Annotated in this window: 56 protein-coding genes, 4 tRNA genes and 1 pseudogene (2 of these 61 only partly in view); 36 read left to right on the top strand and 25 right to left on the bottom strand. The window is 61.3% G+C overall.

Annotated features, from left to right (window positions below; translation table 11 throughout):
- From JET17_RS20525 to recX, 5 genes are all read left to right on the top strand, one after another.
- On the top strand, positions 1–63 hold the 3' portion of the coding sequence (locus tag JET17_RS20525) for a glycoside hydrolase family 19 protein (RefSeq protein ID WP_012315853.1). 486 nt of this gene lie to the left of the window's left edge; the window shows 63 of its 549 coding nt (coding positions 487–549); its start codon lies beyond the left edge, outside the window; its stop codon occupies positions 61–63.
- The gene (locus tag JET17_RS20520; RefSeq protein WP_012315852.1) at positions 60–536 is read left to right on the top strand and encodes a lysis system i-spanin subunit Rz; all 477 of its coding nucleotides are present in this window, start codon (positions 60–62) and stop codon (positions 534–536) included. Before JET17_RS20525 ends, JET17_RS20520 begins: the two co-directional genes overlap by 4 nt.
- 83 nt (positions 537–619) lie before the next feature.
- The gene (locus JET17_RS20515; protein WP_012315851.1) at positions 620–1,102 is read left to right on the top strand and encodes a CinA family protein; all 483 of its coding nucleotides are present in this window, start codon (positions 620–622) and stop codon (positions 1,100–1,102) included.
- A 103-nt stretch (positions 1,103–1,205) separates the two neighbouring features.
- A complete protein-coding gene (recA, locus tag JET17_RS20510; protein WP_012315850.1) occupies positions 1,206–2,273 on the top strand; it encodes a recombinase RecA in 1,068 nt (355 codons plus the stop codon).
- A 17-nt stretch (positions 2,274–2,290) separates the two neighbouring features.
- The gene (gene recX, locus JET17_RS20505) at positions 2,291–2,761 is read left to right on the top strand and encodes a recombination regulator RecX (protein WP_012315849.1); all 471 of its coding nucleotides are present in this window, start codon (positions 2,291–2,293) and stop codon (positions 2,759–2,761) included.
- A 25-nt stretch (positions 2,762–2,786) separates the two neighbouring features.
- On the opposite strand, the gene JET17_RS20500 is transcribed toward recX, so the two are convergent.
- Complete coding sequence (locus JET17_RS20500; protein ID WP_012315848.1) at positions 2,787–3,905, bottom strand: LOG family protein; 1,119 nt, start codon at positions 3,903–3,905, stop codon at positions 2,787–2,789.
- A gap of 302 nt (positions 3,906–4,207) precedes the next feature.
- Here JET17_RS20500 and JET17_RS20495 point away from each other — a divergent pair, with 302 nt between their 5' ends.
- Positions 4,208–4,411, top strand: a complete 204-nt coding sequence (locus JET17_RS20495; protein WP_012315847.1) for a hypothetical protein — start codon at positions 4,208–4,210, stop codon at positions 4,409–4,411.
- Here the strand turns inward: JET17_RS20495 and JET17_RS20490 are convergent, their stop codons facing one another.
- Positions 4,412–4,831 (bottom strand): quorum-sensing-regulated virulence factor family protein, encoded by a 420-nt coding sequence (locus tag JET17_RS20490; protein WP_012315846.1) that lies wholly within the window; start codon positions 4,829–4,831, stop codon positions 4,412–4,414. It abuts the gene before it with no gap.
- On the opposite strand from JET17_RS20490, the gene JET17_RS20485 reads away from it, so the two are divergent.
- The 4 genes from JET17_RS20485 (at position 4,830) to JET17_RS20470 (ending at position 7,030) form a co-directional block, all read left to right on the top strand.
- Positions 4,830–4,973 (top strand): hypothetical protein, encoded by a 144-nt coding sequence (locus JET17_RS20485; protein ID WP_190273315.1) that lies wholly within the window; start codon positions 4,830–4,832, stop codon positions 4,971–4,973. The two genes, JET17_RS20490 and JET17_RS20485, sit on opposite strands and share 2 nt — an antisense overlap.
- Before the next feature lie 81 nt (positions 4,974–5,054).
- A complete protein-coding gene (locus JET17_RS20480) occupies positions 5,055–5,765 on the top strand; it encodes a tRNA-uridine aminocarboxypropyltransferase (RefSeq protein ID WP_012315845.1) in 711 nt (236 codons plus the stop codon).
- A gap of 178 nt (positions 5,766–5,943) precedes the next feature.
- Positions 5,944–6,594: a response regulator transcription factor ErdR gene (erdR, locus tag JET17_RS20475; RefSeq protein ID WP_012315844.1), complete on the top strand. Its 651-nt coding sequence runs from the start codon at positions 5,944–5,946 to the stop codon at positions 6,592–6,594.
- A gap of 73 nt (positions 6,595–6,667) precedes the next feature.
- Complete coding sequence (locus JET17_RS20470; protein ID WP_012315843.1) at positions 6,668–7,030, top strand: diacylglycerol kinase; 363 nt, start codon at positions 6,668–6,670, stop codon at positions 7,028–7,030.
- On the opposite strand, the gene finR is transcribed toward JET17_RS20470, so the two are convergent.
- Complete coding sequence (gene finR, locus JET17_RS20465) at positions 7,027–7,953, bottom strand: LysR family transcriptional regulator FinR (RefSeq protein WP_012315842.1); 927 nt, start codon at positions 7,951–7,953, stop codon at positions 7,027–7,029. The genes JET17_RS20470 and finR overlap by 4 nt on opposite strands.
- Positions 7,954–8,070: 117 nt before the next feature.
- On the opposite strand from finR, the gene fpr reads away from it, so the two are divergent.
- Positions 8,071–8,850 carry a ferredoxin-NADP reductase gene (gene fpr / locus JET17_RS20460; protein WP_012315841.1) on the top strand — a complete coding sequence of 260 codons (780 nt, stop codon included), beginning with the start codon at positions 8,071–8,073 and terminating at the stop codon, positions 8,848–8,850.
- A gap of 247 nt (positions 8,851–9,097) precedes the next feature.
- Here the strand turns inward: fpr and tsaA are convergent, their stop codons facing one another.
- The 5 genes from tsaA to rimO all read right to left on the bottom strand — a co-directional run bounded on the left by tsaA (position 9,098) and on the right by rimO (position 13,013).
- Complete coding sequence (gene tsaA, locus JET17_RS20455; RefSeq protein ID WP_012315840.1) at positions 9,098–9,793, bottom strand: tRNA (N6-threonylcarbamoyladenosine(37)-N6)-methyltransferase TrmO; 696 nt, start codon at positions 9,791–9,793, stop codon at positions 9,098–9,100.
- A 6-nt stretch (positions 9,794–9,799) separates the two neighbouring features.
- Positions 9,800–10,261: a DUF1456 family protein gene (locus JET17_RS20450; protein WP_012315839.1), complete on the bottom strand. Its 462-nt coding sequence runs from the start codon at positions 10,259–10,261 to the stop codon at positions 9,800–9,802.
- 47 nt (positions 10,262–10,308) lie between these two features.
- Positions 10,309–11,019, bottom strand: a complete 711-nt coding sequence (locus JET17_RS20445) for an rRNA pseudouridine synthase (RefSeq protein ID WP_042111682.1) — start codon at positions 11,017–11,019, stop codon at positions 10,309–10,311.
- A gap of 121 nt (positions 11,020–11,140) precedes the next feature.
- Positions 11,141–11,596, bottom strand: coding sequence for a GNAT family N-acetyltransferase (locus JET17_RS20440; protein WP_012315837.1), 456 nt, complete (start codon positions 11,594–11,596; stop codon positions 11,141–11,143).
- 85 nt (positions 11,597–11,681) lie between these two features.
- Positions 11,682–13,013 carry a 30S ribosomal protein S12 methylthiotransferase RimO gene (gene rimO / locus JET17_RS20435; RefSeq protein ID WP_012315836.1) on the bottom strand — a complete coding sequence of 444 codons (1,332 nt, stop codon included), beginning with the start codon at positions 13,011–13,013 and terminating at the stop codon, positions 11,682–11,684.
- Positions 13,014–13,249: 236 nt separating this feature from the next.
- Between rimO and JET17_RS20430 the strand changes: the two genes are divergently transcribed.
- Complete coding sequence (locus JET17_RS20430) at positions 13,250–15,148, top strand: potassium transporter Kup (RefSeq protein ID WP_012315835.1); 1,899 nt, start codon at positions 13,250–13,252, stop codon at positions 15,146–15,148.
- A gap of 37 nt (positions 15,149–15,185) precedes the next feature.
- Here the strand turns inward: JET17_RS20430 and JET17_RS20425 are convergent, their stop codons facing one another.
- From JET17_RS20425 to JET17_RS20405, 5 genes are all read right to left on the bottom strand, one after another.
- Entirely contained in the window at positions 15,186–16,478 is a 1,293-nt protein-coding gene (locus JET17_RS20425; protein WP_012315834.1) for a virulence factor family protein, read from the bottom strand.
- Positions 16,478–19,120 (bottom strand): bifunctional lysylphosphatidylglycerol flippase/synthetase MprF, encoded by a 2,643-nt coding sequence (mprF, locus tag JET17_RS20420; RefSeq protein ID WP_012315833.1) that lies wholly within the window; start codon positions 19,118–19,120, stop codon positions 16,478–16,480. The genes JET17_RS20425 and mprF overlap by 1 nt, the downstream gene beginning before the upstream one ends.
- 246 nt (positions 19,121–19,366) lie before the next feature.
- A tRNA-Met gene (locus JET17_RS20415) sits at positions 19,367–19,443 on the bottom strand.
- Positions 19,444–19,578: 135 nt separating this feature from the next.
- Positions 19,579–19,655: transfer RNA gene (locus tag JET17_RS20410), tRNA-Met, on the bottom strand.
- A gap of 136 nt (positions 19,656–19,791) precedes the next feature.
- A tRNA-Met gene (locus tag JET17_RS20405) sits at positions 19,792–19,868 on the bottom strand.
- 220 nt (positions 19,869–20,088) lie between these two features.
- Between JET17_RS20405 and dinB the strand changes: the two genes are divergently transcribed.
- The gene (gene dinB, locus JET17_RS20400; protein WP_190273345.1) at positions 20,089–21,147 is read left to right on the top strand and encodes a DNA polymerase IV; all 1,059 of its coding nucleotides are present in this window, start codon (positions 20,089–20,091) and stop codon (positions 21,145–21,147) included.
- Positions 21,148–21,177: 30 nt separating this feature from the next.
- Here the strand turns inward: dinB and JET17_RS20395 are convergent, their stop codons facing one another.
- The 3 genes from JET17_RS20395 to JET17_RS20385 all read right to left on the bottom strand — a co-directional run bounded on the left by JET17_RS20395 (position 21,178) and on the right by JET17_RS20385 (position 25,296).
- Entirely contained in the window at positions 21,178–22,131 is a 954-nt protein-coding gene (locus tag JET17_RS20395) for a hypothetical protein (protein ID WP_012315831.1), read from the bottom strand.
- Positions 22,132–22,151: 20 nt separating this feature from the next.
- The gene (locus tag JET17_RS20390) at positions 22,152–23,867 is read right to left on the bottom strand and encodes a proline--tRNA ligase (protein WP_012315830.1); all 1,716 of its coding nucleotides are present in this window, start codon (positions 23,865–23,867) and stop codon (positions 22,152–22,154) included.
- 160 nt (positions 23,868–24,027) lie between these two features.
- Entirely contained in the window at positions 24,028–25,296 is a 1,269-nt protein-coding gene (locus JET17_RS20385; RefSeq protein ID WP_012315829.1) for an OprD family porin, read from the bottom strand.
- Between the two features lie 758 nt (positions 25,297–26,054).
- Between JET17_RS20385 and JET17_RS20380 the strand changes: the two genes are divergently transcribed.
- Both JET17_RS20380 and JET17_RS20375 read left to right on the top strand, forming a co-directional pair.
- Entirely contained in the window at positions 26,055–26,474 is a 420-nt protein-coding gene (locus tag JET17_RS20380) for an HIT family protein (RefSeq protein WP_042111678.1), read from the top strand.
- Between the two features lies 1 nt (position 26,475).
- The gene (locus JET17_RS20375) at positions 26,476–26,682 is read left to right on the top strand and encodes a SlyX family protein (RefSeq protein ID WP_012315827.1); all 207 of its coding nucleotides are present in this window, start codon (positions 26,476–26,478) and stop codon (positions 26,680–26,682) included.
- A gap of 39 nt (positions 26,683–26,721) precedes the next feature.
- Here the strand turns inward: JET17_RS20375 and JET17_RS27540 are convergent, their stop codons facing one another.
- On the bottom strand, positions 26,722–27,315 hold the full coding sequence (locus JET17_RS27540; RefSeq protein WP_012315826.1) for a cold-shock protein: 594 nt from the start codon (positions 27,313–27,315) through the stop codon (positions 26,722–26,724).
- 281 nt (positions 27,316–27,596) lie between these two features.
- Between JET17_RS27540 and JET17_RS20365 the strand changes: the two genes are divergently transcribed.
- The 18 genes from JET17_RS20365 to JET17_RS20280 all read left to right on the top strand — a co-directional run bounded on the left by JET17_RS20365 (position 27,597) and on the right by JET17_RS20280 (position 41,249).
- Complete coding sequence (locus JET17_RS20365) at positions 27,597–28,070, top strand: Dps family protein (RefSeq protein WP_012315825.1); 474 nt, start codon at positions 27,597–27,599, stop codon at positions 28,068–28,070.
- Between the two features lie 189 nt (positions 28,071–28,259).
- Positions 28,260–28,589, top strand: coding sequence for a ribbon-helix-helix domain-containing protein (locus JET17_RS20360; RefSeq protein ID WP_012315824.1), 330 nt, complete (start codon positions 28,260–28,262; stop codon positions 28,587–28,589).
- Positions 28,590–28,682: 93 nt separating this feature from the next.
- Positions 28,683–28,904: an FmdB family zinc ribbon protein gene (locus tag JET17_RS20355; protein ID WP_012315823.1), complete on the top strand. Its 222-nt coding sequence runs from the start codon at positions 28,683–28,685 to the stop codon at positions 28,902–28,904.
- A gap of 95 nt (positions 28,905–28,999) precedes the next feature.
- Positions 29,000–30,775 (top strand): aspartate--tRNA ligase, encoded by a 1,776-nt coding sequence (gene aspS, locus JET17_RS20350; protein ID WP_012315822.1) that lies wholly within the window; start codon positions 29,000–29,002, stop codon positions 30,773–30,775.
- 111 nt (positions 30,776–30,886) lie between these two features.
- Positions 30,887–31,633: a YebC/PmpR family DNA-binding transcriptional regulator gene (locus tag JET17_RS20345; protein ID WP_012315821.1), complete on the top strand. Its 747-nt coding sequence runs from the start codon at positions 30,887–30,889 to the stop codon at positions 31,631–31,633.
- 195 nt (positions 31,634–31,828) lie between these two features.
- Complete coding sequence (gene ruvC / locus JET17_RS20340; protein ID WP_012315820.1) at positions 31,829–32,353, top strand: crossover junction endodeoxyribonuclease RuvC; 525 nt, start codon at positions 31,829–31,831, stop codon at positions 32,351–32,353.
- Positions 32,354–32,462: 109 nt separating this feature from the next.
- Entirely contained in the window at positions 32,463–33,080 is a 618-nt protein-coding gene (ruvA, locus tag JET17_RS20335; RefSeq protein WP_012315819.1) for a Holliday junction branch migration protein RuvA, read from the top strand.
- Positions 33,077–34,123: a Holliday junction branch migration DNA helicase RuvB gene (gene ruvB, locus JET17_RS20330; RefSeq protein WP_012315818.1), complete on the top strand. Its 1,047-nt coding sequence runs from the start codon at positions 33,077–33,079 to the stop codon at positions 34,121–34,123. The genes ruvA and ruvB overlap by 4 nt, the downstream gene beginning before the upstream one ends.
- Before the next feature lie 125 nt (positions 34,124–34,248).
- Positions 34,249–34,701, top strand: coding sequence for a tol-pal system-associated acyl-CoA thioesterase (gene ybgC / locus JET17_RS20325; RefSeq protein WP_012315817.1), 453 nt, complete (start codon positions 34,249–34,251; stop codon positions 34,699–34,701).
- 2 nt (positions 34,702–34,703) lie between these two features.
- Positions 34,704–35,399, top strand: coding sequence for a protein TolQ (gene tolQ, locus JET17_RS20320; RefSeq protein ID WP_010952367.1), 696 nt, complete (start codon positions 34,704–34,706; stop codon positions 35,397–35,399).
- Positions 35,400–35,413: 14 nt separating this feature from the next.
- Positions 35,414–35,866 (top strand): protein TolR, encoded by a 453-nt coding sequence (gene tolR, locus JET17_RS20315; protein ID WP_012315816.1) that lies wholly within the window; start codon positions 35,414–35,416, stop codon positions 35,864–35,866.
- Positions 35,866–36,942, top strand: a complete 1,077-nt coding sequence (gene tolA / locus JET17_RS20310; protein WP_012315815.1) for a cell envelope integrity protein TolA — start codon at positions 35,866–35,868, stop codon at positions 36,940–36,942. Before tolR ends, tolA begins: the two co-directional genes overlap by 1 nt.
- Before the next feature lie 26 nt (positions 36,943–36,968).
- Positions 36,969–38,240 (top strand): Tol-Pal system beta propeller repeat protein TolB, encoded by a 1,272-nt coding sequence (gene tolB, locus JET17_RS20305; RefSeq protein ID WP_012315814.1) that lies wholly within the window; start codon positions 36,969–36,971, stop codon positions 38,238–38,240.
- A gap of 54 nt (positions 38,241–38,294) precedes the next feature.
- Positions 38,295–38,792, top strand: a complete 498-nt coding sequence (pal, locus tag JET17_RS20300) for a peptidoglycan-associated lipoprotein Pal (RefSeq protein ID WP_008090230.1) — start codon at positions 38,295–38,297, stop codon at positions 38,790–38,792.
- Positions 38,793–38,798: 6 nt separating this feature from the next.
- Positions 38,799–39,614: a tol-pal system protein YbgF gene (gene ybgF / locus JET17_RS20295; protein ID WP_012315813.1), complete on the top strand. Its 816-nt coding sequence runs from the start codon at positions 38,799–38,801 to the stop codon at positions 39,612–39,614.
- 159 nt (positions 39,615–39,773) lie between these two features.
- Positions 39,774–40,421, top strand: a complete 648-nt coding sequence (gene queE / locus JET17_RS20290) for a 7-carboxy-7-deazaguanine synthase QueE (protein WP_012315812.1) — start codon at positions 39,774–39,776, stop codon at positions 40,419–40,421.
- 16 nt (positions 40,422–40,437) lie between these two features.
- Positions 40,438–41,112, top strand: a complete 675-nt coding sequence (gene queC, locus JET17_RS20285) for a 7-cyano-7-deazaguanine synthase QueC (RefSeq protein ID WP_012315811.1) — start codon at positions 40,438–40,440, stop codon at positions 41,110–41,112.
- Between the two features lie 61 nt (positions 41,113–41,173).
- Positions 41,174–41,249: transfer RNA gene (locus tag JET17_RS20280), tRNA-Lys, on the top strand.
- 326 nt (positions 41,250–41,575) lie between these two features.
- Here JET17_RS20280 and JET17_RS20275 read toward each other — a convergent pair.
- The 7 genes and pseudogenes from JET17_RS20275 to JET17_RS20250 all read right to left on the bottom strand — a co-directional run bounded on the left by JET17_RS20275 (position 41,576) and on the right by JET17_RS20250 (position 50,453).
- Entirely contained in the window at positions 41,576–43,834 is a 2,259-nt protein-coding gene (locus JET17_RS20275) for a GMC oxidoreductase (protein ID WP_012315810.1), read from the bottom strand.
- Complete coding sequence (locus JET17_RS20270) at positions 43,831–44,322, bottom strand: sorbitol dehydrogenase (protein WP_012315809.1); 492 nt, start codon at positions 44,320–44,322, stop codon at positions 43,831–43,833. Before JET17_RS20270 ends, JET17_RS20275 begins: the two co-directional genes overlap by 4 nt.
- A gap of 4 nt (positions 44,323–44,326) precedes the next feature.
- Positions 44,327–45,667, bottom strand: coding sequence for a hypothetical protein (locus JET17_RS20265; protein ID WP_012315808.1), 1,341 nt, complete (start codon positions 45,665–45,667; stop codon positions 44,327–44,329).
- A 264-nt stretch (positions 45,668–45,931) separates the two neighbouring features.
- Entirely contained in the window at positions 45,932–46,891 is a 960-nt protein-coding gene (locus JET17_RS20260) for a cation diffusion facilitator family transporter (RefSeq protein WP_012315807.1), read from the bottom strand.
- Between the two features lie 76 nt (positions 46,892–46,967).
- Positions 46,968–47,723 carry a methyl-accepting chemotaxis protein gene (locus JET17_RS27875; protein WP_420094555.1) on the bottom strand — a complete coding sequence of 252 codons (756 nt, stop codon included), beginning with the start codon at positions 47,721–47,723 and terminating at the stop codon, positions 46,968–46,970.
- Positions 47,724–47,825: 102 nt separating this feature from the next.
- Positions 47,826–48,815: pseudogene (locus JET17_RS27870) on the bottom strand (HAMP domain-containing protein); the annotation flags it as partial.
- A 285-nt stretch (positions 48,816–49,100) separates the two neighbouring features.
- Positions 49,101–50,453: an APC family permease gene (locus tag JET17_RS20250; RefSeq protein ID WP_012315805.1), complete on the bottom strand. Its 1,353-nt coding sequence runs from the start codon at positions 50,451–50,453 to the stop codon at positions 49,101–49,103.
- A gap of 548 nt (positions 50,454–51,001) precedes the next feature.
- On the opposite strand from JET17_RS20250, the gene JET17_RS20245 reads away from it, so the two are divergent.
- Entirely contained in the window at positions 51,002–52,510 is a 1,509-nt protein-coding gene (locus tag JET17_RS20245; RefSeq protein ID WP_012315804.1) for a YdgA family protein, read from the top strand.
- A gap of 298 nt (positions 52,511–52,808) precedes the next feature.
- Entirely contained in the window at positions 52,809–53,867 is a 1,059-nt protein-coding gene (gene nadA, locus JET17_RS20240; RefSeq protein WP_012315803.1) for a quinolinate synthase NadA, read from the top strand.
- Positions 53,868–53,961: 94 nt separating this feature from the next.
- Here nadA and JET17_RS20235 read toward each other — a convergent pair whose 3' ends face one another.
- Positions 53,962–55,398: a M48 family metalloprotease gene (locus tag JET17_RS20235; protein ID WP_012315802.1), complete on the bottom strand. Its 1,437-nt coding sequence runs from the start codon at positions 55,396–55,398 to the stop codon at positions 53,962–53,964.
- A 119-nt stretch (positions 55,399–55,517) separates the two neighbouring features.
- Here JET17_RS20235 and JET17_RS20230 point away from each other — a divergent pair, with 119 nt between their 5' ends.
- Positions 55,518–55,520: the 5' end (the start) of a sulfurtransferase TusA family protein gene (locus JET17_RS20230; RefSeq protein ID WP_012315801.1), read on the top strand. The gene runs 237 nt beyond the window's last position; 3 of the gene's 240 nt are visible here — the first part of the coding sequence; its start codon is at positions 55,518–55,520; its stop codon lies off the right edge, out of view.

Below are 55,520 nucleotides of genomic sequence, written 5' to 3'. Positions count from 1 at the left end.
GGGTTGAACGGGCTGGAGGATCGCTTGAAGCTCTGGGCGCGGGCGCGTGAGGTGCTGTGTTGAGTCGACTGCGCTTGGGGCTAAGTGTACTTTTGATTCTGTTGTACACAGCGTTGGTATGGCAGACCCAGAACTGGCGCTATGGCCGGCTGTTGGCGCAGCAGGCGCAAGCCCAAGCCGTGGCGATGGCGACCAGGGTGCTTGAGGTGCGCGAGCAAAACCAGCGCCTGGAGCGGCAGTTGCATGAGAGTGAAACCCGTCATTACCAGGAGTTGAGCAATGCGCAACAGTCCCAGGCTCGCCTGCGTGATCGCCTGGCTACTGCCGATGTGCGGTTGTCAGCCTTGGTCGAGCGCGACGCCGCTTGTGCCGCAGTGCCTACCGCCGCCGGCGCCGGCGGCGTGGATCATGCATCCGTACGCGCCCGCCTTGAGCCGGCGCATGCTGCACGAATTATCGCCATCACCGATGAAGGCGACCGAGGATTGATGGCGTTGCGGGCTTGCCAGGATTATGTGCGGGGATTGCTGCGCTGAGCGGAGGCATGAAGTAGCAACGACTATCCCGATCAACCACCTCAAATGCTAGGGTGTCGCTCAGCCTCTTCCAGGAGTTGCCCATGGACCCGATTACCGTTCTCTCCGCCCGGCTGGGCGAACACCTGCGCCGCTTCAGCGCCCAGGTCACCACCGCCGAATCCTGCACCGGCGGCGGCATCGCCGAAGCCATTACCCGCGTACCTGGCAGCTCCGCCTGGTTCGAGGCCGGCTATGTCACCTACTCCAACGCTCAGAAGACTCGCCAGCTTGGGGTCCCCGAACCTTTGTTCGCCCAAGTCGGTGCAGTCAGCCAGGAAGTGGTCGAAGCCATGGTTCGCGGCGCCCAGGCGGCCAGCGGTGCGCGTTTCGCCGTGGCAGTCAGTGGCGTGGCCGGGCCCGATGGTGGCTCGCCGGCCAAACCGGTTGGCACCGTGTGGCTGGCATGGGCCGATGGTAGTCACGTGAGCAGTGAGCGTCGCCACTTCGACGGCGACCGCGAAGCAGTGCGCCGACAGACGGTAATCGCTGCGTTAGACGGCTTGTTACAGCTTGGTGCCGAGTAAATCGACGACAGGGGTTTGCTCAAACGCTTCCCTGTGGAATAATACTGGCTACTTATACAGGTATTCCGGCCATCAGGGCCAAGTCGAACACGTGAGGATTTCAATGGACGACAACAAGAAGCGCGCCTTGGCTGCGGCCCTGGGTCAGATCGAACGCCAATTCGGCAAAGGCGCGGTCATGCGCATGGGCGATCACGAGCGTACCGGCATTCCGGCCATTTCTACCGGCTCCCTGGGCCTGGACATCGCTCTGGGCATCGGCGGCCTGCCAAAAGGCCGTATCGTCGAGATCTATGGCCCGGAGTCTTCGGGTAAAACCACGCTGACCCTGTCGGTCATCGCCGAAGCCCAGAAAAGCGGCGCCACCTGCGCCTTCGTCGACGCCGAGCACGCTCTCGACCCTGAGTACGCCGGCAAACTGGGCGTCAACGTCGACGACCTGCTGGTTTCGCAGCCGGATACCGGCGAGCAGGCACTGGAAATCACCGACATGCTGGTGCGTTCCAATGCCGTTGACGTAATCATCGTCGACTCCGTGGCCGCCCTGGTGCCCAAGGCAGAAATCGAAGGCGAGATGGGTGACATGCACGTTGGCCTCCAGGCCCGTCTGATGTCCCAGGCGCTGCGCAAGATCACCGGTAACATCAAGAACGCCAACTGCCTGGTCATCTTCATCAACCAGATCCGTATGAAGATCGGTGTGATGTTCGGTAGCCCGGAAACCACCACCGGTGGTAACGCCCTGAAGTTCTACGCCTCGGTGCGCCTGGATATCCGTCGTACTGGTGCAGTCAAGGAAGGCGACGAAGTCGTCGGCAGCGAAACCCGCGTCAAGATCGTCAAGAACAAGGTCTCGCCGCCGTTCCGTCAGGCTGAGTTCCAGATTCTTTACGGTAAGGGTATCTACCGTAACGGCGAAATCATTGACTTGGGTGTCTCCCAAGGGTTGGTCGAGAAGTCTGGTGCCTGGTATGCCTATCAGGGCAACAAGATCGGCCAAGGCAAGGCTAACGCGGCCAAGTACCTGCAAGAGAACCCGGCCATTGGTGCCGAGATCGAGAAGCAGATTCGTGAGAAGCTGCTCAAGGCGGGTGTTGTTGCCGAAGCAGGCAAGGCTGCTGCAGCTGATGCCAAAGCCGACGACGTGGCTGACGCCGACGCCGGTTATTGATAGCTGCTTGGCCGATCATGTCCGTCGTACTCGACACCCCCGTCGCCGTTCGGCGGACAGCCATGGACCTGCTTGCGCGCCGCGAGCATGGTCGCGTTGAGCTGACGCGCAAACTACGTCAGCGCGGCGCTACGGATGAGTTGATCGAGCTCGCGCTCGATCGGCTCGCCGAAGAAGGGCTGCTCAGCGAGGCTCGCTATCTCGAAAGCTTCATCAGGTATCGTTCCAATGCGGGCTATGGCCCAGCGCGTATTCGCGAGGAGCTTGGCCAGCGTGGCCTGAACCGTGGCGATGTCGACCAGGCACTGCGTGACTGCGGTGTGAACTGGGCTGAGCGGTTACAGGATGCCTGGCAGCGCAAATATGCCGGGCAACGTCCGCATGACCCCCGCAGCCGTGCCCAGCAGACCCGGTTTCTCGCTTACCGTGGGTTTCCCATGGACATGATTGGCCGCCTGCTCAGCGGCCGAGACTTGGACGACTACTGATTTAGCAGCCACATTGCAGGCGCACTCAGCTTACCTTCAACGCCTCCCGCGCCCGCTGCGTGGTATGCATCGGCTGCGGCTTTGCCCAGTTCTCCGACAGGTTGATGAAATCCACCAGCTCACGCAGACGCCCTTGATTACGCCCATTGAAGGCAAAGGTCAGGCGGGTCAGATGGTTGTAGTTGCCTTCTTCATGCTCCGCGCCACTGTCGGCATGTTGATGGTACCTACCGCTCAGTCGTAAATCGGCAAAGGCTTCCTGAATCTCATGCAGTGCCGCGTCGCTGAGCCGATGGTGCATGCGGATCACAAACTGATTCTTCAGCCAGCGGCTGGAGTGGTAGTTGCTGTAGAACTGGTTGATTTCCTCCACTGCCTCGTCGGCACTGTGTACCAGGCGTACCAGCTTGAGGTCACTGGGCAGGATGTAGCGGTTTTCTTCCAGTTGCCTGCTGATGAAGTCCAGGCAGTCGCGCCAGAAGCTGCCACCTGGTGAGTCCAGCAGGACCACCGGCACCAGTGGGCTCTTGCCAGTCTGAATCAGCGTCAGTACTTCCAGTGCCTCATCGAGTGTGCCGAAACCTCCCGGGCAAAGGACCAAGGCGTCGGCTTCCTTGACGAAGAACAGCTTGCGAATGAAGAAAAAGTGGAAGGGCAGCAGCTTGTCAGTGCCGTCAACTGTTGGGTTGGCGTGCTGTTCGAAAGGGAGGGTGATGTTGAAGCCCAGGCTATGATCGCTACCCGCGCCTTCGTGCGCTGCGGCCATGATGCCGCCGCCTGCGCCGGTAATGACCATGAGGTCGGAGCGGGCCAGTGTGGCACCCAGTTCGCGTGCCAAGGCATACATCGGGTGTTCCAGCGGGGTGCGCGCCGAGCCGAAAACGGTGACCTTGCGCCGGCCCTTGTAGCGTTGCAGGCTGCGGAAGGAGTGGTCCAGCTCGCGGAGGGCCTGCAAGGTGATCTTGGCACTCCAGCGATCGGTGTCGTCGTGGGCCATGCGCAAGATGGTCAGCATCATGTCACGGTACAGTGGCAGGTTGGGGCTGTCCGGTGCGACCAGTTGCAGTTGTTCATCGAGTTTACTCAGGTCGATACCACTGTCCCTGAAGTGATTGAACAGATACTCATTGGGTTGGTAAGGCATTCAACGTCTCCTTCTGCAGCAAAACCTCTGACCGAGCTGATGGCTGGGCTCGGCCGCGACACTACGTGCGTCGCTGGCTGCTCTGGCTCGAGTGTGCGTCCCGAGCATTGCAGTAGGCCTTCAAGGCCCTGATGCAGATGCGTAATTCATCTTGTCGTTTTTGTGCGCTTCGCTATCAATCTAGACCCTCGCGCCACTTCATGCAGGCACTATCACCTAGGCCACTCGTCGGCACGCGGCCATTGATGGCAAGGGTTTGGTTAACTGGAGAAGCGAAACGTGTCGATGCGGGAGGTGGCGGTATGCATCGCTTGGTCATCGAGGTAGACCGGCAGCTATATCAGCAGCTGGAACATGCGGCACAGGTTCATCATGTGAGCCTGGAGGCGGAGTGCCGGCGGCGGTTGGCTGCGTTGGAATGCCAGTCACCTTACCTGCAGGCGCTTCTGGCAGAGATGCGCGCCGAGGAAGAGCCGCGGCGCGCGGAGGATGAGCGGGTCAGTTGATTACTTCTTCTTGTTTCCGGCAGTGCAGCTGGCAGCGTCAAAGGCCTGGTCCATGACCGGTTGGTTGGTCTTGTAGACGGTGAAGCGATAGACCATCACGGCGCCTTTTGACATCAGGTTGCGGTAACCACTGTTCCGGCAGACGCTGTCACCCAGCTGGCTGCGCACTTGCTCTGCGTTTTGCTGCATGCGTGCGGCGTGCTCGGCGCGCACGCTCAGGTGGTTCACCAGTGCCTTGCCCTCGACGGTATAGCCCTGGTCGAGGATATCTTCGTTGATGGCTCGAGGGGTGCCGACGCTGCTTTCCTTGGCGACCTTTTCCAGCATCTTGTTCAGCTCGAACTCCTGCTTGGAGGCCGCCTGGGCTGCCAGTGGCAGGGTGAGCAACAGGCTCAGGGTCGGGACGATAAGACGCAGCATGAATCTCTCCTGGTTCGGTGACTGGCGCTTCGACATGCGCAGACGGCTGGTGTTCCATGAAGCCCGCAGAATCGCGGGCAGGCTCGCGGCCACCAAAACGCTGATTATAAAGGACCAGCCCGTCCAGCTGCACTGCAAATGACGCCCGCTCTGATAGACTGGCGCTTTGTTTTCATCGAGTTATCGCAGTGTCCAGTCACAACCTGTCCCGAGGCTTGCCAGCATGAGCCATGCGGTAGCGCGCCTGCGCGCCGAACGGCTGGCCCGCAGCATCAAGCCGTTCATTGCTCGTGGTTCACGTGCCGAACGCTGCCCTGACTGTCGGGTTATCGCCACCCATTGCCTGTGTGCCTGGAAGCCAAAGGTGCACGCCGACTCTGGTGTATGCCTGGTGATGCATGATACAGAGCCATTGAAACCGACCAACACCGGCTGGCTGATCGCCGACCTTATCGAAGATACCTCTGCCTTCGGCTGGTTGCGAACGTCGGTGGACGAACGCTTGTTGACCTTGCTGGCAGATCCACAGTGGCAGCCGTACATCGTCTTCCCTGGCGAATTCGTCGCCCAGGAGCGGGTGGTCAGCGAGGTCGTGCGTGAGCCGGGCAAACGCCCGCTGTTCATCCTGCTGGATGCCACCTGGACCGAAGCCCGCAAGATGTTCCGCAAGAGCCCTTATCTTGACCGCTTCCCGGTGCTGAGCCTGCAAGCTGAGCAGATGTCGCGCTATCGCCTGCGCCGCTCCAAGCGCGATGATCATTTCTGCACTGCGGAAGTTGCTGCCATGTGCTTGGACCTTGCGGGTGACAACCAAGCCTCCCAAGCACTGGATGCGTATCTGGATGTGTTCAGCCTGCACTATCTCAGTGGCAAGCGTCGTCTGCCTTTGGACGAGCAGGACGCTACCCACCAGCGTTTGCATACCTTCCTATAGTCCAAGGGGCACAACCCCCACTTTGGTTCATAATGACGGGGCTGGCGGCCAGGATGAAGCGAGGCGGCAGGGCGAGTGGTTTGACCTGCCCGGCCGTGCTCGGCACCTTGGCGCCGATTCCCCGCCGGGCGCTATTCCTCCGCCGCTGCGCCTGGCACAGAACAGGATCCTTAGATCGATGGCCATGTACGAAATCCTGATTGCCGATGACCACCCGCTGTTTCGTAGCGCTCTGCGCCAGGCCGTCACCCTTGGCCTGGGCGCGGATGTGCGCCTGGTCGAGGTGGCGAGCATCGCCGAGCTGGAAAGCCGACTGAGCGAAAAAGCCGACTGGGACCTGGTCCTGCTGGACCTGAACATGCCGGGCGCCTACGGTTTCTCCGGGCTGGTCCTGCTCCGTGGTCAGTACCCCCAGATCCCGGTGGTTATGGTCTCTGCCCAGGAAGAGGCTGCCGTTGTAGTCAAGTCCCGTGAGTTCGGGGCCAGTGGTTTCATTCCAAAGTCCAGTGGGCTGGAAGTGATTCAGGATGCAGTGAGGAAGGTGCTCGATGGCGACGTCTGGTGGCCGCCTCAGGCATTTGAAAGGGTCGATGTCTCGGCCGAGGCCAAAGCCGCCAGCGAAGGCCTGGCCAGTCTCACGCCACAGCAGTTTCGCGTGCTGACCATGGTCTGCGAGGGCTTGCTGAACAAACAGATCGCCTATGAGCTGAATGTGTCGGAAGCGACCATCAAGGCCCATGTGACGGCCATTTTCCGCAAGCTGGGTGTACGCACTCGTACCCAGGCGGCCTTGTTGCTGCAACAACTTGAATCCGTTGCGAGCAGCTAAATGCTTGCCGCTTCACGCTTTTTTGACTCGTTTTGAACTAGTCTGCTGGCCTTTCATCGGTGAAGTGACGCACATGTCGCCATTCAAAGGCCAGACCGGCCTCAAACGTATCTTCAACGCCGCCGGCTATTCGCTGGACGGCCTGCGCGCCGCCTTCAAGGGCGAGGCTGCTTTCCGTCAACTGGTACTGCTCAATGTGCTGCTGATCCCGATTGCCTTTTGGCTGCCGGTAAGCCGCGCAGAGCGGGCCATCATGATTGCCGTGTGCCTGCTCGGGCTGATCGTCGAACTGTTCAACTCGGCGGTGGAGGCGGCCATCGACCGCATTTCGCTGGAGCGCCATCCGCTATCGAAAAACGCCAAGGACATGGGCAGTGCTGCGCAATTCGTAGCACTGACCATGGTGGCGGCGGTCTGGGGCGTTATCCTGCTCTAAGCGATCGGTGGCAAGACGATCTCGTCACTGCGCGTAAACCCTGCGGTGAAGCTGCGGCACAACTCGAGAAACTCGCGCATGGCCGAGGTCTGGTATTTCTGTTTGTGCCAGATGAAGTAGAACTGGCGCATCAGGTCCAGCTCCGGGGTTTCGACCGGCACCAAGCTGCCGCGCCGGAAGGCATCGCGCAGGGCCAGGCGCGATATGCAGCCAATGCCCAGGCCTGATTCCACGGCACGCTTGATCGCTTCGGTATGCTCGAGCTCCAGGCGTATGTTCAGGTTGGCGCGATGATGCCGCATGGCCTGATCGAATGTCAGGCGGGTGCCGGAGCCTTGTTCGCGAAGAATCCAGGCTTCCTGGGACAGGCTTTCGATATCTGCGCGGCCCACCTTGGCCAGCGGGTGTTGCGGCGCGCAGAACACCACCAGCTCATCCTCAACCCAAGGCTGTACCTCCAGGTCCGGATGGTTGCAGTCGCCTTCGATCAGACCCAGATCAATTTCGTATTGTGCAACCTGGTGCACGATATGGGCTGTGTTCTGCACGTGCAGCTTGACCTGGCTTTCCGGGTGTACCTGCATGAAGCTGCCGATCAGCAAGGTGGCCAGGTAGTTGCCAATGGTCAGTGTGGCGCCGACTGCCAGTGAGCCAAAACCGGACTTGCCGTTGAGCAGGTCTTCTATCTCCTTGGCCTGGTCGAGCAGCGCAACCGCTTGCGGCAGCAGCTGATGCCCCAAGGCGTTGAGGGCCAGGCGTTTGCCTGCACGGTCGAACAACTGGCAGCTCGATTGCCGCTCCAGTTCAGTGATGGACGTGCTGGCAGCCGACTGCGACAGGGCCAGCACACTGGCGGCTCGAGAGACGCTCTGATGCTGGGCCACGGCGACGAATACCTGTAGCTGACGAAGTGTGAATCGCATATCTATATAACCGATAACACATATCTTGATAATTCAGTTAACAGATATTGTCGCTGCCCCTAAACTATCGCGCAACTGTGCGCTGTGCGCGCTGCGTTTTCTTCAGGAGCCCCATCGATGAGCAACATGAACCACGAACGTGTCCTCAGTGTGCATCACTGGAACGACACCCTGTTCAGCTTCAAGTGCACCCGCGACCCGGGCCTGCGCTTCGAGAACGGTCAGTTCGTGATGATCGGCCTGCAGCAGGACAGCGGCCGTCCGCTCATGCGCGCCTACTCCATCGCTTCACCCAACTGGGAAGAGCATCTGGAATTCTTCAGTATCAAGGTGCCGGACGGCCCGCTGACCTCCCAGCTGCAGCACCTGAAGGAAGGCGACGAGATCATTATCAGCAAGAAGCCTACCGGTACGCTGGTCCTCGACGACCTGAACCCGGGTAAGCACCTGTACCTGCTGAGCACCGGCACTGGCCTGGCGCCGTTCATGAGCGTCATTCAGGACCCGGAAACCTACGAGCGCTTCGAGAAAGTGATCCTGGTGCACGGTGTGCGCTACGTGAACGAAGTGGCGTATCGCGAGTTCATCACCGAACACCTGCCACAGAACGAGTTCTTCGGTGAGGCGGTGCGTGACAAGCTGATCTACTACCCGACCGTTACCCGCGAGCCGTTTGAGAACCAGGGCCGTCTGACCGACCTGATGCGCAGCGGCAAGCTGTTCAGCGACATCGGCCTGCCACCGATCAACCCGCAGGACGACCGCGCCATGATCTGTGGTAGCCCGAGCATGCTCGACGAGACCAGCGAAGTCCTCGACAGCTTCGGCCTGAAGATCTCCCCGCGCATGCGTGAGCCGGGTGACTACCTGATCGAGCGTGCCTTCGTCGAGAAGTAATCGACCGGGCAAAGACAGCGCAGGCTTGGCCTGATGCCAGTCAGTTAAGCGTTTTGGGGCCGCTTTGCGGCCCATCGCCGGCAAGCCAGCTCCTACCGGGACCGCGCGGTTCTTGATGCCTTTGCTGTACCTGTGGGAGCCGGCTTGCCGGCGATGGGCTGCGTAGCAGCCCTGATAACGCTAACTGACTGGCATTAAGGTAAGGCCTGCGTTTTTCATGCCTGTGCGACTGAGGTTGCCAGTGCTTTCAGGTTTCCGGCACGACCTCGAGCACCCGAATTACATCCGGCTGTGGGTAGTGCCATCTGACCTGCACATCCCAGAACTTCACCCCATACACCCGTTCCGGCGGCGGCACCTGGTAGGCCGGTCGCGGGTCCTGTGCCAGGCACTGCTCAATAAGCTCCACCAGTGGTTCGCCCAGGCGCAGGGCATGTTCGCGGGCCTGGGGCAGGGCGCTATCGCCCCAGTGCACGGCAATCGCGGCAGGCGCATCGCTGGCCATCAGGTTGCTCGCCCCGGCGATGCTGTCGGCATAGGGAACATACGGCTTGATATCCAGCACCGGCGTGCCATCGAGCAGATCGATGCCGGACAGCAGTAGCCGCCCCGGCTCCACACCCTCCAGGCGTACTACTGACTGGCCGATGCCATTGGGCCGATGGGTTGCTCGCGTGGCGAATACGCCCATGCTTTTGTTGCCGCCCAAGCGTGGTGGGCGCACTTTAAGGCGTGGCTTGTCTTCCAGGGCCTGATGGAACAGGAACAAAAGCCATACATGGCTGACCTGCTCCAGGCCCGCCACGGCCTCGCCCTGGTCGAACGGCGGCAGCAACTCCAGTACCCCGCGTGCAGCCGGCGCCAGCTGTGGCTGCCGCGGTATGGCGAACTTCTCCTTGAAGCAGGAGCGTACGATGCCGACAGGCGAAACCGTATGTTGCATCGCGAGTCAGCCGCGCTCGCGCAGGGCCAGGCCCTTGAGGAAGTTGCGCAGCAACTGGTCGCCGCAAGGGCGATAGTTGTCATGGCCCACTTTGCGGAACAACGCGCTGAGTTCGGGCTTGGAAACCGGGAAATCGACCGACTTGAGGATCACATGCAGGTCGTCTTCCTTGAGCTCAAAGGCTACGCGCAGCTTCTTGAGGATGGTGTTGTTGGTCACCGGCAGCTCTACAGGCTGTGGCGGACGGCTATCGTCCTTGCCGCGGCGATGGAAGACCAGGCCGTCGAGAAAGTGCGCCATGACCCGTTCGGGGCAGCGCACAAAACCGGGCTCGTCCTCTTTCTTCAGGTAGGTGGCGAGCACCACCGGATTAACCTCCAGGCCCGAGAGCGCGATGATCTCGGCCATCTTGGCGTCGTTCACCTTGAGCATGTAGCGCAGGCTGCGCAGTACATCGTTGTGGTTCATTGCTGCAAAATCCTGTTCAGATGCCACGCCTGGGCGTGGCGCATCGCTTAGAAACGTTCAGTGCCGGCCAGGTAACGCCAGTTGCCCACAGGCAGCTTGCCCATGGATACACCGCCCAGGCGAATACGGCGCATGCTGAGTATTTCCAGGCGCAGGTAGGCGCAGATCTCGGAGATCTGACCGGGTTGTGGGTTCTTCAGGGCCAGGCGCAGATGGGTCTCGTTCTGCCAGCTGGCCTTGGCCTTGGGTAGTTCCCGATCATTGCGCGTCGCACCGCGCGCCAGGCGCTCCAGCGCCTGTGGCGTGGTCTCGCCGCGCACTTCAATGATGTATTCTTGTTCCAGGCGACGCAGGTCGGCCTCGATCTTGCGGGTAACACGCCAATCCTGAGTGAACACCTGCAGGCCACTGGCACCGCGCTCCAGGGGCGCCGAGCAGGTCAGCCGGGTGAAGTGCCCGTGCAAAGCCCGCACGCCTTCGCGATGTGCTTCGCTGAGGCTGGCCATGTTCATGCTGGCGCGGGCCGTATCGATATCGACACCCGCAGGCTGGTTGAGCAGCAGGGTAACCGGGTCAAGCGCCTCGGCATTGGCGCCCGGCAACAGCTCGACAGCCTGGTGCTCGACCTTGAACTGAGGCTGCTCGACTACAACGCCATCGACCGTGACCCAGCCTCCTTCGATATACAGCTCTGCCTCTCGGCGTGAGCAGCCGAGCTGCTCGATTAGGCGTTTGGACAGGCGGACGGGTTCGGACATGGCGGGCAATTCGCAAGGCAGGGAAAGTCTTACATTGTACCTGCCCATTCGCTGTTGATGACGGGAATCTGTGCCAAACCCGCCATTTCGGAAGTATTGCACGGCATCCTGCGACAAAGTCCTAGGACGCTGTACGAATCAGCTTCATATGAAGCAATGGATAGGGCTGTCCCAAGCCGTCTGTTTCCGAGCGACCGGTCACTTCGAAGCCCTCGTGCAGGTAGAAGCCCAATGCTTGGGGGTTCTGTTCGTTGACGTCCAGGCATTGGGCGTTCAGTTCGCTGATGGCATAGCGTAGCAGGCGCTTGCCCACGCCTCGGCCACGGTATTGGGGCGCTACGAACAGCATGTCCATACGCCCATTGGCGACACCGGCAAAGCCGCAGATGCGCTGGCGGTCCTTGCAGCAGACCAGCATGACGGCGTCCAGGTACTTGCGTAGCACATGATCGCGCAGCAGCAGGATATAAGCGTCTGGCAGAAAGTCGTGGGTCGCGCGCACCGAGTCTTCCCAGACCTGAACCAGTTCCGGGTAATCACAAAGGTGGGGTGTTTGCAGCGTCAATGCCGAATGCATGCCGGTGTTCCTCGGTGGTCATTGAGGAAACCATAGATGCAAAAAGCCCCGCCAGTGGGGCGGGGCTCCTTCTAAGTGCGCAACCTCAAACAGGCTCGGCCCACATGTCATACTCGTCGGCATCGACCACCCGGCAACGGACCTTGTCGCCCGGCTTGAGGCCATGGTCGCCATCGATGAACACGCTGCCATCGATCTCAGGTGCATCGAAGAAGCTGCGGCCAACCGAGCCTTGCTCTTCGACTTCGTCGATCAGCACTTCGATTTCCTTGCCAATACGCAATTGCAGGCGTGCGCTGCTGATGGCCTGCTGGTGGGCCATGAAGCGGTCCCAGCGCTCCTGCTTGACGTCATCAGGCACTTCTTCCAGGCCCAGGTCGTTGGCAGGCGCGCCTTCGACTGGCGAGTACTGGAAGCAGCCGACGCGGTCGAGCTGGGCTTCTGTCAGCCAATCCAGCAGGTACTGGAAGTCTTCTTCGGTCTCGCCCGGGAAGCCGACGATGAAGGTCGAGCGGATCACCAGTTCCGGGCACTGCTCGCGCCAGTTCTTGATGCGCGCCAGGGTGCGGTCTTCGAAGGCAGGGCGCTTCATCGACTTTAGCACTTTGGGGCTGGCGTGCTGGAATGGAATATCCAGGTACGGCAGGATCTTGCCGGCGGCCATCAGCGGGATCACGTCGTCCACGTTCGGGTACGGATAGACGTAGTGCAGCCGCACCCAGGCGCCCAGGCTACTCAGCGCTTCGCACAGCTCGAGCATGCGGGTCTTGACCGGGCGGCCGTTCCAGAAATCGGTCTTGTACTTGACGTCGACGCCGTAGGCGCTGGTGTCCTGGGAGATCACCAGGATTTCCTTGACGCCGGCCTTGACCAGGCGTTCGGCTTCGCTCAGCACTTCGCCGACCGGGCGGCTGACCAGCTTGCCGCGCATCGACGGGATGATGCAGAAGCTGCAGCTATGGTTGCAGCCTTCGGAGATCTTCAGGTAGGCGTAGTGGCGCGGGGTCAGTTTGACGCCCTGCGGTGGCACCAGGTCGATCAGCGGGTTGTGGTCCTGGCGTGGCGGTACCACTTCGTGCACGGCGTTGACTACCTGCTCGTACTGCTGCGGGCCAGTGACCGACAGCACGCTCGGGTGCACGTCACGGATACTGCCTTCCTCGACACCCATGCAGCCGGTGACGATGACCTTGCCATTTTCCTTGATCGCTTCGCCGATCACTTCAAGCGACTCGGCCTTGGCACTGTCGATGAAGCCGCAGGTGTTGACCACCACCACGTCGGCGTCCTCGTAGGTGGGCACGACTTCATAACCTTCCATACGCAACTGGGTCAGAATGCGCTCGGAATCTACCAGGGCTTTTGGGCAACCCAGGCTGACGAACCCTACCTTGGGGGTGGCGGGAGTGGTGGACATGACTAACCTCGGTATTGAATACAGGTCGCCCGGCCGGAAACGGCGGCGATCCTGACGGACGCTTTTGGGCGCCTCTGATCAAAAAGTGCGCAATTCTAGCGAGCGCAAGGTCGCTTGACCAGCACAAATGCGACGAACGCTGCGCTATGCTTCGCGCCGTTGCGTCGGGGTATGTGCGATCCCCTGGCGCGGGGCAGAATTCTACCGGTCTAGATGGCCGTTTGCGGGAGTGGTCGATGGTTCAGGCAAGCAGTCACGCCGAGGGTGGTCAGGGGGCGACGCGGTCGCTGAGCCTGTTGGTGGCAGCTGTTGGGGTGGTCTACGGCGATATCGGTACCAGCCCGTTGTATACCCTCAAGGAAGTCTTCACCGGCGGTTATGGGGTGCCGGTCAATCATGATGGTGTGCTGGGGATCCTGTCGCTGATCCTCTGGTCGCTGCTGTGGGTGGTGTCGTTCAAGTACGTGATGTTCATCCTGCGCGCCGACAACCAGGGTGAGGGCGGCACCATGGCCCTGACCGCGCTGGCGCGGCGAGCCACGGCGGCCTACCCGCGCCTGCGCACGCTGATGGTCATCTGTGGCCTGATCGGCGCCTCGCTGTTCTACGGCGACAGCATGATCACCCCGGCGGTGTCGGTGCTGTCGGCAGTAGAGGGCATGGGCCTGGCATTCGACGGTATTGACCATTGGGTGGTGCCGATTTCGCTGGTGGTGCTGGTGGCGCTGTTCCTGGTGCAGAAACATGGCACCGAGAAAATCGGCAAGCTGTTCGGCCCGATCATGGTCACCTGGTTCGTGGTGCTGGCGGCGCTTGGGGTGCATGGTATCTCGCAGAGCCCAGAGGTGCTCAAGGCGTTCAACCCGGGCTGGGCGGTGAACTTCTTCATCGTGCACCCGGGTATGGGCGTGGCCATTCTTGGTGCTGTGGTGCTGGCCCTGACCGGTGCCGAGGCGCTGTACGCCGACATGGGCCATTTCGGTCGCAAGCCGATTGCCCGTGCCTGGTTCGCCCTGGTGCTGCCGGCATTGGTGCTCAACTATTTCGGCCAGGGCGCGATACTGCTGCAAAACCCTGACGCTGCGCGCAACCCGTTCTACCTGCTGGCGCCAGGCTGGGCGTTGCTGCCGCTGGTGGGGCTGGCGACCATGGCTACGGTAATTGCTTCGCAGGCGGTGATCTCGGGTGCTTTCTCCCTGACCCGCCAGGCTATCCAGCTGGGTTATATCCCGCGTATGCATATCCAGCACACCTCCAGCGACGAGCAGGGGCAGATCTACATCGCAGCGGTGAACTGGACGCTGATGGTGGGCGTGGTGCTGCTGGTAATCGGTTTCGAATCATCCGGTGCGCTGGCGGCCGCTTACGGCGTGGCGGTGACCGGCACGATGCTGATGACCACCATCCTGGTGTCGGCGGTGATGCTGTTGTTGTGGAAGTGGCCGCCGGTGCTGGCGGTACCGATTCTGATTGGTTTCCTGCTGGTCGACGGTCTGTTCTTCGCCGCCAACGTGCCGAAGATTGTCCAGGGCGGCGCCTTCCCGGTACTGGCCGGGGGGGTGCTGTTCCTGCTGATGAGCACCTGGAAGCGCGGCAAGCAGATTCTGGTCGAGCGAATTGATGAGGGCGGGCTGCCGCTGCCGGTTTTCATCAGCAGCATTCGCATACAGCCACCGCACCGCGTCGAAGGGACCGCCGTGTTCCTCACTGCACGGCCGGATGCGGTGCCGCATGCGCTGTTGCACAACATGTTGCATAACCAGGTGCTGCACAGCCAGGTGGTACTGCTGACGGTTGTGAGTGAAGACCGGCCGCGGGTGCCCGAGCAGGAGCGCTTTGAAGTGGAGGCCTATGGTGATGGCTTCTTCCGTGTGCTGTTGCACTTCGGTTTCATGGATGAGCCGGATGTGCCGGCGGCACTGAAGCTATGCCATCTGGACGGTTTGGACTTCACCCCGATGCGTACGACTTATTTCCTTAGCCGCGAAACGGTGATCGCGTCGCGTCTTGAGGGGATGTCGCGCTGGCGAGGCAACCTGTTTGCGTTTCTGCTCAAGAATGCCAACGGTAACCTGCGTTTCTTCAACCTGCCGCTCAATCGGGTGATCGAGCTGGGTACACAGGTCGAGATCTGATTAAAGCGAGGGCCGCAATGCGGCCCCTCGCTACGCCTCAGTTCTGTTCTGCCACGCTGGACTTGCCCTGGCGTACTTCGATTTCATCGATCAAGCGCTTGGCCAGCGCCGGATAGTTCTCGTCGAAGTGATGCCCACCGGGCAGCTTAATGCGCTCGCCCACTGCAGTCTTGTCGGTGCAACCGCTTTCATCGGCCTCTTCCACACCATATATGCATACCACTTTAGGCGCCGGCAGTTTGGCCATCTCCGGTCCGGTAGGTGCCTCCTGGCCATCCTTGCCCAACCAGCCCTCGACCTCGATCTCAAAGCTGCCACTGCGGGCGAAGGCCAGCAGCATCACCGCATCGATACGTTGCTGGTCCTCGGCAGGCAGGCGGTTGTAGATCGCCGGCAGCACGTCGGCGCCGAACGAATAGCCGGTCAGCACAAAACGCTTGGTACCCCATTTCTGACGATAGTGCTGCATCAGTTCCGACAGGTCGGTAGCGCTTTGCTCGGGTGTCTTGTGCTGCCAGTAGTAACGCAGGGTGTCTATGCCGACCACCGGGTAACCAAGCTTGGCCATTTCACCGGCCACATCGCGGTCCAGGTCGCGCCAGCCACCATCGCCTGAGAGGAACAGGGTAACGGTGTCGGTGGTTTGCCCGGCAGGCACTTCCACTACCGGGATTGCCAGCGCGTTGCCATCGTGGCCCACCAAGGCCTGGGTCAGCTGCGCCTTGAGTACTTGTGGCAGGTGGATGTCGTAGTCGCTGATGCTGGTGTCGGCATTGCGCTGGTCGCGCACGAAAGCGGCGCTGGCGTCATCCGGGTTGTCGTTCCAGGCGACGCTCCAGTGACCATGAGGGGCGGACTTGGGCAAGGCTGCAACGCAGCCGGGCTGCTCCATGTTGAAATTCACGGAGATGGCGCGGGCATTGTCGTCATTCTGTGTGGCCAGCCAACGCCAGGCCTGGGTTGCACCAGGGCCGATACCGGCCACCAGGGTCGGTTTTTCGGCCAGCAGGGTCATGGCCTTATCCATCGATTGCTGCTGGTTACTGCAGTCCCCCGGCGGCAGGATGACTTGCACCAGCTGGGCCTCACCGGCCTGGCTCAAGTCAAGCAACTGTTTGTCGGTCAGCGCCTGATCCTGGGGCACGCCGATGGCCACCCAGGCTTTGGCATGCACGCCCGGGATGACGCGGGTGATGCGGGTGTCATTGACGGTCAGTTGCTCAAGGCGCGCCTCTGGGGCCGGACGGGCCCACAACCAGAAGGCAGTAGCCCCGGCCAATGCGGCCAAGAGCAGGGGGATCAGCAGGTACAGCCAGTAGCGTCGGATCATCAACGTTTCACCAATCCAGTCAGGCCGCCCGCAATCAGGGCGGCAGTGTCGGCCAGTGCCACCAGCGGGTCGAGCCCGGCCGGCACAGCCATGTAGCGGGGTTCCCAGTCCGGTTGGAACTTGTCCTTGAAGCGGCGTAGCCCTTGGAAGTTGTAAAGCTGTTCACCGCGACGGAACACCATCGAGCCCAGGCGCTGGGCCAAGGGGGCGCCGCGCCGTGGCTGCAAGCCGGAAAGCGGTACCATGCCCAGGCTGAAACGGCCGTACCCATGGCTTTTGTAGTGCAGGATCAGGCCGATCATCATGAATTCCATGGTCAGCTTCGGCGCCTGGGGGTGGGCACGCATCAGATCGAGGCTGGCCAGTTCGTTGCTGTGAGTTTCAAGCAGGTTGGCAAACGCCACCGGCCGGCCCTGGTAGCGAACCAGGGCGATGCGAAAATGCTGCAGGTACTCAAGGCTGAAGCGCCCCAGCGAGAAGCCTTTTTCGCGCACGTTCTTGCCGCCGAGCCAGGCATCCGAGATTTCCTTGAGCTCAACCATGGGGGCCTGGCCGGGTTCATGTATCTCCAGGCTCAGGCCATCGCGGCCGCCGCGGTTCCAGGTGTAGCGCAGGTCTTTCATTTCCTTGCCTTTGGCTTCGATGTCGAAGCGGCGCAAGTCGACTCGGGCTTCTTCGCCGAGCTTGAGTGCGGTCAGGCCGATGTCCATGTAGAACGGCAGATTCTCCGCACGCACCTGGTAGAACACCGGGCGGGCGTGGTGCAGGTCGCACAGATCGCGGAATTGCCAGATCATCTCGGCACGTTCCTGGGCCGGGCCGATCGGGTCGTACAGGGCCACCAGGCTGCGGCCCCGGCGCGCGTACATCAAAAAGGCGTTGCCATTGGGGTGAAACAGCAGGGCCTTGTCACCGGTCAGCGCCAGGCCGCCGTCAGGTTGGTCGCCAGCCTGCAGGATGCGGTTGGCGCGCTGTATCTCCTCGTCGTCTGGCAGGTGGATGACTGGCCGGGCAGTGCGCAGCAGCCAGGTCAGGGCCACGACCAGCAACAGTACCGCGCTGCCCATGGCGGCGCGCAGGCCGCGTGGGGCATCGGCGTCAAGCGTGAACTGCCACCACAGCTGATGGCTGTAGGGCACATCCTGGTAGGCAAACAGCAGTAGCCACACCGAAGCACCGACCACGCAAGCACTCGCTGCCAGGTACACCGGGGAAAACGGCAGTTCCAGCAGCCTGCTTGGGCGGTAGAACGAACGGCGGAACAACGCGAGCAGGGCAGCGGTGAAGGTCAGCAGGCTGGCCTCTTCCCAGTCGAAGCCCTTGAGCAGCGACAGCAGTGCGCCAACCAGGAGCAGTACGGTAGTCAGTAGCCAGGCGGCAGACAGGCGTCGGCGCAAGCCCTGGGCCAGCAAAAGGCACAGCACGCCAATCAGGCTGGCACCGAAGTGCGAGGCATCGATGAGGCGGTGCGGCACCAGAAAGCCCATGTGTTCCAGGCGGATGTCGATTTCCGGTGTGGCGCCGGAGAACAACAGCACCACACCGGAGAGAAACACGAGGATCGCCAGCACCGGTGCAGCCAGCCCGGAGGCGGCCTTGAGCGCCTGCTGCGCAAACAGCAGGCGCCTAGCTTCGTTGGCCAGCAGCAGCGCACAGGCCACCAGCAAAGGCAGTACTACATAGATCAAGCGGTACAGCAGCAGTGCGGCGGCCAGTGGCGCGGCGCCGAGCTGATTGGCGAAGGCTGCGAGCAGAATTGCCTCGAACACCCCGATGCCGCCAGGCACATGGCTAAGTACACCGCCAGCCAGGGCCAGCAGATAGACGAGGACGAACGCGCCGAACGGAGGGGCTTCTGGGAGCAGCAGGTAAAGGACGGTCGCGGCGGCGGCTACATCCAGCGCGGTGATTACCAGTTGCAGTGCTGCCAGGCGTGCGCCAGGCAGGCGCAGCGTCCGGCGCCCCAGTTGCACCAGCAGGCTGTCTGGTAGCGGCTGCTCTGCCAGGCGTCGGCGATACAGGCCAGTCACCAGGACGGCGGTCAGTGCAAGCACGCCCATAGCGACTGTGGCCAGTACAGGGGTGGGCAGGTGCAGGGCGGTAGCCGCAGCTGGCAAGTTGCTCAACGTGGCCAGTGCCGCCAGAGGGGGCAGGGCGCAGCCCAAAGAAAGGCTGGCGAACACTGTCATGCGCGCGACTTCGACAGCGCCCAGGCCTTCTCGAGCATACAGGCGATAGCGCACCGAACCGCCCGAGAGCATCGACAAGCCAATAGCGTTACCAATGGCAAATGCGCTGAAACCGCCTAACAGAAGCGTACGCCTAGGCAACTTCACGGCGGCATAACGGCAGGCAGACCATTCATATCCAAGCAGGATCACGAACCCGATAACCGCAGCGAGTAGCGCGCCGGCCAGCGAGTGGGTGGGCACGCTTAGCATCGCATCGTGCAGAGCATGGATATCCAGTTCACTGAGCAAGTGGCGGCAGGCTATCAGTGCCATTGCGAACAGCGCCAAGGTAACTGCCAGGGTGATGGGCTGGCGACAGCGGCTCACCCGCTCCAGCCACGGCAAGCGCTGGGCAGCCGTGGGCAGGGTTGAGGCTATGGGTGCCTGGTGTTCTGGGTTACGGTCGGTCATGAGTTACCCCGGGCAAGCAGCGCGAGGTAGGGGGAGGGTGCGGCCAAGTGAAAGTCCCTATGGAAACGTATCCAGATATTACTCCGGGCAACGTGACTTTCAGTCCTTTGGCGGGGTTAAAGATAGTTCATCCAGAATGCCGCCTCACAAGGCCGGGGCTTGGCTGAATTAATTCAGATTTTCAGGCGGGGAAAAACAACAAACCCCGCGCTGCTGTTAAACAGGCGGGGTTTGTTCTGACGAATATGGTTGCGGGAGCCGGATTTGAACCGACGACCTTCGGGTTATGAGCCCGACGAGCTACCAGACTGCTCCATCCCGCGTCAGAGGTGCGCATTCTACAGCTTTGAAGAGGGTGGTCAAGCATTACTTTTGATTGACCAGTAATTAACGCGTTGCCTGCTTTTCGAGGGCAAAAGAAAAAGGCCACTGCGTTAACAGTGGCCTTTTCTCGAATCTGGTTGCGGGAGCCGGATTTGAACCGACGACCTTCGGGTTATGAGCCCGACGAGCTACCAGGCTGCTCCATCCCGCGCCTGTGGAAACGAATTCTACAGTGAAAGCGCGGAGTGTCAAGCGTTACTTATTGATTTTATTGAGTTTTAAATCGCTGATTATTTTTTAGGCAAAAGAAAAAGGCCACTGCGTTAACAGTGGCCTTTTCTCGAATCTGGTTGCGGGAGCCGGATTTGAACCGACGACCTTCGGGTTATGAGCCCGACGAGCTACCAGGCTGCTCCATCCCGCGCCTGTGAGATCGAATTCTACGGATTTAACGTCTCCTGTCAAGCATTTAGTTCAAAAAAACCGTTTTCGTTCAAACCCTTAGCCCTTCAATTAGGCATGCAGCTCAGGAGCGCTGCGGCTTTCAGGCCAATTGTCGAGAGGTCTCCTGCGCTGGCTGTCTCGCTGACAGAGCATGCGGTACTATCTGTATGAATTTACAGTGCTGACGGTCATCCATGTCTTTGCGCAAGATCATTCACATCGACTGCGATTGTTTCTACGCCGCGATCGAGATGCGTGATGACCCGCGCCTGGCCGGTCGCCCTATGGCCGTGGGTGGTTCGCCGGATCATCGAGGGGTGATTGCCACCTGCAATTATGAAGCGCGTGCCTATGGGGTGCGCTCGGCCATGTCCTCCCGGCATGCACTTAAGCTTTGCCCTGACCTGCTGATCGTCAAGCCGCGTTTCGAGGCCTACCGCGAAGCGTCGCGCGAGATTCACGGCATATTCCGCGACTACACCGAACTGATCGAGCCATTGTCGCTGGATGAGGCCTATCTGGATGTGAGCGACAGTCAATGGTTTGCCGGCAGCGCCACGCGCATCGCCGAAGATATTCGCAGGCGTGTTGCGCGCGCCCTGCACATTACTGTCTCGGCCGGGGTGGCGCCCAACAAGTTCCTGGCCAAGATCGCCAGTGACTGGCGCAAGCCCAACGGTCTTTTCGTGATTACGCCTGATCAGGTGGAGGCCTTTGTCGCCGCATTGCCTGTTGCCAGGCTGCATGGTGTCGGGAAGGTCACTGCAGACAAGCTTGCTCGGCTGGGTATCGACACCTGCCTGGACATGCGTGACTGGTCGCGGCTGGCGCTGGTGCGTGAATTCGGCAGTTTCGGTGAGCGCCTCTGGGGGTTGGCGCGGGGTATCGATGATCGCGCGGTGCACAACGATAGCCGTAGGCAGTCTGTAAGCGTGGAGAATACGTACGATACGGATTTGCCGGATCTGGCCAGTTGTCTGGAGCGCTTGCCTGAACTGCTGAACAGCCTGAATGAGCGGATCGCTCGTATGGACAGTAGCTATCGGCCGGACAAACCTTTCGTCAAGGTCAAATTCCATGACTTCAGCCAGACCACCCTGGAGCAGGCGGGGGCGGGGAGAGATCTGGACAGCTACCGACAGTTGCTACGGCAAGCATTCGCCCGGGGTGGCAAGCCGGTGAGGTTGTTGGGGGTAGGGGTGAGGTTGCGCGACTTGCGTGGGGCCCACGAGCAATTGGAGTTGTTCGCGGACAAATGAAAGAGGGGCTGCATTGCAGCCCCTCTTTCATTAATGTGCGCCTGGGTCAGCCACCAACCGGCCGGTAGCCTTGGTCAGTGCCTGCAGAAACTCCTGTTGCAGCTCCGGATCGTTGCGGGTCAGCTCGATCAGACTCTGCTCCATCTCGCTGGCTTCCTCTTCCAGGCCTAGCTCCGACAGGCGCTTGACCCGGTGTACCCACTGGCCGACATCGTCGTCTTCCAGGTCGTCGAAAATCAACTCATGGGCTTCACGCAGCTTGTTGCGCAGGGTGGCGCTGACCAGCAGGCTGGCGTCGCCCCGCACAGCGTTGTCTTCATCGACCACTTGCAGGTGCAGGGTGCCGACGTGGTTCAGGTGCTGTTCCGAGAACGGGCTGTCCAGCAGGTTCAGGCGTAGCACGCCGTTTCTGTCGGTGGTCAGCGCGTGGGTCATCTTGCCGGCCTTGACCTCGACCAAGCGCTCGCTCCAGGGCAGGCTGGTGAACTCCTCGCGCTTGTCCTTTTGCACCTCACTGATCCCTGCCAGGTTCTGCTGGGCGCGACCGTTGGACTGCACGTTCATGAACGGGTTGAGCCCGGCCACGCCGTAACTGATCCAGTCGTGCGTGATGCTCTCCGGCAGGTTGCCCAAGGCAAACACGTTGACCACGTTGGCGCCTGCGCCGGCCACCACTGCCACCGCGCCCAGCGGGATCTCGTAGATCTCCCGCCAGGGTTGGTAAGGGGTATACCGGTCATAACGGCGGGTAACTTCGAACTCGGTGACTTCGAAGCGCCTCTGTTCATTGACGCGTATACGTCGCTGCGGAAGCTCCATCACCTTGGGCTCGCCGACATCAATCTGCAGTGTGTGTTCGAGCAGCTTGCGCTCGACGCGCTCTTCGTGCTCGCTGCGCTGGGACATCTGGTTGGCGCAGCCGCTGAGGAGCAGGGCGCCGCACAGTGCGGCGCCCCCCAGGGTAAAGGTACTTCGCTTGGACATGATCACTCGTGCATTGATTATCAGCGGCGAACGCGGGCCTGCAGGAAGGTCAGCACTTCATTGAGTGGCAGCGCTTGAGCATCCTGTTCGGTGCGGTGCTTGTATTCCAGGTTGCCGTCGGCCAGGCCGCGGTCGCTGACGACGATGCGGTGCGGAATACCGATCAGCTCCATATCGGCGAACTTGATGCCTGGGCTGGTCTTCTTGTCGCGGTCGTCCAGCAGTACTTCAAAGCCTGCGGCCGTCAGTTCGGCATACAGCTTGTCGGTGGCCTCGCGAACCACGTCGGTTTCGTAGCGCAGCGGTACCAGGGCGATCTGGAAAGGTGCCAGGGCGTCATTCCAGATGATGCCTTTGTCGTCGTAGCTCTGCTCGATGGCGGCGGCGACCACGCGGGATACGCCGATGCCGTAGCAACCCATGGACAGCACCACTGGCTTGCCGTTCTCACCCAGTACCTGGCACTTGAGTGCCTCGCTGTACTTGGTGCCGAGCTGGAAGATGTGGCCGACTTCGATGCCGCGCTTGATCACCAGAGTGCCTTGGCCATCCGGGCTCGGGTCGCCCTCGACGACGTTACGCAGGTCGGCAACCTGTGGGACCGGCAGGTCGCGCTCCCAGTTGACGCCGAAGTAGTGCTTGTCATCGATGTTCGCACCGATGCCGAAGTCGCTCATCAGGGCAACCGAGCGGTCGATGATGCATTCCAGTGGCAGGTTCAGCGGGCCGAGGGAGCCGGCGCCGGCACCAATGGCTTCGCGCAGCTCGGCATCGGTGGCCATGACCAGCGGGTCGGCGACCTGTTCCAGCTTGGCGGCCTTGATCTCGTTGAGTTCGTGGTCGCCACGGACGATCAGGGCGACCAGCTTGCCTTCCTCGGCGCCGCGTACAATCAGGGTCTTGACGGTCTTTTCGATCGGCAGCCCGTAGTTCTCGACCAGCTGGGCGATGGTCTTGGCGTCTGGCGTATCCACCAGGCGCAACTCCTCGGTAGGGGCCAGACGCGCAGTTTCGCGCGGGATGGCCTCGGCCTTCTCGATGTTGGCGGCATAATCGGAGCTGTCGCTGAAGATCACGTCGTCTTCGCCAGACTCGGCCAGCACGTGGAATTCATGCGAGTAGCTGCCGCCGATGGAGCCGGTATCGGCCTGCACTGGGCGGAAGTCCAGGCCCAGGCGGGTGAAGATGTTGCTGTACGCCTGGTGCATGCGGTCGTAGGTTTCCTGCAGGGAAGCCTGGTCGGCATGGAAGGAATAGGCGTCCTTCATGATGAATTCGCGGCCGCGCATCAGGCCGAAACGTGGGCGGATCTCATCACGGAACTTGGTCTGGATCTGGTACATGTTGAGCGGCAGCTGTTTATAGCTGGACAGCTCATTGCGGGCCAGGTCGGTGATGACCTCTTCGTGGGTCGGACCGACGCAGAAGTCGCGCTGATGGCGGTCTTTCAGGCGCAGCAGCTCAGGGCCGTACTGTTCCCAGCGGCCGGACTCCTGCCACAGCTCGGCGGGCTGGATGCTGGGCATCAGCACTTCCAGGGCGCCGGCGGCGTTCATTTCCTCGCGCACCACGGCTTCGACCTTGCGCATTACCCGCAAGCCCATCGGCAGCCAGGTGTACAGGCCGGAAGCCAGCTTGCGGATCATGCCGGCACGCAGCATGAGCTGATGGCTGATGACCACTGCGTCGGCAGGGGTTTCTTTCTGGGTGGCGAGCAAATATTGACTGGTGCGCATGGTTAGCCGTGTCGATTGCCTAAGACATTGAAATGACCCCGCATTGTACGGGGGCGAAACGAAGGCGTACAGGATGCCCCAGGGCGTGGCAAATGTCAGCCAAGAAAAAGCCCGGCAAGCGTGCCGGGCTTTTTCAGGTGCGGGGCACTATAAGCGTGGCTTACAGAATGCTCAGCGGGTACTCGACGATCAGGCGCAGTTCGTCCAGCGACGGGGAGCCGTAGTAGACGCCGTCGGAGGAGCGGTAGGTGGCCTGACGGACGCGGAAGCTGAGGTCCTTGGCGGGGCCTTCCTGCATCACGTACTTGATGTCGATGTCGCGTTCCCATTCTTTGCCGTTGGTGGTGCCGGCGACATTGGCGTCGGTACCGCGCACATAACGGGTCATGAAGGTCAGGCCGGGTACGCCGAACTCAGCGAAGTTCAGGTCGTAGCGGGCTTGCCAGGACTTCTCGTCTTCAGCGTTGAAGTCGGAACGGGCCACGGAGTTGCCGAGGAAGACGGTGCCGCCGCCGTCGACGCCGTAAGCGTAGTCACCGTCACCGTGTACGCGCTGGTGCACGATGGTGAAGGTGTGGGCGCCGATGTTCCAGGCTGCCGACAGGCTGAATGCGGTGTTGTCCAGGGATTCGCCATCGTAAGCTGTAACCAGCTCGGCGCCGTCGCCCTTGGTGTCATAGATGTTGAAGTCGAACACCAGGCCTTGCTTGTCCGAAATCGGCACTGCCCAGTTGATGTTGCCGTAGTACTTGCGCCAGTAGTCTTCGACCTTGGAGTAGTACAGGCTGGTGCTGAGGCTGTCGGTCAGGGCATAGGTGCCGCCAACGATGTTGGCTTCGGTCAGGTGCAGGCTGTCGCGGAACGTCTGGGCCTGGGCATTCATGCCGGTGAAGTGGCCGGCGTGCAGGGTCAGGCCTTCGATCTCGTCGCTGGTGATCAAGGTACCTTCGGCAACTTCCGGCAGCAGTCGGCTGTCGTCAGTGGCGAAGACCGGCAGCGCGGTGAACTGGTTACCGTACTTCAGCACAGTGTTGGAGAAGCGCATTTTTACAGCGCCGCCGCCTTCGGAGTAGTCATCCTGCGAGCGGCCGTCGGAGCCTTCCGGGAACAGGCCGGTGCCGGCACGGCCGCGGCCGCTGTCCAGTTTCAGGCCGAGCATGCCGATGGCATCGACGCCGAAGCCTACGGCGCCTTGGGTGAAGCCCGATTCAAAGGTGCCGAGGAAGCCAAGGCCGGTTTCTTCCACGCGGCTCTGGCTGCCAGGCGCGTTGTTGCGGAAGTCACGGCTGAAGTACAGCATGCGAGTCTTGACGTTCAGCTGGCTGTCTTCGATGAAACCCTTGGATTCGTCCTGTGCAGAGGCAAAGGCCAGCTGCGAGGTCCCTGCCGAAACGGCCAGGGCGATCATGCTCCACTTCATCACGCGCATCGTGATTTGCTCCTTTGGTTTTAGGAAGAGTACCGCTGCGCCCAAGTCTTTTAGTTATATGGGGCAGCTCTTTCTTGTTATGTCGGCGGAAATGTATAGCACGCAGACTGTTGTTGGCGATATGGGCATATACAACGTTTCGAGAAGTTTACGGCCATGTCGCTTTCAGGTAGTTCCATGTCGTAAATCACGCTCCGATTAATCGGTTCGTACAACGCCAGCGCTGTTCCTGTCACCGTAACGATTCTGTAACTATCGATTCCGGTTAGGGAAACTCCCTGGTGTATCCAAAGCGGCTGTTGTTATTTGTTGCGTCCATCGCTTTATGCAGATGTCGTGCCGACTTGGTGTGGGGAGAATGCAACAAGCGTGCTCAAAATTAACAACGGTTCATGAAATTTTCACAAATTCCGCTGGCGCAGCTCGAAAGTGCCCGTAAATACAGGCCGGCCCCCGTCTGGCGGTGTGCCGGGCCGCAGTCCGGTTGCAATCTAAAAAGCTGCCTTGCAAGTCAAGGTGTTACCGCCCACTGTTCAAGTTGAGTCATTTGTGTGTGTCGAAGCGTAGTGGTGTACTCGTTTGCGGCCTCATTTTGGTGCGAAAAGTAGCGATGTGTTACCGCGCCTGTGCAGCCTGGATCAATTACTGAGCTATAAGAGTGCAGCCAGAGGGCGTGCAGCATGCTTGCGCAGACGAAGCAGGGTATCCTTGCGGCATTGACCCGCACGCCGGGGCCCTTTCGTTGGTGGAGGTTTTCAGTGTTTGAGATTGATTCGCGTTTGCAGCAGGACTCTTTGATCCTTGGGGATTTTCCGCTGTGCCGTCTGCTGCTTAGCAAGGATGCCAATTACCCTTGGTTCATCCTGGTGCCCAAGCGTGCCGGCGTGAGCGAACTGTTCGACCTGAGCCAGGACGATCAGGCGCAGCTGTGGAAAGAAACAACCTGCCTGGCCGAAGCGCTCAAGGGCGAGTTCGCGGCGGATAAAATGAACGTTGCCACGCTGGGTAATGTGGTCGGCCAGCTGCACATGCACGTGATTGTCCGTCGCCATGGGGATGCCGCCTGGCCGGCGCCGGTCTGGGGCAGGGTACCCCCTGTCGAATACGGGCCGGGGCAGGTCGATGCCATTCGCCAGCGCCTGCGCGCCCTGCTCAATGATGCATATGAGGAGGCCTGATATGTCGCCGGAATCGCGCATTGTCGAACTGGAAACCCGTCAGGCGTTTCAGGACGATACCATTCAAGAGTTGAACGACGTGGTGGTCGAGCAGGGGCGGGTGATTCAGCGCCTGCAGTTGCAGGTGGCCGAGTTGATCAAGCGTTACGAGGAAATGGTCGGCCAGTATGGCAGTGAGGGTGAGGAAGCGCCGCCACCTCATTACTGATTGGTGCCAGCCCTGGGCTTGCCCCAGGGCTGCAAAGGGTCAGCGGCGGGTTACCGCGACCACATCTTCGGCCTGCAGGCCCTTGTCGCGGTGCATTACCGAAAACTCCACGCGCTGGCCTTCGACCAGGATGCGATGGCCTTCGCCGCGAATGGCGCGAAAGTGGACGAAGATATCGTCACCCGAATCGCGGGAAATGAATCCAAAGCCTTTAGAGGTGTTGAACCACTTCACGGTGCCGGTATCGCGCATGCCGGTCTCCAGCGGCGCGCCCTGGCTTGGCCGGTTTTTTCTGGGGCTGCGGGCCAAGCCTGCGGCCAGGTGCAGAATGACGGCGAGGCCTGCGCAGACCAATGCCGCCAGGTTGCCCATTTCGGGGCGGGCCAGCAAGGTCAGGGTTTGCAGGACCACGGCCACCACCAGCAAGGCGCAGGCCAGGTGCTGCAATTGCTGGCGGGCGCCGCGGTAATACAGCGGCACGACAGGTGCCAGCAGCAGGTTGAGCAGGCCGAGCAGGGCCAGGTAGACCGCCTCCGGTTGCTGCAGGAAGGGTGTTGCGTCGTATTTCAGGCTGGGTATGAGCGATAGCAGCAAAGCTGCAGCGCCCGTCAACAGATGGACGATCTTGAACATGGGTTGGCTCGCAATTGATAAGGCCGATCACAGGAAGAGCTGGCGACACGGTGCGCATGAGGTGTAGAGCGCGAACACATGTTGGGCCAGCCTATGCACCCGGCAATGACAGCACGCACGGGTGGCACGGTGCCTATTTAACAGCAAACGCGGGGCCTTCTCAAACCGCAGGTGGCTGTCGGCGATGAGTTGCCCTGCGTCATGGGCGCGTGGCGCCAAGTATTGATACAGTGTGTGGGGCCCGCTTGATCATCATCAAGCCATATGAAAAGGGGAACTTCATGGCAATCGATATCGGTATCAGTGAAGAAGATCGCAAGTCCATCGTCGAAGGGCTGTCCCGCCTGTTGTCGGATACCTATGTGCTGTATCTGAAAACCCACAACTTTCACTGGAACGTCACCGGTCCTTCGTTCCGTACCCTGCACCTGATGTTCGAAGAGCAATACAACGAACTGGCGCTGGCAGTCGATTCCATCGCCGAGCGGATTCGCGCCCTGGGCTTCCCCGCGCCGGGTTCCTATGCTTTTTATGCGCGGCATTCTTCCATCAAGGAAGAGGAAGGGGTGCCCGCAGCGGACGAGATGATCCATCAGCTTGTCCAGGGTCAGGAGGCGGTCGTGCGTACCGCCCGCAGTATTTTTCCGGTAGTGGACAAGGTCAGTGACGAACCGACTGCAGACCTGTTGACCCAGCGTATGCAGGTGCACGAAAAAACTGCCTGGATGCTGCGGGTGCTGCTTGACGGTAAATGATCGGTCGCTTGTATAAATAGCCGCCTGCCAAGCCCGGTGGAGTGACGCTCACCGGGCTTTTTCGTTTGTGCTGGAAGGCTTTGCCGCTGCTTTGCGTCCGGCTGTACGCGCTTCATTGAGCCTCTGGATCCTGCGCCCCGGCCAGTCTTGCGGTGCAGGGAAAAATACCTGTGGCGAGGATGTGGGCGCATGATGCAAGCGAGCAAGCGTGTAGTAGGCAAAGGGCGCTGCCTGGGCAAGCAGTGCATTGATCCGTTCAAGGCGGATTTCGACATGATGCAGGTTCAGCCGGTATCACGCTCGGTCCGGCTCAACGGTTTTTCCACCTGTTTGCGCCTGGAGGCAGTCTATTGGCGCATCCTCGAGCGCATCGCCGAGGCCAATGAGTGCTCCGTCAGTGCAGTGCTTTCCTACGTGGATCGTGAGGTGCACCTGCGCCAAGGTGGAGTGCGCAACTTCAGCGGCCTGGTCCGGGTGATCTGTGTTGCGTGGTTGCAGGACCCGCCCAGTGTGCGCTGATCGCCAGGCGGGCTGCGCAGTGCCTGTTAACCATATATAATCCCGCTTTTTGCTGCCTTGGGCAGCCAGCGTAATGGTTGACGAGAGACACCCATGCCCCTTTATGACTATCAATGTGCATCCTGCGATCACCGGCTGGAAGCGCTGCAGAAGATCAGCGCAGCGCCGCTGACCGACTGCCCGGCCTGCCAGGCGCCGGCATTGAAGAAACTGTTATCGGTCCCCGGCTTTCGTCTGAGCGGTAGTGGCTGGTATGAAACCGACTTCAAGACCGGGGCAAAAAAGAATCTGGCAGGCGGCGACAAGGCCGACTGAGTTGAATTGCAGTAGCCGGGTCTTGCAGTATTAGCCCCCTGGGGCGGCCAAGGCCTCCATCGAATACACGAATCACGAGAAGCGAAACCACCATCATGATGCGCAGCCATTATTGCGGCCAACTGAACGAGAGCCTGGACGGCCAGGAAGTCACCCTTTGCGGCTGGGTCCATCGTCGCCGCGACCACGGCGGGGTGATCTTCCTCGACATCCGTGACCGCGAGGGCATGGCCCAGGTCGTCTTCGATCCCGATCGCGCCGAAACCTTCGCAGCGGCCGACCGCGTGCGCAGCGAATACGTGGTGCAGATCACCGGCAAGGTGCGCAAGCGCCCTGACGGTGCGGTGAATGCCAACATGGCTTCCGGTGCCATCGAAATTCTCGGTTATCAGTTGAACGTGCTCAACGAAGCTGAAACCCCGCCGTTCCCGCTGAACGAGTACTCTGACGTCGGCGAGGAAACCCGCCTGCGCTACCGCTTCATCGACCTGCGTCGCCCGGAAATGGCCGACAAGCTGCGCCTGCGTTCGCGCATCACCAGCAGCATCCGTCGCTTCCTGGACGAGAACGGCTTCCTCGACGTCGAAACGCCGATCCTCACCCGCGCAACGCCGGAAGGCGCGCGCGACTACCTGGTGCCCAGCCGTACCCACGCCGGTAGCTTCTTCGCGCTGCCGCAGTCGCCTCAGCTGTTCAAGCAGCTGCTGATGGTCGCCGGCTTTGACCGTTACTACCAGATCGCCAAATGCTTCCGTGACGAAGACCTGCGCGCTGACCGTCAGCCGGAGTTCACCCAGATCGACATCGAGACCAGCTTCCTCGATGAGTCCGAGATCATGGGCCTGACCGAAAGCATGATCCGCAAGCTGTTCAAGGAAGTCCTGGACCTGGAGTTCGGCGAATTCCCGCACATGACCTTCGAAGAAGCCATGCGCCGCTACGGTTCCGACAAGCCAGACCTGCGTAACCCGCTGGAACTGGTAGACGTTGCCGACCAGCTCAAAGATGTCGACTTCAAGGTCTTCGCAGGCCCCGCCAACGATCCGAAGTGCCGCGTCACCGCGCTGCGCCTGCCAGGTGGCGCCAGCATGCCGCGCAGCAAGATCGACGAGTACACCAAGTTCGTCGGCATCTACGGCGCCCGCGGCCTGGCTTACATCAAGGTCAACGAGCGCGCCAAGGGCGTTGAAGGCCTGCAGTCGCCGATCGTCAAGAACATCCCTGAAGCCAACCTCAACGTGATCCTCGATCGCGTAGGTGCGGTAGACGGCGACATCGTGTTCTTCGGTGCTGACAAGTTCAAAGTCGTCAGCGAGGCCCTGGGCGCGCTGCGTATCCGTCTGGGCCACGACTTCGAGCTGCTGACCTGCGAGTGGGCGCCGATGTGGGTCGTTGACTTCCCGATGTTCGAAGAGAACGAAGACGGCAGCTTCACTGCGTTGCACCACCCGTTCACCGCGCCCAAGTGCACCCCCGAAGAGCTCGAGGCCAACCCGGCCACCGCGCTGTCGCGTGCCTACGACATGGTGCTGAACGGCACCGAACTGGGTGGCGGTTCGATCCGTATCCACCGCAAAGAGATGCAACAGGCGGTATTCCGCCTGCTGGGTATCGAAGCGGCAGAACAGGAAGAGAAGTTCGGCTTCCTGCTCGACGCCCTGAAGTTCGGCGCACCGCCTCACGGTGGCCTGGCCTTCGGTCTGGACCGCCTGGTCATGCTGATGACTGGTGCCCAGTCGATCCGTGAAGTGATTGCCTTCCCGAAAACCCAGAGCGCCGCGTGCGTCATGACTCAGGCTCCGGGCTTGGTTGATGCCAAGGCCCTGCGCGAGTTGCATATCCGCCTGCGCGAACAGACCAAGGTCGAGTAAGCGGGCCCCGGGCGCATCCAGATGGATGCGCCTTTGCGTTTCGGCGCAGGAATTTGTCGTTGCGCCCCTCTCGGGGCGCAATTGTTTGTGTTTCAAGAGTTTGGAGTCGTTATGGCTGGTCATTCCAAGTGGGCGAACATCAAGCACCGCAAAGAGCGCCAGGATGCCAAGAGAGGCAAGATCTTCACCAAGTGGATCCGTGAGCTGACCGTCGCTGCCAAGCAGGGTGGTGGCGATCCGGCCTCCAATCCGCGCTTGCGCCTGGCGCTGGACAAGGCCCTGGGTGCCAACATGAGCCGCGATATCATCGACCGCGCCGTGGCCCGTGGTGCTGGCACCAACGAAAGCGATAACGTTGAAGAGCTGAGCTACGAGGGTTACGGCCCGGGCGGGGTGGCGATCATGGTCGAGGCCATGACCGACAACCGCAACCGTACCGCGGCCGCCGTGCGGCATGCCTTCACCAAGTGTGGCGGCAACCTCGGTACCGATGGCTCGGTGGCCTACCTGTTCGAGCGCAAGGGGCAGATCAGCTTCGCGCCGGGTGTGGACGAAGATGCCCTGATGGAAGCCGCCATGGAAGCCGACGCCGACGATGTCGTGGCCAACGAAGACGGTTCGTTCGAGGTGTTCACCTCGTTCAACAGCTTCTATGCCGTGCGTAATGCCCTGGAGGAAGCCGGCTTCAAGGCCGCAGATGCGGAAATCGTCATGCAGCCGACCACCAGTGCCGAGCTGGATCAGGAGGGGGCGGAGAAAGTGCTCAAGCTGATCGACATGCTCGAAGACCTGGATGACGTGCAGAACGTCTACTCCAATGCACAGATTTCCGACGAGATCATGGAAAAACTCGGCTAAGGTGTCGCCAGCAAGGTTGTAATTGGGGCCGCTGGGCGGCCCATCGCCGGCAAGCCAGCTCCCAGAACTACAGCGCAGCTCTCAACGGTGCGCTGTAGCTGTGGGAGCTGGCTTGCCGGCGATGGGCTGCGCAGCGGCCCCAATAGCCTTGAATTGAGCTCAGGCTTTCAAGCATCCCCCTACACGACAGGCGTTATGACTCTGATTCTTGGTATCGACCCCGGCTCGCGCATCACCGGTTATGGCGTTGTGCGCCAGACTGCCCGTGGTTGCGAGTACGTGGCGTCGGGTTGTATCCGTACCGGCAGCGGCGAGCTGCACGAGCGCTTGCAGATCGTTTTTCGCGGTGTCAGTGAAATCATTGCCCAGCATGGTCCTGTGACCATGGGCATCGAGCGCGTGTTCATGGCGCGTAACCCCGATTCGGCGCTCAAGCTCGGCCAAGCGCGCGGCGCGGCCATCGTCGCCGCCGCCGAGGCCGGCCTGGAAATCGCCGAATACAGTGCGACTCAGGTCAAGCAGGCCGTGGCCGGCACCGGTGGGGCTAACAAGGAGCAGGTGATGCTGATGGTCATGCACCTGCTCAAGCTGACTCAGAAACCACAGATCGACGCCTCTGATGCCTTGGCGATTGCCCTGTGCCATGCCCATACCCGTTCCAGCCTGGTGCCGCACGGCCTGGCCACGGCGCGGCGGCGCGGTGGTCGCTTGCGTCTGTAGCTGCTTCATGAGCTGATACATATTTTGTCCGGGTGGTACGTTCACCCGACGTATTTGCTGATAGGGTTGAGCGGTCTTTGATCGGCTCCCCGAGAGGAAGGATCGAAACGTGATTGGACGTTTGCGCGGTACCCTGGCGGAAAAACAACCGCCGCACCTGATTATCGACGTCAATGGCGTGGGCTATGAGCTTGAAGTGCCCATGACCACCCTGTACCGCCTGCCGAAAGTTGGCGAAACGGTCACCGTGCATACCCATCTGGTGGTGCGCGAAGATGCCCACCTGCTGTATGGCTTCCATGAGAAGCGAGAGCGCGAACTTTTCCGCGAGCTCATCCGCCTCAATGGCGTGGGCCCGAAGCTGGCGCTGGCCTTGATGTCGGGCCTTGAGGCCGACGAACTGGTGCGTTGCGTACAGGCGCAGGACACATCGGCGCTGGTGCGTGTGCCTGGCGTCGGCAAGAAGACCGCTGAACGCCTGCTGGTCGAGCTCAAGGACCGCTTCAAGGCCTGGGAAACCTCGCCGGCCATGTTCACGCTTGTATCGGATGGTCCGGTACCGGTCAGCGGCGCCTCCACAGCCGAGGCCGATGCCGTCAGTGCCCTGGTTTCCCTGGGCTACAAGCCGCAGGAAGCCAGCAAGGCAGTGTCCGCGATCAAGGACAAGGCTGGCCTGAGCAGTGAGGAGCTGATCCGTCGCAGCCTCAAAGGGATGATTACCAAGTGATCGAAGCCGACCGCCTGATTGCCGCCAGTGGCCGCGACCGCGAAGAAGTCCAGGACCGTGCCATCCGCCCGCTGCGCCTGGACGAATACATCGGCCAGCCGGTGGTGCGCGAGCAGATGGCGCTGTTCATCCAGGCTGCCCGCGGTCGCAACGAATCGCTCGACCATACGCTAATCTTCGGCCCGCCAGGGTTGGGTAAAACCACCCTGGCCAATATCATCGCCCAGGAAATGGGCGTATCGGTCAAAAGTACCTCGGGGCCGATTCTCGAGCGCCCGGGCGACCTGGCAGCCATGCTGACCAACCTCGAACCGCATGACGTCCTGTTCATAGACGAGATTCACCGGTTATCACCGGTTGTCGAGGAGGTGCTGTACCCGGCCATGGAGGACTTCCAGCTCGATATCATGATCGGCGAAGGCCCGGCTGCCCGCTCGATCAAACTCGACTTGCCGCCCTTCACCTTGGTGGGGGCCACAACCCGCGCCGGTATGCTCACAAACCCGCTGCGCGACCGCTTCGGTATCGTCCAGCGACTTGAGTTCTACAGCGACAAGGACCTGGCGACCATCGTCAGCCGGTCGGCCAATATTCTGGGGCTGGTCATCGAGGACCAGGGGGCTTACGAAATCGCCCGCCGTGCCCGCGGCACGCCGCGTATTGCCAACCGCTTGCTGCGCCGCGTGCGTGACTACGCCGAGGTGCGCGGCAAAGGGCAGATCACCAAGGCAGTAGCCGATTTGGCGCTCAACCTGCTGGACGTAGATGAGCGTGGTTTCGACCATTCCGACCGCCGTCTGCTGCTGACCATGATCGAGAAGTTCGATGGTGGCCCGGTGGGGGTGGATAACCTGGCGGCAGCGATCAGCGAGGAGCGTCATACCATCGAGGATGTGCTCGAACCCTACCTGATTCAGCAGGGCTATATCATGCGTACGCCCCGTGGTCGTGTGGTCACTCGGCACGCCTACCTGCACTTTGGCCTGAATGTTCCCGGGCGCCTGGGTGAGGGGGCAGATTTTTCCGAAGCAGGCGATGAATGACAGATCGAAACCCGCTTTTCGTGGTCCTACCGCTGGCATGCCTCAGGTGCGCTGGCAATACGACATTAATGAAGAAAAAACAGTTGCCGCAGCGGATTGGCAAGCTGAGGAGTAAGCACTAGAGTATGCGCGCGCAAAATGGCCTGGAACCTTTCGCACACCGTTGTCGCGTCTATTACGAAGATACCGATGCCGGTGGCGTGGTGTATTACGTCAACTACCTGAAATTCATGGAGCGCGCGCGGACCGAGCGCCTGCGGCACCTGGGGTTTTCCCAGCAGCAACTGGCCGGGGAGAACCTGTTGTTCGTGGTCCACTCAAGCGAAGCGCGTTATCACGCGCCGGCGCGCCTGGACGACGAACTTCGGGTGACCGCGCAAGTACTTGAACTCAATCGCGCCAGCCTGCGTTTCGTGCAGCAGGTCTGGCGGGAAAAGGATGAAACGCTGCTCTGCGAAGGGCAGTTCCTGGTGGCGGCCGTGCGCGCCGACACTTTCAAACCCCGAGCCATACCCCCCAAGCTGCGCGACGCCTTTGTGGCGGACGGCTCGGGTACTCAATCGAATGCAGGAGAATAAGCGTGGAAGCTAACGTCGTCGACCATACCTCCATGTGGAGTCTGGTCAGCAATGCCAGCGTGGTGGTACAGCTGGTAATGCTGACCCTGGTGGCCGCCTCGGTCACCTCATGGATCATGATCTTCCAGCGCAGCACCATGCTGCGCGCCGGTCGTCGTGCGCTGGATGCCTTCGAGGAACGCTTCTGGTCGGGTATCGACCTGTCCAAGCTGTACCGTCAGGCAGGCAGCAACCCGGACCCGGATTCGGGCGTGGAGCAGGTCTTCCGGGCCGGCTTCAAGGAGTTCTCGCGTCTGCGCCAGCAGCCGGGTGTGGACCCCGACGCGGTCATGGAAGGCGTAGGCCGGGCCATGCGCGTAGCCATCTCGCGTGAGGAAGAAAAACTCGAGCAGAGCCTGCCGTTCCTCGCCACCGTTGGTTCGACCAGCCCGTACATCGGCCTGTTCGGTACCGTGTGGGGCATCATGAACTCCTTCCGCGGCCTGGCCAGCGCCCAGCAGGCGACCCTGGCCACCGTGGCTCCGGGTATCGCCGAAGCGCTGATTGCGACCGCCATCGGCCTGTTCGCGGCAATCCCCGCGGTTATCGCCTACAACCGTTTCGCCGCACGCAGCGAAGTGCTGATCGGTCGTTACTACACCTTCGCCGACGAGTTCCAGGCGATCCTGCACCGCAAAGTGCACACCAGCGAAGAGTAATCAGGTACAAACCCATGGCCCGAGTTCGCCACAAACGCAAGCCGGTCGCCGAGATGAACGTGGTGCCCTACATCGACGTGATGCTGGTGCTGCTGGTCATCTTCATGGTGACGGCTCCCATGCTCAATCAGGGCGTGAAGGTCGACCTGCCCAAGGTTTCCAGCGAAGCCTTGCCGCAGGACAACAATGTCCAGATCCTCACCATCTCCATCAAGGCTGACAAGACCTATTACTGGAACCTGGGCAGCGAAGTCGACACCGACAAGCAAATGGACAAGGCCATGACCTTGCCTGAAATGACCAGTGCAGTGACCAAGATCATTGCCGCCGGTCGCGACCAGGGCAAGCAGACCCAGGTCTTCATTCGTGGCGACAAGGCTGTCGACTACGGCGCGGTCATGGGTGCCATGGGCGGGTTGCAGAAGGCCGGTGTCGGTAACGTTGGCCTGATTACCGAGGCGCCCTGATGCAACAGCGAGAGCCATCCGCCTCGGAAAGCTACTTCTGGCCCAGTGTCTGGGCCATCGGCCTGCATGTGCTTGTGTTCGCATTGCTGTTCGTCAGTTTTGCCATGACGCCAGAATTGCCGCCTTCCAAGCCGATCGTTCAGGCTACGCTGTATCAGCTCAAGTCCAAGAGTCAGGCGACCACCCAGACCAATCAGAAGATTGCCGGGGAAGCGAAAAAAACCGCGTCGCGTCAGACCGAAGTCGAGCAGCTGGAACAGAAGAAGGTCGAGCAGGAGGCCGTAAAGGCTGCGGAACAAAAGAAAGCCGATGCCGCTCAAAAGGCCGAGGAGGCTCGCGAAGCCGCCGAGGCGAAGAAGGCAGAAGACGCTGCCAAGGCCGCCGAGGCCAAGAAAGCCGCCGAAGCCAAAAAGGCCGACGAGGCGAAGAAGGCCGCTGAAAAGCAACAGGCCGACATCGCCAAGAAAAAGGCTGAGGAAGAGGCCAAGAAGCAGGCGGCCGAAGAGGCCAAGAAACAAGCCGCCGAGGATGCCAAGAAAAAGGCAGCTGAGGAGGCCAAGAAGAAAGCAGCCGAGGACGCCAAGAAGAAGGCGGCGGCCGAGGACGCGAAGAAGAAGGCAGCTGAAGAGGCCAAGAAAAAGGCCGCTGCAGATGCCCAGAAGAAAAAGGCACAGGAGGCGGCCCGCAAGGCGGCAGAAGACAAGAAAGCCCAGGCCCTGGCCGAGCTGTTGTCCGATACCACCGAGCGGCAGCAGGCGCTGGCCGACGAGCAGGGTGACCAGGTGGCCGGCGACTTCGACGACCTGATCCGCATGCGCGCGGCCGAAGGCTGGGCGCGTCCACCTTCAGCGCGCAAGGGCATGACGGTAGTCCTGCAGATCAACATGCTGCCCGATGGCACCATCACCAGTGTCAGCGTGTCGCGCTCCAGTGGCGACGGTCCGTTCGACAGTTCTGCGGTGGCAGCAGTGAAGAACATCGGTCGTCTGACCGAAATGCAGGGCTTGAAGCCGAACGAGTTCAATCCGTACCGTTCGTTCAAGATGACATTTACACCTGAGGATCTAGCGTTGTGATTAAACTCCTTCGAGGACTGCTGGTCATGCTGTGCTGCGTGGCAGGCATGGCCATGGCAGAGGAAAAGAACATCCTGGTCACCAGCGGCAGCGATCGGGCCACGCCCATCGCGGTAGTGCCGTTCGGTCTGCAGGGTGGCAGTGTGCTGCCGGAAGACATGGCCGATATCATCGGCAATGACCTGCGCAACTCCGGTTACTACTCGCCCATCCCACGGCAGAACATGATCAGCCAGCCTACCCAGGCCAGCGAAGTGATCTTCCGTGACTGGAAAGCCTTGGGCGCCCAGTACGTGATGGTCGGCAGCATCGTGCCGTCGGGCGGTCGCCTGCAGGTGCAGTACGCGCTGTTCAACGTCGCCACCGAGCAGCAAGTGCTGACCGGCAGCGTTGCCGGCAGCGTCGACCAACTGCGCGACATGTCGCACTACATCGCCGACCAGTCGTTCGAGAAGCTCACCGGCATCAAGGGTGCGTTTTCCACTCGCATGCTGTACGTGACCGCCGAGCGCTTCTCGACCAACAATACCCGCTACACCCTGCAGCGTTCGGACTACGACGGTGCGCGTGCAGTGACCTTGCTGCAGTCGCGTGAGCCTATCCTGTCGCCACGTTTCGCGCCGGACGGCAAGCGTATCGCCTATGTCTCGTTCGAGCAGAAGCGTCCGCGCATTTTCATCCAGCACATCGACACCGGCCGCCGCGAACAGGTCACCAACTTCGAAGGCCTCAATGGTGCTCCGGCCTGGTCGCCGGATGGTTCGCGCCTGGCGTTCGTGCTGTCCAAGGACGGCAACCCGGACATCTACGTGATGAACGTGGCTTCGCGCCAGATCAGCCGTGTCACTGCCGGCCCGGGTATCAATACCGAGCCGTTCTGGGGCAAGGATGGCAACACTCTGTACTTCACCTCCGACCGTGGCGGCAAGCCGCAGATCTACAAACAGTCGGTCAGTGGTGGTAGCGCCGAGCGTGTGACGTTCGTAGGTAACTACAACGCCAACCCGAAACTTTCGGCGGACGAAAAGACGCTGGTAATGATCCATCGTCAGCAGGGATTCACCAACTTCAAAGTGGCGGCACAAGACTTGCAGAGAGGAAGTGTAAAGATTCTCTCGGAAACAAGTCTTGATGAGTCTCCCACTGTTGCGCCAAACGGCACCATGCTAATCTACGCCACCCGCCAGCAGGGCCGGGGAGTCTTGATGCTCGTGTCGCTTAATGGCCGCGTGAGGCTCCCACTTCCTACCGCTCAAGGCGAAGTCAGAGAACCGTCCTGGTCCCCTTACCTGAACTGATTGCGGCGTAACACGTTTTGCTTAACACACTGGGGTTTCATTAGGAGTTTCACGATGGAAATGCTGAAGTTTGGTAAATTTGCTGCGCTGGCTCTGGCCATGGCTGTAGCTGTAGGTTGCTCCTCGAAGGGCGGTGACAACGCTGGCGAAGGCGCTGTCGACCCTAACGCTGGCTACGGTGCCAACACTGGCGCTGTTGACGGTTCCCTGAGCGAAGAAGCCGCCCTGCGCGCAATCACCACCTTCTACTTCGAATACGACAGCTCGGACCTGAAGCCAGAAGCCATGCGCGCTCTGGACGTTCACGCCAAGGACCTGAAGTCCAACGGCAACCGTGTTGTTCTGGAAGGCAACACCGACGAGCGCGGTACTCGCGAGTACAACATGGCTCTGGGCGAGCGTCGTGCCAAGGCCGTTCAGCGCTACCTGGTTCTGCAGGGTGTTTCCCCTGCTCAGCTGGAACTGGTCTCCTACGGCGAAGAGCGTCCAGTTGCCACCGGCAACGACGAGCAGTCCTGGGCTCAGAACCGCCGCGTAGAACTGCGTAAGTAAGTTCTTATGCGTATGTGCCGTCGTGCTGTAACCGTCCTCGCACTCAGCCTTCCGCTTTCGGCGTGGGCTGCGGTTCCTGTAGTAGATGACAACGCAGGTGCTTACCCACCTTCGGGTTATGGCACGAGCGGCGCCTATGCCGGGGCAGGGGCTTCGACCCCTGCCTCAGCACAGGGCCAGCTGTTCATGCAGCTGCAACAGATGCAGGACCAGATATCCCGCCAGCAAGGCATCATCGAAGAGCTGCAAAACGATGTCGCCCGCATGAAGCAGGAAAGCCTGGAGCGTTACCAGGATCTGGACCGCCGCATCAACAGTGGTGGCGCGCCTGCCGCGACCCCCGATAATTCCTCCACCGGTGGTGCACCCGATGCCGCCGCCGGTGCAGCAGCAGGCGCCGCTGGCGCTGCTGCACAGCAACCGGCCGCCAACAGCGAGCCGGGTGATCCGGCGAAAGAGAAGCTCTATTACGATGCCGCTTTCGACCTGATCAAGCAGAAGGACTTCGACAAGGCCAGCCAGGCGTTCGGCGCCTTCCTGCGCAAGTACCCGAACAGCCAGTACGCAGGCAACGCCCAGTATTGGCTGGGTGAGGTGAACCTGGCCAAGGGTGACCTGCAAAGTGCCAGCCAAGCCTTTGCCCAGGTTAGCCAGAAGTACCCCAAGCACAGCAAGGTACCGGACTCCCTGTACAAGCTGGCCGACGTCGAGCGTCGCATGGGCCATACCGACAAGGTCAAAGGCATCCTGCAGCAAGTCATCACCCAGTACCCCGGCACTTCCGCCGCACAGCTGGCGCAGCGTGACCTGCAGAAGCTCTAAGTAGCACCGCTCAAAAGAAACCCGCGCCAGTCGCGGGTTTTTTCGTTAGAATCATTGCCCTTTTTCTTAAACACGCTGCTGCGGATAACGCCATGTCGAGTCCGCGACAGTGCCTGACGGAGGCGGACAGCCTGTTTAGCTGTCACGCCCGTGGCGATCATGCAAGACACATTACGTATCACCGAAGTCTTTTACTCTTTGCAGGGTGAAACACGCACGGCTGGGCTGCCCACGGTATTCGTGCGCCTGACCGGTTGCCCCCTGCGCTGTCAATATTGCGACAGTGCCTACGCCTTCAGTGGCGGTACTGTGCGTAGCCTCGATTCGATCATGGAACAGGTGGCCGGCTTCAAACCGCGCTATGTGTGCGTCACTGGCGGCGAACCGCTGGCCCAGCCGAATGCCTTGCCACTGTTGCAGCGTCTGTGCGATGCCGGCTATGAGGTTTCGCTCGAGACCAGTGGTGCCCTGGATATCTCGGCTACCGATATTCGCGTCAGCCGCGTGGTCGACCTAAAGACCCCGGGCTCTGAAGAGTCCCACCGCAACCTCTACGAGAACATTGAGCACCTGACCCGCAATGACCAGGTCAAGTTCGTCATCTGTTCACGCGAGGACTATGACTGGGCGGTTTCCAAGCTGATTCAGTACAACCTTGCCGAGCGAGCCGGCGAGGTGCTGTTTTCGCCAAGCCATCACCAGGTGAAGGCCAGTGATCTGGCCGACTGGATCGTTGCCGACAACCTGCCCGTGCGCTTCCAGCTGCAGCTGCACAAGCTGCTGTGGAACGACGAGCCCGGACGTTGATTAGGAGCAAAAGTACATGACTGAGAAACGCGCAGTAATCCTGCTGTCCGGCGGCCTCGACTCGGCCACTGTCGTCGCCATGGCCAAGGCTGAAGGCTATAGCTGCTACACCATGAGCTTCGACTATGGCCAGCGCCATCGTGCTGAATTGAACGCTGCTGCGCGGGTCGCTCGTGACTTGGGCGTCGTTGAGCACAAGGTCATCGGCTTGAACCTCGATGGCATCGGTGGTTCGGCGCTGACCGACAGCAGCATCGATGTACCGGAAACCCCGGGCGAGGGTATTCCAGTGACCTATGTGCCGGCACGCAATACCGTATTCCTGTCCTTGGCCCTGGGCTGGGCAGAAGTGCTGCAAGCGCGCGATATCTTTATCGGCGTCAATGCCGTGGACTACTCGGGCTACCCTGATTGCCGCCCAGAGTTCGTCGAAGCGTTCGAACGCATGGCCAACCTCGCGACCAAGGCCGGTGTCGAGGGGCAGGGCTTCCGGATCCAGGCGCCACTACAGAACATGAGCAAGGCGCAGATCGTGCAGGCCGGTATGGCCCGTGGTGTGGATTACAGCCTGACAGTCTCCTGCTACCAGGCCGACGATGAGGGCCGCGCCTGTGGCAAGTGCGACAGCTGCCGCCTGCGCGCCGACGGCTTCAAGGCTGCCGGAGTAGAAGACCCAACCCGTTATTTTTGAAAAAAGTTTTGATGGAGTGTTGATTTCCCGTTAGAAATCAGTATTATACGCGCCATCCAACGGGTCGTTAGCTCAGTTGGTAGAGCAGTTGGCTTTTAACCAATTGGTCGTAGGTTCGAATCCTACACGACCCACCATATTCGCAGCGGTTCGTGAGTACTAGAGGGTGGCTTTACAGCCAGTTCTAGTTCTGCAGCCGTCTGGAGCGAACCTTAGTAGCGCTTCAGCGTGATGTATATATGAAAAAGCCCGCGACCTGTACAGGTTCGCGGGCTTTTTCGTTCATACAGGGAAAAACGCCTCCGATGGGGTTGCGAGCGATACGAAGGCGGTGACTGGAACGGGTTGCAATTGTTCGCGGTGACGGCACATTGCTGCAAGCCCCAGGTTCATCCGGGCTGAGAGAGCAACCCCACAATACTGCGCCTTTGTCAGAGCATTGTGGGGTTTGGTATGACAGCCTCTACACCGCCCCGAAACGCACCTCCACCGACAGGCTGCCCAGGTTATCGCTCAGGCCAGCCCCATAGCGCCCAGCCAGGTCGTCATTGATGCACAGCTGCAACTCACCCTGCTGGCCACGCGGCAATTGCTCCTGATCACCCACCAGGAACGGCACGCCGTTGCTGCCGATGCGCCCGATCAACGCCCCTTCGTTCTGCCCCGGCAGGGTGTAGCCCGGCTTGGCGATCAACGCTGGGTTGCCCTGTGCGCCAACCATGCCGGTGGCCGGGTTGGCCGTCCACTGCCCGCCTGTACACACCGCCAACTGCCAGCTCTGCCCATTGACCTGCATGCCCGTGCCCTGCCATGCCTGGTTGGCCTGCACCTGCACCGTGCGCTTGAGCAGGTCGCTGGCCACCACGTCGGCGGCCTGGAAGGTCAGCGCGGTAATGGTCAAGGTCGGGTTGGCGGTGCCGGTGGTGGGGAACACGCCGTCGCCGACCAGGAACAGGTTGGGGTGGTCCCAACTGCGCTGGTCCTTGTCCACCACCGACTTGGTGCGGTCCGAGCCCATGCGGTAGGTGCCCATCAGGTGGCCAGCGCCGAAGAACGCGTAGTTATGGCCGTCGTACTCGAACACCGTTTGCGAGCCGGGCTCGAGTTTAGGGTTCAGGTTGGTCAGCTCGGTGGCGCCCATCAGCTCGGTGATGATATGCGTGGCGGCCAGGCGCGCTTGCTTGAAGCCCTCCTTGGTGTAGTCGGACAGTTCGTAGGTGATCTGCGGCCGGGGCAGGCCCAGACCATCGGTGAACTCCGTGCTCCTTTCCACCCGGCACAGCGCATGGTCAGGGTCTTTCTCCACCTGCTCGATCAAGAAGCCCAGACGGAACTGGCGGGTCAGCACGCTGTTGAGCTGCTGCACCAGCGCCTGGCCGGACAACGCCAGCTTGTTGGGGTTAGCGCCGCCGTTGTTGGTGCCGTCGATGAAATCGCAGACAGAGGCGTAGGGGTCGTTTACCGACCAGTTCCAACCCTCGTTGCCGATCTCGATACGCCAGGCGGCGCGCTGGCTGCGGAACGGGCCATCGCGCATGTCCTCGATCCCCGAGGTGGACAACGGCCCGCGGAACGGGAACAGCGGCTTGCCTTCGGGCATCAGGCCCCAGGCCAGGTACACCGGGTGGTCAGCCAGCGCCTGGCCCACCTGGCCGCTGCTGTTGGCGACCCCTTTAGGGCTGTTGGGGCCGATGGAGTTGAGTAACAGCTTTGGCGTTTCGATAGCATGGGCGGCGATCACGTAGCGCTTGCCCTGGGCCGTGCCGTTCTGGCGCGTGCCATTGTTCTGGTACTGGATGAAATCGATACCCGTGACCCCATGGGCATCGACCTGCACCTGGCTCGCCACGGTCTGGTAGAGGATGCGCACGTTGCCGGTATCCAGTGCCTTGGCCATTGTGACGGTGGCGTCGTACTTGGCCTGGATGGGGCAGATCGGCGTGCAGCTGGTGTTTCCAGCGCACACCCGTCGGCCGTTGTCGCTCTGCGAGTTGCGCCCTGCCGGGGTCTGCCGGACGTTGAGGGTGACACCTGGGTACGGCTTGCCGTCGGGCGCCTTCTCCGGACTCTGGTACACCGTGCCCGTCACGTTTTTGCTCAAGCCCTGGTCTACCAGCGAAGGCGGGATGCCGTGCATGCTGTATTCATACCCCTGCGGGAAGGTCACGCCCAGGTAGGTCTGCGAGGCGACATCGGCGGACACGCCCATCTCCTCCTCGGCGCGGCAGTAGGCGGTCTGCAGGTCTTCGTAGCTGATCGGCCAGTCGACCCCGACGTTGTACGCAGTGCGCATGCGAAAGTCGTTGGGCAACAGGCGCAGGGCCGTGCCCATCCAGTGCCACATGGTGCCGCCGCCTACCCGTTCGTAGGTGCTGGCGAACAGCTGCGGCCCCTTCTGTACCAGGTAGCTTTTCTGCACTTTGTTCGGGTCGGTGCTGCCGGCGGTGATCAAATCCTGGATAGTCGCGCGCGGAGCGAACTGGGTGGCCGGGGTCTGCTCGGTCTGCTCCGGCGGGTATGGCGACTCGGGCGACTTGAGCACGGCGGTGTAGAAACGCTCCAGATACTCGCTGCGGTTCGGCGGAATTGCCGGGCCCGACTCGAGCACCAGCACTTTCAAGCCGGCCAGGCCCAACTGATAGGCCATGACGCTGCCGGCCATGCCTGCGCCCACCACGATCACATCGGCAGTTTCGATATTCTGGGTTTGTACGTTGCTCATGGCTGCTGCCCTTCCTTGGCGTCGACACCGGTGAATTGCTTGAGGGTCGGTGGCTGCTCGGCCCAGTAGCCGAAGTGGTACTGGCTGTAGCCCATGGGGTGAGACTGGGCGATCTTCCACGCCCAGCTTTGCTTGTAGGCTTGGTCAGACACCACGCTGGTGTCACCCTTGTGCTTGCTGCCTTGGTCATACGGCTGGTACCAACTGCCGAGCAGCCACAGCTTCATGATCGAGCGGGCGCCTTGGGCGATCTGCGGGTCCGAATTGCCAAGTACGGCGCTGGCGATTTGCGCTGGGGTTTGGCTCTTGATACTGACGTACAGCTCCAGCAGGTTGCTGAACGCTGCGGTGCCCATACCTTGCTGGGCGGTGGCGAAGAACACCGGCAACAGGTTGATCGGGTCTACCGAAGGCGCCAGCAGCTCTGCTGACAGGCCAGTGAGGGCGGCGGACAGGTCGATGAAGTTCTGCAGGTTCGGGTCGCTCATGGCATCACTCCTTGGCGCCAGTGGATTGGGCACGTTCAAGCAGGAAGGTGAAATCGGCGAAGCTGGTGCGCGGTGACTGGGTCACGCGGGTGGTCGCGTTGTTGTGGCACTCCATGCAACTGGACGAAGCCTGCGGCGTAGTGCCCTGGTTGTAGGTTTCCAGCGTGGCGTTGGCCAGGAAGTTCGGCGCAGGCGTGCCCAGCGGATTGGTTGGCGACGGTACTTTGCAGTCATCGGCGGGGTCGGTCGGCCACTGGGTGCTGATCAACTGGTAGTTGGCCCACACAGTGCCCTTGAGCGCGCTTTGCCACTGCGCGTTGAGCTGGTGTGTCGCGGTGGTGAGCGGGATTTCCCGCACGATCTGCGAAGGCGTGGCTTTCTTCGATGGGTCCCACGGCTGCGCTGGCGGCTCGTTCACCGGGCGGTCGCTGGCTTGGGCGTCGTAGAACAGGTAGGGGCCCTTGCGCTCGTTCATCGGTGTGGTCTTTTCCGGCACGTTGCGCACGTGCTCGAAGCTCGACCATACCCACTGCGGCGCGGCCTGGGTCTTGTGCACGATGTGCAGACCGACCAGCCCGACCTTCTGCGCGCTGCACGACTCGGGGATCACCGCGCCCTTGTTCGGGTCGGCGTTGCCGGGGGTGTAGACCAAGGCGTCGACGGCGTGGAAGTCCTGCGGGTTGTCGTTGCCGCCGAGTACCTTCCAGGCCGACTTGACCATGATCGCGCCGACCTGCTCGGCCTTCTGCGACCCGCAGGCGAATGCGATGCGGTTCTCGGCCTTGCTCAGGAATGCTTGCTGGCCCTCCTTGCTGTACAGGCCATTGTTGACGATGTCATCGAACATCGGCTGGTTGACCATGATCGCGTTGCGCGTGTAGGTGCCGTTCTGGTCCACCAGTGGGCCGGTCTTGAACGGCTGAATGAATTCGTCGAGCACACCGGCGACCTTGCCCATCTGTTGCAGGACGGGCAGGTCACCCTTGCCTTGGCAGGCGGCGGGTAGCGGCGCCTTCTGGTTCCAGGCGACCGGCTTCTGGCCTTGGGGCAGGAAAATCTCGTAGCTCTCCTTCCACGACTCCCAAACCGTCTGCCCCGGCGCGCCCATCTTCGCCGAGGTGTTGGCGCTGCCGTCGGCGTTGGCGGGCCAGTTCAGGGCAACGAATGTCTGCCACGACAGCACGTCGAAATCGTGTTGCAGGTTATCCAGGGTGAAGGGTGGGGTAGCGGTGACGTCGAAGGGAATCGCAGGTGAAAGCACTGGCGGGCTAGCCGCATCGGCCATGGCAAGCGCGCTGGTGAAGCTTGCTCCCAGGCACGCCAACCGTTTCAGGGTTATTTTCATTATCGTCTCCTCAGCAGATAAAGCGTCGGGACGACGAGGCGTACGGGCCCTTCATGGACCTAATGTTCAGCGTTATCCCTGACGCTAGGCTGGAGGCTAGCCGTTGCGTTGGAACCCTCAGAAATATCCGACTAACGGTAGGGATAATGCCGAGGAAGGCACTGCCCTGACCTTGCAGATCAGCTCAAGGCGGTTGTTCTGCAAACGCTGGGCGGCCGACTGTTCAGTTCATACCCACTGGTATCCAGTTGCTCTTGCCCATCCTTATTCAGCCCACTCAGGGTCTGCGGTAAACACTACCGTCAACCAGCGATCCGGTCCTTCACCGCCAATCGCATCACCGACTTCGCAGCGCAGCGCATCCCACTCTTCAATGCTTTTGGCTGGAAGGTGCTTGGGCACGATGAAATACAGCTCGATTTCCCGAGAGCGGCCGACCTTGGCCACGTAAGCCCGATAGGATTCCAGTCCGTGGCGTGCCACGAACGCACCGGCCACCTCATCTACGTGCAGCATCAGGTCGCCAGGTGTCACCAGAAAGATATCCGCCATGGCCTGGCGCACAACCGACAGCGGCAAGGGAATGATGACCAGGCACACCAGCGCCAGTACCGCCGGGTCGATGTACGGCGATACCCACTCCCACTGCGTGCCCTGCACGGCAAAGCCAAAGCAGAAGGCGATGAGCAACGCTGCGGTGATGCTGGCCGACATCACCCAACCCTTGACGTCCATGCGCACGAAATCCGAGTTCAGCTCGCGGTTGGCCCGCGCTTCGACTGCAGCGATGGTCGCGCAGGCGATCACGGTCAGTGCCGCATAAACCATGGCAATGCCGAATTCCAGGTGGCGTCCGCCTTCGAGCAGGCTGCTGACGGCGTTGATCAGGGCGTAGAGCGCCACACCGCTGAGCAGGATGCCATTTAGCGCCAGTACCATCGGCTCCAGGTGCCAGAAGCCCATGGTGAAGCGTTCGCGTAGCTTGCGTGACACGTGCCGGCTGGTGGCGTGCGAAGTGATCAGCTTGACCACTACCAGCGACAGGCCGCTCATGCCGGCGTCGGCCAGCGAGTACACACCGTCGAAAATGATAGAGAACGAGCCGGACGCCAGGCCGAAGGCAATGCCGATGGTGGCGATGAACAGGGTGACGGCTATCGAGGTGCGTAGTAGGCCCTGTTCGCTGTTGATATCGAAGAAGTGGGATTTTTTGGGTGTTTCCATGGGTAAAACTCGTTCAAAAGGTGGGGTGCCTGTACGGGCCCAATCGCCGGCAAGCCGGTGATGGGGCCCGTACAGACTAAACGCGAAACTGCTCCATCAAAGCCTGCTGCTGATTGGCCAGGCGGTTCAGCGCTTGGCTGATGCGCGCTGACTCATCAGCCTGGCCCGATAGCGATTCAGTCACATCGCGGATCCCGGCCACGTTTCGGTTAACTTCCTCGGCCACAGCGCTCTGTTCTTCAGCGGCCGAAGCGATCTGCAGGTTCATGTCGCTGATCACCGCCACCGCTTCACCGATCCGCTGCAGCGTCGGCAGTGCCTGTTCCATCCGGGAGGCGCTGGCCTGCGCCTGTTTCTGCCCATCATGCATGGCGCCGACCACATCCTGGGTACCTTGCTGCAGGCCCTCGATGACCTGGCGGATTTCTTCCACCGACACCTGGGTGCGCTGCGCCAGGCTGCGTACCTCGTCGGCCACCACGGCAAAACCCCGCCCGGCCTCGCCAGCGCGGGCCGCTTCGATGGCGGCGTTTAGGGCCAATAGGTTGGTCTGCTCGGCAATGGCGCGGATCACCTCCAGTACCGAGCCGATCTGCTCGCTGCGCTGCTCCAGTGCGCGCGCCTCGACCATGGCGGCATCCATCCCGGCTGCCAGGGTGTCAATCGCCTGGCGGGTGCTGGCGATCAGTTGCAGGCCTTCGCGGCTCGCTTGGTCGGCGCCGCGCGCGGCCTGGGCTGCTTGTGCCGCGTTGTGGGCGACATCCTGGGCAGTTGCGCTCATCTCGTTGGCGGCGGTGGCCACTTGCTCGATCTCGCGCTGTTGCTGCTGCATGCCGCTGCTGGTCTGGCTGGCGATGGCTGCGGACTGATCGGCGGTGCCGCGGGCTTCGAGCAGCGAGCCTTTGACTTGGGCAATCACCGGTTGCAGCTTGTCGAGGAAGCGGTTGAACCAGCCGCTCAACTGGCCCAGTTCGTCCTGGCGCGCGTAGTCCAGGCGCCGAGTCAGGTCGCCCTCACCGCTGGCGATATCCTCGAGGCGTGCTGCTACGGCCAGGATTGGTCGTGTCACACCGCGTGCGGTCAGCCAAACCAACAGCAGGCCGACGATCGCGGCACCCAGGCCGATCAGCAGGCTGGTCAGATTGGCGCTTTGGTTGTGTTCGCTCAGCCTTTGATTGAGAGCGACGGCGGGTGCTTGAAGCACAGCTTCGGGCAGTTCCAGCAGCACCTGCCAGGGGGCGGCGCCGGGGATCGGGGCGAACGGGCGACCGACGCGCAGCAGGCCCTGCGCCACGTCGTTGCTCAGGAAAGTGCCCAGCTTGCTGGCGTCGCGGCTGTGCCCGGCCAGCAAGCCGGTATTGCTGACGATGCTCACCTGGCCCTGGCCATCGAACAGCTCCTGGCGGCCTTCCAGACTCAACTGCTGCAGGTTGTCCAGGCCGATGTCCAGGCCAACTACGCCTACCACCTTGCCGGCTTCCAGCAGGGGGAGGGCGATGCTCGTCATCAGTACCTGGCGGCCATTCACCTCGTCGAGGTAGGGCTCGATCACGCAGGCCTTGGCCGTTTCCTGAGGGCAGGTCAGCCAGCGGTTCTGTGCCCCCCCGTTGGCGCCAACCGTGCTGTCGGCCAGCATCGCTTCAGGCATGGCCTCCCGCTCAAGGTTGCCTGGGCTGGGCTGCGACCAGTACAGCGAAAAGCGCCCGCTGTCGTTGCTGCCGACCGCCTCCTGGGCAACGAACTGGCTGTCCTGGTGGTCCAGGGCGTTGGGCTGGAACACCACATAAAGCCCTATCACGTCCGGGTTGCCAGCCAGACTGGTGCGAGCCTGGCGTGTCAATTCGGCGCGTAGGTCGCTAGCGCCGTGGGCTTTGAGCACCTGCACCAGGCGGGCAAAGCCGTTGGCGTACTGGTAGGCGTCCATGAAATAGCGCTGAATGCGCAGGGTCTGGGTTTCGCCGTGGGCCTGCAGGCGCAGGCGCGCGCTGTGGTCGAGCATCTCACTGTTGGCCTGGCTGACCAAGGCTGCACTGCGCTGTGCCTGGGTCAGCGAGGTGGCCACCAGTAGCGCGACGATGACCAGCAGGCACAGGCCGGCGAGCAGGGTGATCTTCCACTGGATAGAAAGGCGACGCAGCGGCATGAAAGCTTTCCTTTTCGTGCAAGGACAACGCCCGCGTTCAGGCGCGGGCGGTGTAGATGGCAAGTGTCATTCGGCAACGTAGTTCGGGGGGGCGGCAGTGAAGGCCTTGGTCAGCCAGGCCAGGTACACCAGGCCAAGTAGCGCCCACACCCCGCCGAACATCAGCGAGTGCTCGTTAAGGTCTAGCCACAGCGACACGATGATGCAGAAACCGATGGTCGGCAGTATCAGGTACATGAGCTTGTTCGCCAGCCCTTGGCGATTGCCTTCACGCAGATAGCAGTGGTTGATCACCGACAGGTTGACGAAGCTGAACGCCACCAGTGCCCCGAAGTTGATGATCGAGGTGGCGGTAACCAGATCGAAGAAGATCGCCGACAGCGAAATCAGTCCGACCACTGCGATGTTAAGCACCGGTGTTTTGTAGCGCGGGTGCAGGCGAGCAAAGATGCCTGCGGGAATCACCTTGTCACGTCCCATCACGTACAACAGGCGCGAGACGCTGGTTTGCGAAGCCAGGCCCGAAGCGATGGTGTTGATCACCGTGCAGGCGATGAAGATCGACTGGAAAAGCTTGCCACCCACGTACAGGGCAATTTCCGGCAGGGCCGCTTCTTGGTCATGGAAGCGTGCCATGGTCGGGAAGTAGGCCTGGATGAAGTACGACACGGTAATGAATACCAGGCCGCCGATCAGTGCGGTCAGGAAGATCGCCCGTGGGATGGTCTTGGCCGGGTCGCGGGTTTCCTCGGACAGGCACGTCACGGCGTCGAAGCCCAGGAACGAGAAGCACAGGATGGTCGCACCGGCCGCCAGGGCGCTGAGCTGGGTCTGGCTGTCGGCGAACGGCAGCAGGCTCCACGCGGTACCCAAGCCTTCACCCTGGTCCAGTCCACGTACGCACAGGTAGATGAACACGGCGATGATCGCCACCTGCACGGCAACGAACAGCAGGTTGAAGTGTGCCACCAGGTTGACGCTGCGCATGTTGATCAGGCTGATCAGGGTGACGAAGCCCGCTACCCAGATCCACTCCGGCACTTCGGGGAACATGGCCGACAGGTAGAGCTTGGCCAACAAGGCATTGACCATCGGCAGCAGCAGGTAGTCGAGCAGCGACGACCAGCCGACCAGAAAGCCCACATGCGGGTTGATGGCGCGCTGTGTGTAGGTATAGGCAGACCCCGATTGCGGGAAGCGGCGCACCAGGGTGCCGTAGCTCACGGCAGTGAACAGGATGCCGGTCAGCGCCAGGATGTAGGCGCTGGGCACATGCCCTGCGGTAATCCCCGAGACGATGCCGAAAGTGTCGAACACGGTCATCGGCGTCAGGTAAGCCAGGCCGATGATGATCACGTGCCAGAGGCGCAGGGTTTTGCGGAGTTGGCCGTTGCCGGTGGCGCTGTGGTCAGGCTGCATGCTGGCGTGGCTCCTGCAGCTGGGCGTGAACGGCGGGCGGGTTGTATTGCGCATGCGGCAATGGCGAGCGGGTAGGCTCCATGTTGTTCACCTTTATTGTTGGAGCATAGGTAGGCGCAGGCGATGCGCCGGGGGCGAGCTGGCAGTGCCTGGGCTAGGAAGGCGGGGCGTGCGGGCAGGGGCGGTGAGGCATCATGACGGCGCGTCTGTTCTTCTTCGTGGTGTGGCGCTGGGCAAGGTGGTGAAAATAAAAAACGATGGGTAGGTTGGTGTCAAGTTAAACATGACAAGATGTTACTAAATTGAAATATTTATCGATTTATCTATCGTAATGTTCGGTTTTTGCGCGCTTTTTTGCGGTTCTGATCGATTCAGATGTTCGTAAAATTTAACGAATAGGAAGTTTCCCAAGCTAGCGTCAGGTGGGTCTCGATTGCTCATTTCGTCCGCGTGTCGACCCTTGGGCGAGGGGTGGGAGTGATACTATTCTGCTCCCCCGCAGCTCTTGGCTGCGAACACGCCCATATGGACATCAATCGGTTCTATTCATGAAGAAATCAGTAGGCATCCTTTCCGGCCTGGCCATCGCCATTGCCGTCGTAACCACCGCTGGCGCCTGGTACACCGGCAAGCAGTTGCCTGCGCAGCTGGAGCAAGCCGTCAATCAGGGCAATGCCCAGTTGAAGAAGGCCCTTGTCGGGGTTGGCGGCAGCATGACCATCGAAGTGGCCTCGCTGGAGCAGCACTTCTTCACCAGTACCGCACGCTATCGCCTCAAGGTCCGTGACATTCACCTGTCTGACGGTGAGCCGGTCAGTTTCGATGTGGGTGTAACCGATCAGATCGAGCACGGCCCGTTCCCTTGGTCGCGGGTCAAGGCCCTCAAGCTGATGCCGGTGCTGGCAGCCAGCAACAGTGCGCTGGACAAGGACGACTTCACCGCGCCCTGGTTCGCCGCCGCCGGCGACAAGGTCCCGGTCAGCTCGCAAACCAGCCTGGGCTTTGACGGCAGTGTCGATGGCAGCATCCTCCTGGCGCCGGTCAAGCTGGCCGAAGACAACGGCACTACCCTCGATTTTTCGGGTATGCAGCTGCAGATCAGTGGCGACAGTGAAGGCAAGGCGTCGAAATTCCATGGCGCTGCCGATCGCTTCGAAATGAAGTTGGTCGGGGATGATCACCCGCCGGCCACGTTCGAGCTCAAGGACCTGAAAATCGGCGGTAACCTGGCCGCTACCCAGCATGACGCAATCTATGTCGGTAACGTCGATGTGCTGCTGGCCGAAGCCAAGGCGACGCTGGGCCCCAAGCAGCAGGTACTGCTGCTCAAAGGCCTGGAGCAGCACGTCCTGCAAACCCTCGATGGCCCCGATACCGTCGGTGGTCGCGTGGATTACAAGGTCGCGGACATCAGCTGGGATGGCCGCGCAGTCGGTAGCGGGCAGATGGCGGTCAGCATCAAGTCGCTCAACGCCCCGGCCTTGCAGTCGCTGTCGCAGTGGTACCAGGCCCATCTGCCGGAGTTCGAGCAGGCCGCTGCTGCTGGCCAGCCGATGCCCCAAATTCAGATGGATGAAGCAGAGAAGGCCAAGTTCCAGGGCGACCTGAAGCAACTGTTGGCATCCAAGCCGCAGGTGGCGGTGGAGAACCTTTCGTTCAAGACGGCCAACGGCGAGAGCCGGTTCAACCTGTCGATGGACTTCGCCAGCCCCACCTCCTTCGACCTGCCGCCTGACCAGTTGAGCAAGCAGCTTATCACTCAGGTGAAGAGCAAGCTGTCGCTGTCCAAACCGATGATGGGTGACCTGGCGACCTTGCAGGCGTTGCTCGAAGGGCAGACCGATGCCCAGGCGATTGCCATGCAATCCAGTCAGGCGGGTGAGATGGTCGGGATGATGGCGCTGCAGAGTGGCATGGCCACCGTGCAGGGCAATGACGTGGTGGCTAGCCTGCACTACGTCGATGGCATGGTCGACTTCAATGGCAAGAAGATGACCGTTGAAGAGTTCGCCATGATCCTCGCGGCGCACTTTGCGGCGATGCAGCCGCAGGGCTGATTGATTGAGCCTGCGCCGGCCTCATCGCCGGCAAGCCGGCTCCTGCAGGATGACTACAGCCTCATGGCCTGTGCACACCTGTGGGAGCAACTGTCTTGCCGGCGATGAGGCCAGTACTGGCCACACAAAAACCGCTTTAGAAATCCCTTGATTGTCTGTAGCCTTCGGCGTCCGATAATAATCCGCGCCCGCAGAGGGCCGTGGCGGCTTGCCTGCCGTCCGGCGCCCTTAGCCGATCTGTCAGGGCCGGGTGATACACTCGATTTGACGCGCACGCGCGCCTGCAGGTCCAGCGATCATGACCCAGATATCCGAACGCCTGTTGGTTCAGGCCCACCTCGACGCCAAGCAGCCCAACCCGCTGACAGCCGAGCAGGAGGCCGAATACCGTGCGGCCATTGCTGCCGAGCTCAAGGCGCAGAACGCCGTGCTGGTTGCCCATTACTACTGTGACCCGGTTATCCAGGCGCTTGCCGAAGAGACCGGCGGTTGCGTGTCCGACTCGCTGGAAATGGCCCGTTTCGGCAAGAACCACCCTGCCCAGACGGTGATCGTCGCCGGTGTGCGCTTCATGGGCGAGACCGCGAAGATCCTCACCCCGGAAAAACGCGTGCTGATGCCGACCCTGGAGGCTACCTGCTCGCTCGACCTGGGTTGCCCGGTCGAAGAGTTCTCGGCCTTCTGTGACCAGCACCCCGAGCGTACCGTGGTGGTGTATGCCAATACCTCTGCCGCCGTTAAAGCGCGTGCCGACTGGGTCGTGACCTCGAGCTGCGCGCTGGAGATCGTCGAAAGCCTGATGGACAACGGCGAGACCATCATCTGGGGCCCGGACCAGCACCTGGGCCGTTACATTCAGAAGCAGACCGGTGCCGACATGCTGCTGTGGGACGGTGCCTGCATCGTCCACGAAGAGTTCAAGTCGCGCCAGCTGGCGGATATGAAGGCGCTGTATCCGGATGCGGCGATCCTGGTGCACCCGGAGTCGCCAGAGGCAGTGATCGACCTGGCCGATGCGGTGGGTTCCACCAGCCAGCTGATCAAGGCCGCGCAGACACTGCCTAACAAAACCTTCATCGTCGCCACTGACCGCGGCATCTTCTACAAGATGCAGCAGTTGTGCCCGGACAAGGAATTCGTCGAAGCCCCCACCGCCGGTAACGGCGCGGCCTGCCGCAGCTGCGCGCACTGCCCGTGGATGGCGATGAATACTCTGGAGCGGGTGCTGGATTGCTTGCGCAAAGGCAGCAACGAGATTTTCGTTGACCCGGCGCTGGTGCCGAAGGCTATCAAGCCTTTGAACCGCATGCTGGACTTCACCCAGGCTGCTCGGCTCAAGCTGTCGGGTAACGCCTGAGGCCCAATCGCCGGCAAGCCGGCTCCCACAATATCTGCAGCTCAGAACCCAGTGGGAGCCGGCTTGCCGGCGATTGGGCTGCAAAGCAGCCCCCTTACCGCCCCATCATCTCCTGCACCATGCGCCGCTGCTCCATGATCTCGCGCTGGCGCTGGTCGATCTGTGACGCCAGCGGGAAGTTGCTGCCGGCACGACGTTTGGCGTAATCCAGCTGCTGGATCGCCTGGTCGAAGTCCCCCACCAGGGTAAAGTACTCTGCCCGCGCCCGGTGCAAGCCTATGGTATTGCCCGACAAACCACGCACTTCGGCCATGTCGTACCACACATCCGGATCATCCGGGCGGTTCTTGAGCAGGTCGTTCAGTACCTTTTCGGCCTCGGCGGGCTTGTTCTGCTTGATCAGCAGGTCGGCACGCACCTGCTTGAGCGGGTAGTTGCCCGGATACAAACCTTGCATGCGCTCCGCCCGCTGCTGCGCATCGGCCAAGCGGTTGTTGGTGATGTCCAGGTCGATCTGCGCCAGGTTGTAGGTGATGTCGTTGGGCGCCTTGGCCAGCAAGGGCTTCAGGTTCTCACGCGCTTCGTTGAGCTGGCCGCCTTTGATCTGCGCCAAGGCAAGACCATAGCGGGCGGCGTCCAGCTTGGGGTCTTCGTCCAGCTGCGCACGGAAGCGTTTGGCCGCCAGGCCCGGCGTGCCTTCGTAGATCAGGGCAACGCGGGCGCGGATCAACTGATAACGCTGGCTGTCCTCGACGCCGCCTGGGGGTGCCTGTTCGGCCCGGTTGCGGGTGTCGGCGATACGCGATTCGGTCACCGGGTGAGTCAGCAGGAATTCTGGTGGTTTGGCGTCGTAGCGGTACTGGCGCGCCAGGCGCTCGAACATGGTCGGCATGTTGCGCGGGTCGTAACCGGCCTTTTCCAGGTTCTGGATACCGACGCGGTCGGCTTCCTGCTCGTTCTGCCGCGAGAAGCGCCGCTGCTCCTGGATCGCCGCCGCCTGGGTGCCGGCAATCATGCCGATGCCGGCATCGCCGGCGCCCCCTGCCGCCAGTACGATACCGGCCAGCAGTGCCGCCATCATTGGCAGTTGCATGCGTTGCTGGGCCTCGACGCCACGGGCGAAGTGGCGCTGCGACAAGTGCGCCAGTTCGTGGGCCAGTACCGAGGCGTATTCGCCCTCGGTCTGGGCGTTGAGGAACAGACCACCGTTGACCCCGACGATGCCACCGGGGGCGGCGAAGGCGTTCAGCTCACGGCTGTCGATTAGGATGAATTCCAGGCGACGGTCCTGCAGCTGGCTGGTTTCGGCCAGGCGGTACACGGTGGTTTCGACGTAGTCCTTGAGCTGCGGGTCGTTCAGCTGGTTGACCTGGCCGCGTAGCAGGCTGAGCCAGGCGCGCCCGAGCTGGTGCTCCTGCTGTGGCGAGACGATCGCGGAACTGGCGTCGCCCAGTGAAGGCAGGTCGCTAGCATGGCCGGGAAGGGCCATCAGGCAGGCCAGCGTCAACAGGGTAGGGCGCAGTAGATTCATGCACGAAGCTCGCGTCGGATCAAAGCCCCTACTGTAGCCCGCTCACACGTTGGCGACCAGTGGCGGTATGCTAGCCAGCCTGTTACCAAAGACGTCTGCCCCACGTTTGGAGACCCCTGATG

Origin of the sequence: Pseudomonas putida (genome assembly GCF_016406145.1) — a bacterium.
In the GTDB taxonomy this organism is placed as follows: Bacteria; Pseudomonadota; Gammaproteobacteria; order Pseudomonadales; family Pseudomonadaceae; genus Aquipseudomonas; species Aquipseudomonas putida_E.
Note: the sequence above shows the minus strand (reverse complement) of the source record. Positions and strands in the feature narration are given on the sequence as shown.

Excerpts from the sequence above, each read along its gene's own strand:
- JET17_RS20430 (WP_012315835.1), top strand. The coding sequence starts at position 13,250 with ATGGTTCAGGCAAGCAGTCACGCCGAGGGTGGTCAGGGGGCGACGCGG.
- JET17_RS20385 (WP_012315829.1), bottom strand. The coding sequence starts at position 25,296 with ATGCGCGTGATGAAGTGGAGCATGATCGCCCTGGCCGTTTCGGCAGGG.
- JET17_RS20490 (WP_012315846.1), bottom strand. The coding sequence starts at position 4,831 with ATGCTGCGTCTTATCGTCCCGACCCTGAGCCTGTTGCTCACCCTGCCA.
- JET17_RS20265 (WP_012315808.1), bottom strand. The coding sequence starts at position 45,667 with ATGAAAATAACCCTGAAACGGTTGGCGTGCCTGGGAGCAAGCTTCACC.
- JET17_RS20250 (WP_012315805.1), bottom strand. The coding sequence starts at position 50,453 with ATGCAGCCTGACCACAGCGCCACCGGCAACGGCCAACTCCGCAAAACC.
- finR (WP_012315842.1), bottom strand. The coding sequence starts at position 7,953 with ATGCGATTCACACTTCGTCAGCTACAGGTATTCGTCGCCGTGGCCCAG.
- JET17_RS20480 (WP_012315845.1), top strand. The coding sequence starts at position 5,055 with ATGAGCCATGCGGTAGCGCGCCTGCGCGCCGAACGGCTGGCCCGCAGC.
- JET17_RS20445 (WP_042111682.1), bottom strand. The coding sequence starts at position 11,019 with ATGTCCGAACCCGTCCGCCTGTCCAAACGCCTAATCGAGCAGCTCGGC.
- JET17_RS20440 (WP_012315837.1), bottom strand. The coding sequence starts at position 11,596 with ATGCATTCGGCATTGACGCTGCAAACACCCCACCTTTGTGATTACCCG.
- nadA (WP_012315803.1), top strand. The coding sequence starts at position 52,809 with ATGACCCAGATATCCGAACGCCTGTTGGTTCAGGCCCACCTCGACGCC.
- ybgC (WP_012315817.1), top strand. The coding sequence starts at position 34,249 with ATGCGCGCGCAAAATGGCCTGGAACCTTTCGCACACCGTTGTCGCGTC.
- JET17_RS20355 (WP_012315823.1), top strand. The coding sequence starts at position 28,683 with ATGCCCCTTTATGACTATCAATGTGCATCCTGCGATCACCGGCTGGAA.
- JET17_RS20375 (WP_012315827.1), top strand. The coding sequence starts at position 26,476 with ATGTCGCCGGAATCGCGCATTGTCGAACTGGAAACCCGTCAGGCGTTT.
- recA (WP_012315850.1), top strand. The coding sequence starts at position 1,206 with ATGGACGACAACAAGAAGCGCGCCTTGGCTGCGGCCCTGGGTCAGATC.
- recX (WP_012315849.1), top strand. The coding sequence starts at position 2,291 with ATGTCCGTCGTACTCGACACCCCCGTCGCCGTTCGGCGGACAGCCATG.
- JET17_RS20245 (WP_012315804.1), top strand. The coding sequence starts at position 51,002 with ATGAAGAAATCAGTAGGCATCCTTTCCGGCCTGGCCATCGCCATTGCC.
- erdR (WP_012315844.1), top strand. The coding sequence starts at position 5,944 with ATGGCCATGTACGAAATCCTGATTGCCGATGACCACCCGCTGTTTCGT.
- JET17_RS20275 (WP_012315810.1), bottom strand. The coding sequence starts at position 43,834 with ATGAGCAACGTACAAACCCAGAATATCGAAACTGCCGATGTGATCGTG.
- JET17_RS27540 (WP_012315826.1), bottom strand. The coding sequence starts at position 27,315 with ATGTTCAAGATCGTCCATCTGTTGACGGGCGCTGCAGCTTTGCTGCTA.
- JET17_RS20260 (WP_012315807.1), bottom strand. The coding sequence starts at position 46,891 with ATGGAAACACCCAAAAAATCCCACTTCTTCGATATCAACAGCGAACAG.
- rimO (WP_012315836.1), bottom strand. The coding sequence starts at position 13,013 with ATGTCCACCACTCCCGCCACCCCCAAGGTAGGGTTCGTCAGCCTGGGT.
- mprF (WP_012315833.1), bottom strand. The coding sequence starts at position 19,120 with ATGACCGACCGTAACCCAGAACACCAGGCACCCATAGCCTCAACCCTG.
- tolB (WP_012315814.1), top strand. The coding sequence starts at position 36,969 with ATGCTGTGCTGCGTGGCAGGCATGGCCATGGCAGAGGAAAAGAACATC.
- JET17_RS20485 (WP_190273315.1), top strand. The coding sequence starts at position 4,830 with ATGAATCTCTCCTGGTTCGGTGACTGGCGCTTCGACATGCGCAGACGG.
- pal (WP_008090230.1), top strand. The coding sequence starts at position 38,295 with ATGGAAATGCTGAAGTTTGGTAAATTTGCTGCGCTGGCTCTGGCCATG.
- JET17_RS20235 (WP_012315802.1), bottom strand. The coding sequence starts at position 55,398 with ATGAATCTACTGCGCCCTACCCTGTTGACGCTGGCCTGCCTGATGGCC.
- JET17_RS20395 (WP_012315831.1), bottom strand. The coding sequence starts at position 22,131 with ATGTCCAAGCGAAGTACCTTTACCCTGGGGGGCGCCGCACTGTGCGGC.
- JET17_RS20515 (WP_012315851.1), top strand. The coding sequence starts at position 620 with ATGGACCCGATTACCGTTCTCTCCGCCCGGCTGGGCGAACACCTGCGC.
- JET17_RS20390 (WP_012315830.1), bottom strand. The coding sequence starts at position 23,867 with ATGCGCACCAGTCAATATTTGCTCGCCACCCAGAAAGAAACCCCTGCC.
- JET17_RS20365 (WP_012315825.1), top strand. The coding sequence starts at position 27,597 with ATGGCAATCGATATCGGTATCAGTGAAGAAGATCGCAAGTCCATCGTC.
- ybgF (WP_012315813.1), top strand. The coding sequence starts at position 38,799 with ATGCGTATGTGCCGTCGTGCTGTAACCGTCCTCGCACTCAGCCTTCCG.
- tolA (WP_012315815.1), top strand. The coding sequence starts at position 35,866 with ATGCAACAGCGAGAGCCATCCGCCTCGGAAAGCTACTTCTGGCCCAGT.
- JET17_RS20425 (WP_012315834.1), bottom strand. The coding sequence starts at position 16,478 with ATGATCCGACGCTACTGGCTGTACCTGCTGATCCCCCTGCTCTTGGCC.
- JET17_RS20345 (WP_012315821.1), top strand. The coding sequence starts at position 30,887 with ATGGCTGGTCATTCCAAGTGGGCGAACATCAAGCACCGCAAAGAGCGC.
- tsaA (WP_012315840.1), bottom strand. The coding sequence starts at position 9,793 with ATGCAACATACGGTTTCGCCTGTCGGCATCGTACGCTCCTGCTTCAAG.
- JET17_RS20495 (WP_012315847.1), top strand. The coding sequence starts at position 4,208 with ATGCATCGCTTGGTCATCGAGGTAGACCGGCAGCTATATCAGCAGCTG.
- JET17_RS20360 (WP_012315824.1), top strand. The coding sequence starts at position 28,260 with ATGATGCAAGCGAGCAAGCGTGTAGTAGGCAAAGGGCGCTGCCTGGGC.
- fpr (WP_012315841.1), top strand. The coding sequence starts at position 8,071 with ATGAGCAACATGAACCACGAACGTGTCCTCAGTGTGCATCACTGGAAC.
- JET17_RS20500 (WP_012315848.1), bottom strand. The coding sequence starts at position 3,905 with ATGCCTTACCAACCCAATGAGTATCTGTTCAATCACTTCAGGGACAGT.
- queC (WP_012315811.1), top strand. The coding sequence starts at position 40,438 with ATGACTGAGAAACGCGCAGTAATCCTGCTGTCCGGCGGCCTCGACTCG.
- JET17_RS20270 (WP_012315809.1), bottom strand. The coding sequence starts at position 44,322 with ATGAGCGACCCGAACCTGCAGAACTTCATCGACCTGTCCGCCGCCCTC.
- tolR (WP_012315816.1), top strand. The coding sequence starts at position 35,414 with ATGGCCCGAGTTCGCCACAAACGCAAGCCGGTCGCCGAGATGAACGTG.
- queE (WP_012315812.1), top strand. The coding sequence starts at position 39,774 with ATGCAAGACACATTACGTATCACCGAAGTCTTTTACTCTTTGCAGGGT.
- ruvC (WP_012315820.1), top strand. The coding sequence starts at position 31,829 with ATGACTCTGATTCTTGGTATCGACCCCGGCTCGCGCATCACCGGTTAT.
- JET17_RS20470 (WP_012315843.1), top strand. The coding sequence starts at position 6,668 with ATGTCGCCATTCAAAGGCCAGACCGGCCTCAAACGTATCTTCAACGCC.
- JET17_RS20450 (WP_012315839.1), bottom strand. The coding sequence starts at position 10,261 with ATGAACCACAACGATGTACTGCGCAGCCTGCGCTACATGCTCAAGGTG.
- aspS (WP_012315822.1), top strand. The coding sequence starts at position 29,000 with ATGATGCGCAGCCATTATTGCGGCCAACTGAACGAGAGCCTGGACGGC.
- JET17_RS27875 (WP_420094555.1), bottom strand. The coding sequence starts at position 47,723 with ATGCAGCAGCAACAGCGCGAGATCGAGCAAGTGGCCACCGCCGCCAAC.